The following is a 56556-nucleotide window of genomic DNA, read 5'->3' as shown; positions in this document are numbered from 1 at the left end:
TGCGGTAAACTTAAGAAACTTCGACATTTTCCGCCTCTCCGTTCGACTTCAGATACCAGGTCTGGATGCCATTATTGTGATAGATCGAGTTATCGCCGCGTGCCGCGCGCAGGGCGTCCTTGGTCGGCTGGACGTAACCCTGTTCGTCAATGGCACGCGATTGCAGATAAAGCGGCGATCCGTCCCAGTTGAACTCGTAATAGAAGCGATGCAGCGATTGGCTAAGGCTCGGTCCGTCAATCCGGGCGTGCTGCCAGTTGCGGCCACCGTCAATCGACACATCAACGCGCTTGATCTTGCCATGGCCCGACCATGCAACACCGGTAATGATGGTATGGCCGCGGCCATGGGTGATCGGCGCCTGCGGGCTTGGATTGGTGATAACCGATTTGACATCCATCGCCCAGGTAAACCGCCGTGCACGCCCATCAGGCATAAGATCGGTATATTTCGACGTCTCTTCGCGGAGCTGCCATGGCTTATCGCCGACCTCGATCCGGCGCAGCCATTTCACCCACATATTGCCTTCCCAACCCGGGACGCACAGACGCACCGGATATCCTTGTTCGGGGCGCAAGGCCTCGCCATTCATTTTGAAAGCAACCAGGCAGTCATCAAGCGCCTTTTCAATCGGGATCGAACGACCCATACCCGATGCATCGGCACCTTCGGCGAGGATCCATTTCCCGGATGGTTTAACGCCGGCTTCTTCCAGAAGTGTGCGCAGGCGAACGCCGGTATACATCACGTTGTGCAGCATACCGTGGGTAAACTGGCAGCCATTAAGCTGCGCGCCACGCCACTCCATGCCAGAGTTCGCCGCACATTCAAGGAAGTAGACCCGGTTTTCACGCGGGAAACGCATCAGATCCTGCATGGTAAAGACAAGCGGCTTGTCGACCAGACCATTGATCATCAGGCGATGCTCGGCCGGGTCCACTTCGGCGACCCCGCTGTGATGACGCTCAAAGCAAAGACCATTTGGCGTAATGATGCCGTCAAGTTCATGCAACGGCGTAAAGTTGATCGATGATATCGGATCGGCGGTCAGCCAAGGCACATCGCGACGCACGACATGGGCTTCAAACGGTGACGGCACACCATACGGTGCGGCATCCACGCCCGGACCGGAATACTGGTTCCAGTCCTTGAGTTCCGTAATCGCCGGATCCGGGGTTCCGGCCGCAAATGCCGCACCGCCACCAATTGCGGCAACCGCCGCCCCACCAGCGGCTGTTAAACCACCCTGAAGAAAGCTGCGCCGGCTTGGCACAAAATTCTTATCTTTTTGAGGTTGTTTGGACATGGCTCTTGGTGCCCTCCCTACATATTCGATATTTTATATATATTGAGGCGAAAAATGCCCTGCCCGGTGATTGGAACCGGCCAGGTGATTTCGCCTAGTTCATTCCAATCACTTTCACGGTGTCATTGCGTGGAATATCAATGACCTTGTGACGGGTGATGTAGTTTTCCATCAGATCGTAGACCGCTGGTCCTTCAACGCCTTCATTGACGGATGCCCAACCGGCGACAACATAACGGCGATCCGCTTCAATCGGCTCGCCAGTCTTGATCATCGTCATGTTCGAGATACGGTTGCCGATGCTTTCCTTGGGTGCACAGCTATAGGCCATGCCACCGACACGAACCATGTCACCCCCCTGTTGGAAGAACGGGTCCTTGTTAAACAGGTTGTCACAAACGTCCTCAAGGATTTCCTTGATCTGCGTACCTGTGAATTCCAGGCGATAAACCGACGGGTAATTCATGCTGGTCTGGTTATAAAGATCGTCGATGGTGATATCGTCACCCGGAAGCAATGTTGTGCCCCAACGGAAGCCCGGGCTAAATGCCAGTTCCGCATCTCGTTCTTCCATGATGCCCTGACAAATCAGGTCATCCCATGTCCCGTTGAAATTACCGCGGCGATACAGCAGACCTGACGTCTTGCCGATGACGCGATTGCACTCTGCCTCATAAGGTGCGCGGACCTCGTCAATCTTGGCGGCCATTTCCGGATCCGGATCGATTACATCCGAGAACACCGGAATAAGTGCTGAATTATAATCAGTTACGCGCCCATCTTTAACTTCCAGATCAACGCGCCCCAGATATTTGCCGTGTGATCCCGATGACAAAAGCAATGTATTGCCGATCTTGATCGCCTCGGGCACGGCATCATGGGTGTGGCCTGTCAGGATGACATCAATGCCGTTCACAACAGTTGCCAGTTTCTGGTCCACGTCAAATCCGTTATGCGACAACAGGACAACAACAGCGGCCCCGGCCTCGCGCGCAGCATCGACATTGGCTTGAATAACTTCCGGGCGAATACCAAACGACCAGTTCGGGATCATCCAACGCGGATTGGCAATCGGGGTATAGGGCATGGCCTGCCCGATCACCGCGACCTTGTGCCCGCCGGTTTCATAGAACGCGGTATGTTCGAAAACCGGTTCATCCCATTCCGTGTCAAAAACGTTGCTGGCCAGGAACGGATAACCAAGATCATCAACGATCTCCTTGACCCGATCTTCGCCAAAGGTGAATTCCCAGTGCCCGACCATCGCATCCGGTTTGAGCAGCTTCATGCAATCAACCATGTCCTGCCCATTGGTCTTGAGCGACGTATAGGACCCCTGCCAGGTGTCACCACCATCAAGGAACAGAACGTTGCCATCCCCGCGCTCGGCACGGATCGCCTTGACCAGCGTCGCAGTGCGATCAAGGCCGCCCAGCCGTCCGTAAGTCCGCGCCATATCGACATAATCAACCATGGTATGCGCATAGGCGAGCGGACTGCCGCGCTTAATCCCGAAGTGTGACAGGAATTCCTCGCCAACAAGATGCGGCGGAATGCCTTCAAACGCCCCGACACCGTAATTTTCTGATGGCGGGCGGAAATAGACAGGCTTTAGCTGGGCATGAACATCAGTGAAGTGCAAAAGCGTAATGCTGCCTTTGCTGTCAAACTTCAAAAGATCGTCCTGGGTCAGACGCTGTTGGGCGGCGACACGGGTCAAACTGCCCATATAGCCGGTCGCTGCGGTGGTCACAGCAGCCCATTGTAAAAATTCACGGCGCGAAAACATTTATTGGTGGCCTCCGGGCAATATTCACCTGTTCGGCAACGCGGCCGAGGCATTTAAAGGAAGAAAGGCGGGGCAACCGGGAGGATAATCCAATCACCCCTGTAGTAACTTTTGAGTCTTATTGACGAACTGCCGGTGTCTCGACGGACAAGCCGGTGCCACGCCAGGTCACATAAACCTCAAGCGCCATCAGTTCGTCAGAAAATGCAGCCGGGAATTCCGCACGGGTATCACGGATGCAACCGCGGAAACGGTTGTGCAGTGACACCAGGCTGGCCTGCTTCAGGCGATAAGTCGGGAACCCGTTGACATTGCCCTGACTAAGATGGTCGGCGCGAATGTAGTTGCCATTGTTCTGTTCATGACAGGATGCACAGGAAAGATTGAGCTGCCCGGTCCGGGTGTAATAAAGCTCGTTGCCCTTCTCCCACCAGCTTTGCATGTGCCCTTCGGCAAGATCAATCGCAACCGGCGTGCCCAAAGACTGATGTTTGACATAGGCGGTCAACGCCTTCTGTTCAGGGGCGTCAAACTTATAGGCTTCTGCCCCCATCTCTTCGGTGCGGCACTTGTTGATCTGAAGTTCCACATTGATCGGGCGGTTGGATGCTTCATCCCACTTCGGGAAGCTTGCCCCGACACCAGCCATGCTTTCCTCGGCATCCCCATGACAGGATGCGCAGGATTTACCGGCACTTCCGTCAACCGTATTCCAAAGATCCGCACCGTCCTGCACTTCAAGCATTCCGGGGTTTTCAAAGGTATCGGTTTCCAAAAGACGCGTTTCTTCGGTTCGATACAGCCAACCTGACAGCACCTCGTCAAGCGGGTGACCTTCTGGTGGTGCCGCCCGGGTGATCATCTGGATTTCGCCGTCAATGACGAGTTCTTCGTCAACCGGCCCACCGGCAAACGCAATCCCCGGGACAAGTGCGGTCATGGCAACCGCAGCAGCTTTGGCTATGATTTGGTTTCTCAAGACATTCCCTCCCGATACAGTGGCGGGCCCGTGATCACCTGGATCAAGGACCCGTCCCGAATCATTTTATGGCGATCTTGTTTTCAGTCTCGTAGACAGAACCGTCATCATCCAACCAGCTGAACTTGAATGTTCCAGCCTCGTTAACCTTGGCGGAAAACTCGATATAGGGGTTGGCGGAAATTGCCGGCTCGAGTTCACAGGAAAACACGGGCTTGCCGTTGAATTCACAGGTGAACTTGTTGATGATCTGGCGCGGGATGAGATTGCCATCCTTGCCCTTGCGCAAACCTGATTCCATCGGATGGTTGATCAGGGTCTTGATGGTGATGATCTCACCAGCCGATGCGGATTTCGGCACTTTTACACGCGGCTTGATATTGTCCATTTGACTTTCTCCCGATCCGATCAGCCGCCGCAACCACCGATGGTCACTTTGACTTCTTTTTTATCCATGAAAACCTGACCCTTACTGGTCTTTGCGACCGCAACCACATTCTGGGTTTTCGCAAGACGCATGCGGGTTTTCGCCTCGGCTGCACCGCTCATCGGCGTGAAGTGGAATACAGCGACATCCGGGTTGGGGTTGCCTTCGGCATAGATGACAACCGACTCAACGTAATCGTCATCCGTCATCGGGCTTGCCACAGACACCTCGATCGGTACGGTGTTGCCGTTTTCGGCAATTTCCGGCGTCGTCAGGGTCAGGTCACCACCCATCGCGGGCTCTTTACCACCGGCAAAGTTTTTGATGCTTTCGGCTGTGGCTTCCGGCGTGGCAGAGGCGGACAGCGAGAAGCCGAACACTCCGGCTGCAGCTGCACCGACCGATGCACAAAGCATTTGGCGTCGTGTGAGATTCATCTTGGTTCCTCGGTGGTTGTTATTCTTTGAGCGTTGCCAAATAGGCCACGACATCTTCAACTTCCTGCGCGGTCAGGATTGTTTTGCCGACCAGATCTTCGCGGACATTGATGCCGACATTCAGCGAATAGAAGCCCGGCATCACCGTCTCTTCGGAGAAAACTTCTTTGGCATCAGCCACGATGGCGCGAAGTTCGCCCTCGCTCCAGCGGTCGGCAGCACCGTCAAGCGGCGGCCCGACTTCGCCGTGGAACAGCTGGTCGCTTTGATCTTTGACGGCGTGACATGCCAGACAGTTGCCAAGGCTACGATTGGCAAAGACCTTACGCCCGTTTTCCGGGTCCCCCGGCTGGCTGGTCAATGACTGGGATACGGACATGTCATCGAATTTGACATCGGCAGGTGCAAGTGCATCAGCTGCGGCAAGGGCCGGAAGGCCAACGATCAGGCACGCAAGAAAGGCTCTTGGTTTCCAAGACATGGCGTTGTGGTTCCTCCTGTGACGATGCCCCTGCCCTCTATGTGGCATATGAACATCCCCGGTCTGACATCTGGCGGCTCTGGCGGCGCCTTTAGTTCAAGTTATTCAAACTCAACTTTTAATTCAACACATAAATATGATATTTTTAATGTTTCATGTGCTGAACTATTAATTGTGCATACATTGCAAGGGGTTGTTACTGCCCCAAACGACCCTCTTCCTGAAGCTTCTGAATGATGCGGGCATGATATTTCTGGAAGTGCTCGTCGGTTTCGTAACCCTTCTCGTTCACCCAGCGAAACATATTCAGGAAGGTCCACTTGCCAAACGCACCCGGCATGGTCGCAACCGCGGCCTCGGCGGCATTCCTGCCATCTTCCGGTACTTCTTCAGGCAGAAAAACAATGGTCGGGGTAAAGACATAGCCCCACTTGCGGGCGGCGGTTTTCTCGCTCAGTACGTCACCATCAAGATCAATCACTTCTTCGTCGCCAAACATGTTGTACTGGACGACCTTGAAGTTCTCCTTGATGTAGTCGGATACCTCTGGATCGCTCAGCAGTTCGGTATGCATCTTGGCGCAATAGATGCAGCCGCGCTGTTCAAAGATCATCACCAGACGCTTGTTTTCATCCCGGGCGGCCGCGATATCGTCGGCAATGTCGCGAAATGTGATCGAAAACCAGTCCTGCTTGTGCAGACCATCTTCGCCCACGGTTTCCGCGTGCGATCCTTGTGACCAACTCATTACCAGCAAACCGGCGACCAGACATTTTGCCAAAGGCACTCCACGCAGCAGATGACGCATATTCATGACGCAACTCCTATCCGAGGGTCGAAAGCGAAGGGAAAGTATCAAGCAACCATTGGGCGATGGCCGACATCTGTCCGGTCATGAACAAGACACCGGTCAACACCAACAAGATCCCCATCGCACGTTCAACAGTGTGCATGTGTCGTTTGAATTTTCGGGACCAGCCAACGAACTGCCCGGCGAAAAGCCCCGCCAGCGCAAAGGGCAAACCGATTCCCAGCGAATAAACCGCAAGCAACCCTGCCCCGCGCAATGCCGTGCTTTCCGCCCCGGCAACAAACAGGATTGCGGCCAATGCTGGACCCACGCACGGTGTCCAGCCAAAGGCAAAGGCAAGCCCCATCACATAGGCCCCGACAAGACCCGCCGGCTTTTTCGCAACATTGACCCGCGCATCGCGATACAAAAGCGATATCCGGAAAACCCCCATGAAATGGAGCCCCATGGTCGCAATCATGATCCCGGCAATGATCGATAAGATGTCGAAATAGCTGGCCAGTGACTGGCCAATGACGCTTGCCGTGGCACCAAGGGCGATGAAAATCGTGCTAAAACCCGCGACAAAGGCCAATGCCGTAAAGAACACATGGCGTGACTTCGCACTTGCGACCGCACGATCATCAAGATCCGCAACACTGACCCCTGCCAGATAGGCAAGGTATGGCGGCACAATCGGCAAAACACAGGGCGTAAAGAACGACAACACCCCCGCAAGGAAGGCTGCGCCGAAACCAATATCGAGCAATTCATGTTCCTCCCGGCGCTGTGGGTATCTGATTTTGGAATTTGTTTATCAGCGCCTGTTCAAAGAATAGTATTTTTCATATATATAATTCAATCATAACTTTATGTAGAATTCAGACATATGAAAAAATCGCACATTTCCAGGTCATTCCGGTTCACTCTGGCCATGATTTTCGCATCACAGATGTGGATTGGATCTGCATTGGCGACCGAATTATTGATGCTTGAACAAAAGGGATGCGCATGGTGTGTGCGCTGGCATCAGGAAATCGGCGAAGCCTACCCCAATACCGATCAGGGTAAACTGGCCCCTCTTCGCCGTGTTGATATTCATGAATGGCCCGAAGACCTTGAACACATCGCGCGTGAACGTGTTACACCGACATTCGTGTTAATCAGCAACAACCGGGAAGTCGCCCGCCTGCGCGGTTATCCCGGCGATCATTTTTTCTGGCCGATGCTTGACGAGATGCTCTCGCAATTGCCGAACGATTAGGAAAACTGTATATTCGGTTTGAAGCACAGTATCCAATCGTGTATTGACTTGGATGTCTGGTATAATCGGACATCTAATGGCTTTGGCCCTTTAACCGACGAGCACAGCAAACGATGGCCCTACCACGTTTCAAGCAAAACATGGACTCGACCGAAGCCGAAGCTCTCCTCAAGCAGGCGCGCAAGGCCAGCGAGATGCTCAAGGCGCTGTCGCATGAGACACGCTTGCTGATCCTTTGCATCCTTCAGGAAGGCGAAAGGTCGGTATCCGATCTCGAAGAAATTCTGTCCATGCCCCAGGCTGTTGTATCCCAACAACTGGCACGGCTTCGCATTGATGGTCTGGTCTCGGCCCGCCGCGAAGGGCGCATGATCTATTACCGCATTGTCGATACGGAAATGGCGACCATCATTGGCACGCTTTATGACCTGTTCTGTGCCCCGGTCCGCGACGAAGAAAAAGCCGCTGCCGAATAGGCGACAACTGCTGATCGAAAAAGCTTCCTTGAATTAGAACAGAAAAAACGTCACGATTCCGCCGACGCCTTGGCAAAAAATTACAATCAACAAGGCGGGAGGAAAACGTCATGCTGGGTTTGGATAATCCCTGGGCCCTGCCGCTTGTCGGTGTTTTGACCGGCATCGTGGTGGGATTTGTCGCACGTCGACAACATTTCTGCACGATGGCAGCCCTTGAACGCTATTGGTTCGCTGCCAACAGCATCGGTCTGCGCGCCTGGGTGTTGGCGGCCATCACCGCACTGTTCTGCACCCAAACGTTTATCGCCCTTGGCGTTATCGATCTTTCAAACAGTTTCTACATCACCCCGACCCTGCCGATTGCAGGCAGCATTCTGGGCGGGCTGATGTTTGGCTTTGGCATGGCCTTTGTCGGCACATGCGGCTTTGGTGCCATCATTCGTCTGGGCGGTGGCAATCTGCGTGCGCTGGTCGTCCTGACCGGTATCGGACTGGCAGCCATTGCTGCCCTTCGCGGCGTAACGGGCCATTTTCGTGTCTGGTTTCTTGATCCGCTGTCGATTGAGTTCACCTCAGCCGGATCGCAATCGATTGGCGCGATCGCCTCACATGCCAGTGGATTTGATCTGCACTATCCGATTGCCCTGCTGATCAGTGCCATCGGGCTTTGGTGGGTCTTTCGCAGTTCTGATTTCCGTGCCGAACGTGCCAAGGCGCTTGGCGCCATCACCATTGGTGCCTGCATTTCGCTTGGTTGGGTCTGGACGACGAGCTTTGCAAAATATCGCTTTGTCGAAACCCAGATCGAGGCAGGATCCTTTGTCACCCCGGTTGGCGATACAATCATGCAGATCATCACCGTTACCGGGGCCCTGCCCGATTACGGGGTTGGATTGGTGATTGGGGTGTTTCTGGGCGCGGCACTGGCAGCTTGGAAAAGCAACGACATGCGCTGGGAAGCCTGCGATGACGCCCGCGAACTTGGTCGCCACCTGCTTGGCGCATTTTTGATGGGAACTGGCGGCGTTTTTGCCCTTGGCTGCACCATCGGCCAAGGTGTCAGCGCGTTCTCCACACTGGCAATCTCTTCGCCAATTGTGATGATCTCGATTGCCATCGGGGCACGGGTGGGTCTTGGCGTTCTTCTTGAAGGATCACCGTTCGGGTTCCTGCGCGCAATATCGCTGCGCAAGCACGGTTAAACCAAGACCCACGTAGCAATTATCCCGCCACAACAAACCGATATGCCGGACCTGCCCGCTCGATCACGCCAAGGCCTGGATGCGGCATGTGAAAGCCAATAATCCGCGATCCATCGACGGCAAGCCGATCGAGCAGCATCTTGCGCGTGGCAATGCCCTTTTCGGCATCCTGATCAGATCCGCTTGGCCATTCTGGATGGACCAGGGATACGGCGACATTGGTAATGGCATCGCCAACCACAAGTGCGCTGTTTGATCCGTCATGGATCATGAAAGATGTATGCCCGGGTGTGTGACCGGCGGTATCGACCGCCTCGACACCGGGTACCACCTCTGCACCATAATCGAACAACTCTATACGATCCTCAAGGAAGGCCATCCGGTTGCGCGCCCCGACCACAAAGCTTTTGCGCGCGTCGGGCGTTTTTTCAAGCGTATCCTCGGCCTGCCAGTATTCCCACTCGATCCGGTTCATGTGATAGCGCGCGTCGGCAAAGATCAATTCGTCGAAATCATCAATCAGCCCCCACAGATGGTCGGGATGCGCGTGCGTAAAAACAATATCGGTCACTTCATCCGGGCTGACACCGGCCGCATCAATGTTGTCCATAAGCTTGCCGGCTGACGGCATGAAATTCGGGCCAGCGCCAACATCAAACATCACCACCCGATCATCACGGCGCAAAACGGTGATGTTGCAATCGGGCAGCAACGCATCCGTTGGCTGCCCCTCGGCCTTAAGCAACGCAACCAGTTCATCCTGTGACACATCAGGAAAGGCAAAAGATAACGGCAACATCAGATTGCCATCCGATATGACCGTGATGTCTGACGCACCAAGTTTCAGGGAACCAAGCGCTGACGCAGCGCCGGGAAACAACCCGGCCGCACCCATACCCGCCAGTGCCAACGAAGATTTCAAAACATCACGACGAGACCAGGAATTGCTTCCAGACATTGCATCCTCCACATATATGTTTTTTTGAATGAATGCACTCATGGTTGATTTGGTCAACCTAAAAACATACCAAGCGGAGCTTTCCACACGCCAACAACCCCGGATGCAGCACCAAGCCCCGGGTAAGACACACAGGCAACGTTGTGTGATTTTTTATTTATTTACAATACACTAAAGGACACATTGACCTCACTGCATTCAGTGACGATCTACCGCCCTTTCAACAATCTCATCGTGGTCCAGAACGGGTGCGACGTCGATGTCACTGGCATCCATCATCCCTGAAACACGTTGCAGAGCGGCGATGAGAAACGTCTGTTCCCATTCCTCAAGATTGTTGAATTTGTCCGAAAAACGGTCATGAAGTGCCATCGGTGCGCGATCCAGAATAGCCCTGCCCTGATCGGTAAGCCTGACGAACACCTTGCGCTTGTCGGTGTCTCCGCGCTCGCGTGTCACAAGCCGCATCGCCTGCAACTTGTCGACAAGCGCGGTGGTCGATGCCTGGGCAAGATTAACCTTGGCCGCGATCTGGCCAACCGTCATCTCACCGAATTCCTCAAGCGATTGCAAAACAAGAAGCTGGGATGTTTTAAGCCCGGTCACCTTACCAAGCTTTTTGGCGTGGATATCACTCGCCCGCAGAATGCGGCGGATGGAGATCAACGCTTCATGCAATTTATCCATTGTTATTTTCCGGACGTTTTTCGTTTCTATAGCATGCGTTGTTTTAGCCCCGGACCCGCGGCTGCGCAACGCTTTAAGACACTTTTATATCGAATTTCGATCATTTATTCCATCGATTATCGCTCTATTCAGGAAACAATATTTCATCGAAAGAATATTATCCTTATCGAAGGGCGATACATCAATGTTTAGCTTATTATCAATAGCTTACAGAGTTTCATAGGAAAGTCACAGAGAAGGGGTTGATCAATTTGTATCGTTGTTCTATACATCTCTCGCGACATAAATGATCGTGTATCGAAATAACAGAGCAGGCAGACCGATGAAAATTGCCAACACAAACGGCAATACCGGCCAGAAAGCCAACCTGATTATCCGTAAACCCAAGGCCACAGACGGCGCTGCGGTGAATAACCTCATTGCCGACTGCAAGCCGCTGGATGAAAACTCGATGTATTGCAATCTGCTGCAGTGCTCGCACTTCTCAGGCACGTGCGCGATTGCCGAACTGAACGGCGAAGCCGTCGGTTTCGTTTCGGGCTACATCGTCCCCGACCAGCCTGAACAGCTTTTCATCTGGCAGGTGGCAGTTTCGCCCAAGGCCCGTGGCCTGCGTCTGGCGAAGCGTCTGATCCTTGATATTCTGGATCGTCCGTCCTGCCACAACGTCTCGCAGCTGAACACAACGATCACCTCGACGAACGCACCGTCGCAGGGTGTCTTCCGTTCCGTTGCGCGCGAACTGGGTGCTGATGTAAAGCGCAAGGTCCAGTTTGAACGCGAAACACACTTCGAAGGCGCCGCTGCCAGCGAAATTCTTTGGCAGATCGGTCCGTTCGAGCGCGAAGACGTCGAACGCGTCGCCGCCTAATCCGGCTGACCTAATTTCCCCACTTGTCATACTCGAAATGGCATCGACCATTTTTGGAACATCCGGCACGCCGGAACGTTCGGTATGACAGGTGGACTTGATTTTCCCAATCTGAAAGAGGGAACTATGACTGTATTTGATCGCCTTGAATCGGAAGTTCAGAGCTATGCACGCTCCTTCCCCGTAACCTTTGAAAGTGCTGAAGGCGCTTGGCTGACCGATGTCGATGGCAACCGCTATCTTGATTTCCTTGCCGGTGCCGGCACGCTGAACTATGGCCATAATCATCCTGTCCTGCAGGAAAAGCTGATTGATTATATCAAATCAAACGGCGTAACCCATGGTCTGGACATGCACACCAAGGCCAAGGCAGCCTTTCTTGAAGCGCTCGAAGAGAAAATCTTCAAGCCGCGTGACATGGAATATAAGGTCCAGTTTACTGGCCCGACCGGCACCAATGCCGTCGAAGCTGCTCTTAAACTGGCCCGCCGCGTCAAGGGCCGCGAAACCGTGATTTCGTTTACCAACGGCTTCCATGGTTGCACGCTTGGTTCGCTTGCCATCACGGGTAACGAACATCATCGTGGCGCTGCTGGCGTCTCTCTTGATAACGCTGTCGCCGTGCCGTTTGACGGTTATATGGGTGACGGTGCGGATACCACCGAGTATCTGGACCGTGTCCTTTCGGACAACTCCAGCGGTATCGCCCTGCCCGCAGCCGTGATCGTCGAAACCCTTCAGGGTGAAGGTGGCCTGAATGCCGCTGACTTCGGCTGGCTCAAGAACCTGGAAAAGGTTTGCCGCAAGCATGACATCCTTCTGATTGTTGATGACATTCAGGCGGGCTGTGGCCGTACCGGTACGTTCTTTAGCTTCGAACCTGCTGGCATCAAGCCGGACATCATCACGCTGTCGAAATCGCTTTCGGCGTATGGTCTTCCGCTTGCCGTGGTTCTGATGAAGCCGGAACTCGATGTCTGGCATCCGGGCGAACATAACGGCACCTTCCGTGGTAACAACCACGCGTTTGTGACTGCCGCTGCTGCGCTTGACCATTTCTGGTCAGATGACAAGTTTGCTGCTGATGTACGCGACAAGGCCGCGTTCCTCGAAACGCGCCTCGATGAAATCATTGATCGCTATGGCGATGGCAAACTCTATCGCAAGGGCCGCGGCCTGATGCAGGGTATCTGCTTTGAAAGTGGCGAACTGGCATCGAAGGTCACCAAGGAATGCTTCAAGCATAACCTTGTGATTGAAACCAGTGGTCCGGAAGATGAAGTGGTCAAATGCCTTGTGCCGCTGATCATCTCCAAGCAGGATCTGGCACATGGACTGGAAATCCTTGAACTGGCAACCGCCAAAGCCATGGGCAAGGACGTTTCCCCGTCCAAAGCAGCCGCTGAGTAACATAGTTTGGGCGACGCTTAACTGCGTCGCCCGGCCCCACAACTTAATTATATCAAAGAGTTAAAAATGATTGTTCGTACTCTGAAAGAATGTGAAGCATCCGGTCGCCGCGTGGTTTCGGACAACTGGGAAAGCACTCGTCTGTCGCTTGCCGAAGATGGTATGGGTTTCTCGTTCCACATCACCACCATTTATGCCGGCACCGAAACCGAGATTTGCTACGCCAACCATTTCGAGACGGTTTACTGCATCTCGGGCAATGGCGAAGTCGAAACCATTGCTGACGGCAAGAAATACAAGATCGAGCCGGGCACGGTTTACATCCTCGACAAGCATGACCGCCACTATCTGCGCGGCGGCACCGAGGACATGGTTGTTGCCTGCGCCTTCAACCCGCCGCTGAATGGCCGTGAAGTGCATGACGAGAACGGTGTCTATCCGCTCGATGGCGAAGCACTCGCAAGCTAACAATTTCTGGTCGGGCGGCACTTAACGACTGCCCGACCATTTAAAGCATATTCTTTAAAGGAAACGCCCCTAAAGGAGGCAACATGCTTTCAGCCCAGAAAAACAAGGACGCAGGGCATAGCGTTCACAAGATCGGCGGTACGTCGATGACCCAGGTTGATGCGGTCATGGACAACATTCTTGTCGGCAATCGTAAGGAAGACGAACTTTACAACCGTGTCTTTGTTGTTTCGGCATATGGCGGGTTTACCGACCTTTTGCTGGAAAACAAAAAGACCGGTGAACCGGGCGTCTATCAGCTTTACGCCGGCTCGGAAACCGATTGGGCCTGGGGCGATGCCTTGACCAAGGTCTCCGAAAAGATGTGCGCCATTAACGAAGAGATTTTTGGCGACGCGCCGGAACTGAAGCTTGCCAATGCCTTTGTACAGGAACGCATTGAAGGCACGCGCAGTTGCCTGATGGATCTTCATCGCCTGTGCAGCTTTGGTCACTTCAAGCTTGAAAAGCATCTTCTGACCGTACGTGAAATGCTGTCAGCCATTGGTGAAGCGCATAGCGCGCACAACACCATGCTGCTGCTGCGTGCCAAGGGTGTAAATGCGGTCTTTGCCGATCTTTCGGGCTGGCGTGAGCCAGAGGCCTCTACCCTTGATGGTCGTATTGGAAAGGTGTTTGATGACATCGACCTTTCCAAGCAGCTTGCCATTGCGACGGGCTATGCCCAGTGCAGCGAGGGCCTCATGAGCATCTATGGCCGTGGCTATAGTGAAGTGACCTTCTCGCGCATTGCCTGCCTGACCCAGGCGCGCGAAGCGATCATTCACAAAGAATTCCATCTGTCGAGTGCCGATCCGCGCATCGTCGGCGAAGATGCTGTGCGCCCGATTGGCCGCACCAGCTATGACGTGGCCGACCAGCTGTCGAACATGGGCATGGAAGCCATCCACCCGCGCGCAGCCAAAGGCCTTCGTCAAAACGATATTCCGCTGCGGATTGCCAATACCTTTGAACCGGAACATCCGGGCACGGTTATTGACGATCATTGGGAGCCGGAAAACAGCCGTGTTGAAATCGTGACTGGCGTTCCGACCGCGTTCGAGATTGAGGTCTTCAATCAGGATATGGTTGGTGTTCCAGGTGGCGAGGAAGCGATCCTGAACGTTCTGAAACGTTACAAGGTCCCGACCGTTACCAAGAACCTGAACGCCAATACGATTACGCATTACGTGTCGGCACCGCTCAAGCAGATCCGCCGCTGCGTTGACGAGATCGAGGCAAATCAGCCAGAGGCAACAGTTCAGACCCGTAAGGTCGCGATTGTCTCAGTGATTGGTGCCAACATCGAACAGCCGGGTCTGTTCGCCCGCGCGGTATCGATCCTTGATGATGCCGGCGTCGAACTGGTGGCCTCCCACTATCCGAGCCGCCGCGTTGATCTGCAGTTTGTTGTTGCCGAAGGCGACTTCAACAAGGCAATCGTCGCCCTGCATCGCGGCCTCGTCGAAGGCAAAAAAGAAGAAAGTGCATCATCCAAGCAAACCAAGGATGACAGCACCGAAAAACAGGAAAAGCTCAAGGCTGCATAAGCCAAAAAGGCATCCGAACATCACAGCAAAACCCGCAAGTGCCGCATTGGCCTTGCGGGTTTTGTTTTGCCTTGATCATATGCTTGTCAGTTTTGATGCAGCGCGATAGGACTTAAAGGATAAACGGGGCACACCAGCAAAACAGACGGGACATCGACATGACCACGCATAACAGCAAAGCCATCAACGAACTGCTCGACGTCATGGCAAAGCTGCGCAATCCCGATGGTGGCTGCCCGTGGGATCTCGAACAGGATTTCTCCACCATTGCCCCCTACACCATCGAAGAAGCCTACGAAGTGGCCGATGCCATTGCGGACAATGACATGCCAGAGCTTTGCAACGAGTTGGGTGATTTGCTGTTGCAGGTGGTGTTCCATGCCCAGATGGCGAAGGAAGCCGGTCATTTCGAGTTCGAAGACGTCGCCAACAGCATCGTTTCAAAAATGATCAGCCGCCATCCGCATGTATTTGGCGACGGGGATGCCACGACGACCGATGGCGTCAATCATACTTGGGAAAAGATCAAGGCGGCTGAACGCGCCCGGAAGGCCGAAGACAAAGGCCACGAACGCCACAGCGCCCTTGATGGGGTCGCAAGCGCCCTGCCCGCGTTAATGCGTGCAGAAAAACTCACCAAACGCGCCGCGCGTGTCGGGTTCGACTGGCCCAGCACCGATGAAGTCTTTGACAAACTTCACGAAGAAATCGACGAACTCAAAGCCGAAATGACTGAAAACCCGGACCCGGCCCGTTTGCAGGATGAACTTGGTGATATGTTGTTTGTGATGGCCAATCTGGCGCGCAAGATCGGTGTTGATCCCGAAGTGGCGCTTCGCGGCGCAAACCACAAGTTTACCAAACGCTTCCACTTCATCGAAGACGAACTCGCGCGCGACGGCCGCACGGCCGCGGACTCAGACTTGGCTGAAATGGATAGTCTCTGGGATTTGGCGAAGAAGACCGAACGTGGTCAGGTCTGATCACGCTCAGGTAAAGAGCGGTATCAGAATTTCATTGATTTCTGCCCACAGCTCCTCGGAGCTGGCGCACAAAAGTCCGGCCGCCGTGGCATTGGCGTTATATTCATTGTTCTTGTCGGCGGTGATATAGCGCGCATAGCCACCAGCCTCACGCACCAGCAATGTGCCCGGCGCATGATCCCAGGGTTTAAGTGTCCGATAGGCACAGAAATCAAACGCCCCACGCGCCGTTTCCTCATACTCGGCACCACAGCAGGAATAATGCGCAACATCGGCAAAGAAATCGAGATGTCCGTAATGCTTGCGGATGCGGTCACGGGCGTATGAAATCAGAAAACCTTTGGCATCAGACGCTTTGGTGATGTTGGAACGCACCGAAACCGGCTGATCCTGGTTACGCGTCCCCGACCCCAATTCTGCAACGGTTGCCGCCCCTTCAATCGGATCAACAATCCAGGCGGCGACGGTTTCACCACCAGAATAAAGGCCGACCATGCAACGGAACGGTTGTTTGTGATGGGCAAAGTTCTTGGTGCCATCCACCGGATCAATGATCCAGAACGGATCATCGCCAGCAAAGATCCGCTCCTGTAAAGTCGGGTCTTCATGGGCAGCTTCTTCGCCAAGTGCGCGGCTGCCCGGCAAAAGATCGGTCAGGCGCCGGGTCAGAACGCGTTCGGCTTCGGTATCTGCAATCGTCACCAGATCCATTGCATGGGTCTTGGTATCGATATCGGCATCATCCAACTGGCCAAAACGCGGGGCAATCTCAGCAGCCGATACTTCCCGAATGATTTCGGTCACTTTGTCCATATCGACTTTAATCGCCACGCGCTCTCTCCCTATCAAACCAGATGAATATCGAGCCCGGCCTTGGCACACCAGTCTTCGAAACGGCCAACGCGGGTCGTATCGACGCGCACCTGAACCGAAATGCCGTCGGCACCTTCGTTGCGTTTCAAAACCTCGCCCTGCTCATAAAGCCGCGCCAGTGATTTGCCATCCGAATACGGCACACAAAGCTCAAACACCGGCATATCTTCGGTCAGCCGGTCTTCAATCAGGCCAAGCAATGCATCGCAATTGGTGCCTTTGATGGCTGAAATCGCGATCGTGTTGTCATGACGCGCAGAATATTCCAAAACGGCTTGCAGTTCTTCGCCTTTGAGCTGATCAATCTTGTTCAGCGCCTCGACAAGTTCCTCGCCGTCAATCGCCTTTTTAAGCCCAAGCTCCTTAAGAACTTCAAGCACATCAAGCTTTTGCTCTTCGGTTTCAGGCGAAGCCGCATCGCGGACATGGACAATCAGGTCGGCTTCAAGAACTTCTTCAAGCGTTGCACGGAACGCCGCGACAAGATCGTGCGGCAGATCGGACACAAAACCCACGGTATCAGACAGAATAACCTTGCGACCACTTGGCAGGATCAAACCACGCATGGTTGGATCAAGCGTCGCAAACAGCATATCCTCGGCAAACACCTCGGACACAGTCAGCTGGTTAAACAACGTCGATTTACCGGCGTTGGTGTAACCGACAAGGGCCACAATCGGATACGGTACCCGACGGCGTGCTTCGCGATGAAGTTCACGCGTCCGTTTGACTTCCTCAAGCTCACGACGGAGCTTGGCAAGCTTGTCACCGATCAAACGACGGTCGATCTCGATCTGACGTTCACCGGGACCGGCAAGGAAGCCACGCCCACCACGTTGACGTTCAAGGTGGGTCCAGGTCCGGACAAGGCGCGAGCGCTGATAGCTCAGCAGTGCCAGTTGAACCTGCAAACGACCTTCACGCGTCCGCGCGCGATCAGCAAAGATTTCAAGGATCAGGCCGGTCCGGTCAATGACCTTGCATTTCCACTCGCGCTCCAGGTTACGTTGCTGGATCGGGGAAAGCTGGCCGTTGATCATCACAATGTCGGCCTCAATGGCCTTGATCTGCAGACCAAGACGTTCGGTAACGCCTTTGCCAAACAGGGTTGAAGGCCGCAATTTCGCGATGGGCACAATTTCCGCGCCCACCACTTCAAAATCAAGTGCACCCGTAAGACTGACCGCTTCTTCGAGACGCGACGATGCGTCGCGCCAAGCACCGGTCTGGTCTGCGCGTTTTAGTTCCGGGTGGAAAACTAGGACCCGGGGAGCTTCTGGCGTATCGCCGCCCCCCGAAGTCAGAGATTCTTCAGCTATTTTCTTCTTCCGTCGCAGGCTGGCTCGGATCAAACAGTTTGATCGGCGTCGTCGGCATTACCGTCGAAATCGCATGTTTGTATACGAGCTGGGTATGAGCATCGCGCCGCAGCAAAACAGAGAAATTGTCAAACCAGGTGATAATGCCCTGCAATTTGACTCCGTTGACCAGAAACACGGTAACCGGCGTTTTGTTTTTACGGCAATAATTCAGGAAGACGTCCTGAACATTCTGTGATTTTTCCGCCATCGGTTAGACCTAGCCTTCTTTTATGAGCGTTTTTTTGGTTTCGGGCGGTCAAGGAAAATGTGGAACCGTCGACTTAAAGGTCTGTCACGATTCCGGCCCCATTTTTAATGACCTCTATGAACTATAAGACTTTCGAGAAGCCTTTTACAACCCCTACAAGCGCCCCGCAATCAGCGAAATGCCAATCAGGGCTAAGAGTCGCGGAATTCTGCGTATCGCCGTGACCGGTAATTTCATCGCCAATCAGAATTGCAGTCGCCCCGACGTTGCGCGCGCACTGAATATCGACCACGCTGTCGCCAACAAACCACAGATTCTCATATTGCGGCGCCGAAGAGTCGCCCATCGCCAGATGCACCGGATCGGGTGCCGGTTTGTCCTTGGCGGCATCGGTTGCACCGACAATCTTGCCAAAAAATGGCGTCCATCCAAGGTGATCGGCTTCCTTGCGCAAGAAATCGCCGTTCTTGTTGCTGACCACCCCGATATAGGTGCCGTTATCACGCAGTGCACATAACAGATCATGCGCCCCGGCCAGCGGCATCAGGGTTTCAAGGTGAATAGACTGGAAATGACCATAAAAGCTGTCTTTGGCCTGCTCCCAGCGATCTTCACCAAACAAGATCGGAAAACTATCTCGCATCGAGCGCGCGACACGCTGCTTGGTTTGTTCAAGCGTCCATGTCTCAAGCCCGAAGTCGTCAAATGTCATGTTAAGGGCCGCCTGGATCGTTCCCCAGCTATCGACAAGGGTGTTATCCCAGTCAAAAATGACGGCCTTTGGCGGATGGGGCAATTGGTCTGACATTTGAACTTCCGGTGGCAAGATCGGGAATATATTGTATGAGGATTATAGCAACGCTTTGATTTATCAGAAGTATTCCAGACGAACAGCGAACATCTTTTCGACCTTCTTGATCTGTTCCGACCCGGCAAATACGACAATCCGGTCGTTGGCCTCGATCACGGTGGCGGCGCGCGGCATCACAACTTCGCCATCGCGCAAAATGGCCCCAAACACCACGCTTGCCGGCATCGCGATATCCTTGATCGCCTTGCCAACAATTGGTGCAGTTTCAAGTGCTTCTGCCTCAAGAACCTCGCCAAAGCCCTCTGACAAACTGTGCACGGCACGAATACGACCGCGGCGCACATGATGCAGGATGGTCGACACCGTCGTCATACGCGGACTGATCACCACATCCACGCCAAGTTCGGAAACCAGCGAGTTATAGGTGCTTTTGTTAATCAGTGTCAGCGCACGCGGGCAGCCATACCGTTTGGCCAGAAGTGATGCCAGAATGTTGGTTTCATCATCATTGGTCAGCGCAACGACCGCCTCGGCATTACCGACATTGGCTTCTTCAAGCAGTTCAGGATCAAGAACGTCACCCCGCAGAACAACGCTTTTCTTTGGCAGTTTCTGCGCGACATAGCGCGCGCGTTCCGGATCGGCTTCGACCAATCGGGTGGTCACACCCGGGAAGTTCTTGTTGATTTCCTCGGCCAGGAACAATGCGATGTTCCCGCCGCCAAAGATCACAATACGGCGCGCTTCGGGGTCTTCGTGACCAAAGGCCGACATTGCGCGATCCACCTGATCGCTCGATACAGCAAGATACACAAGGTCGCCTGCCAGCATCTGGTCGTCGCCCTTGGGATAGACCGCCTTGTCACCGCGGATCATGCCAAGGATCGAGATGTTGAGATCCGGGAAAAGCTGATGAAGCTGACGCAACGGCGTATTGATCACCGGGCAATCGTCGCTACACCGGATGCCAAGGATTTTGACCTTGTCATCGGCAAACGGGATCATGTCGAATGCACCGGGTGCCTGCAGGCGGCGTGCAACTGCGCGCGCGACTTCCATCTCGGGCGAAATCACCACATCAATCGGAAGCTTTTCACGGCCAAACAGGCTTGCCCATTCGGGCTGCAGATAAGTCTGGCTGCGGATACGGGCGATTTTGGTCGGCACGTTAAACAGGGAATGAGCCACCTGACAGGCTGTCATATTGACTTCATCGGCAAAGGTCACCGCGATCAGCATGTCGGCCTCTTCGGCACCGGCCTGTTGCAACACGTCCGGGTGCGAGCCAAAACCAATGATACCCTTGACCTCAAGCGTGTCGGAAATCTTGCGTACCAGTTCTTCGGACTGGTCGATCACGGTTACATCATTGTTTTCCGCAGCCAGATATTTGGCAATGTGGAACCCCACCTGCCCGGCGCCGCAAATGATGACCTTCATTTCGAGTTCTCCCGTTCACAACAGTCCATGATGAGTTTGGGCTTATTGCCCGTTCACACCAAGGCTTTTCAGCTTGCGATGCAAGGCTGAGCGTTCCATTCCGACAAAGCTTGCCGTTTTGGAGATATTCCCGCCAAAACGGTCGATCTGTGTCTGGAGATATTCTTTTTCAAACATCTCCCGCGCTTCGCGGAGCGGCAATGCCATGATTTCACTGGTCTTGTCAAAACTTAGCGACGTTGGCACGTCAGAAAACAGCTCTGATGGCAGCATTTTACCACTGATCAGATCAACCTTGTCATCATCATCGGGCGCCATGATCATCAATCTTTCGATGACATTGCGCAACTGGCGCACATTGCCCGGCCAATCATAGGCATGCAGGGTTGCCATTGCTTCGGGCGAGAGTTTCCGTTTCGGAAGACCCGTCGCATCGGCATAACGATCAAGGAACATTTCCGCCAACATCGGAATATCTTCCCGGCGCTGCTGCAAGGATGGCACTTCAAGTGGCACAACATTGAGGCGGTAATAAAGGTCCTGGCGGAATTTCTGTTCGGCGATGCGTTGTTCAAGGTCGCGCGCGGTCGTTGCGATAACGCGCACATCAACATTGACCGGAACCGATCCGCCAACACGTTCAAACGTCTGATCCTGCAAAACCCGGACAATCTTGCCCTGGGTTTCGAGTGGCATATCGGCCACTTCATCAAGCAACAAGGTCCCGCCATGGGCAAGTTCAAGCACACCTGTACGCGCCTCACGATCCGACGTCGCAACCGCCCCAAACAGCGATTCTTCCATGGTATCGGGAGAAATATTGGCACAGTTCAGCACGACAAACGGCGCCTCGGCACGGGCGGATTTCTGATGGATCAAGCGCGCGACAACTTCCTTGCCCGATCCGGCCGGACCATGGATCAGAATGCGGCTGCCAGTGCGCGCAACCCGTTCGGCGGACTGGCGCAAGTTGTTCAAAACGGACGATTTGCCAACAAGTTCGGTATCACCACCGGCCCGCAAAGTCAGTTCGCGGTTTTCACGACGCAGGCGCGCATCGTCAATGGCGCGTTCGACAACCATCAAAAGGCGATCAGTGTTAAACGGCTTCTCGATAAAATCATATGCGCCAATGCGCGACGCTTCGAGTGCCGTTTCAATATTGCCGTGACCGGAAATCATCACAACCGGAACTTCGCTGTGCTCGCGCTTGATCAGCTTAAGCGTCTCGATGCCATCGTGATCGCTTTCATCCATCCAGATATCAAGCACCACAAGGCTTGGCCGACGGGCTGCAACCTCTGACAGCGCGCCCTGGCTTGATCCTGCCTGACGGGTTGTATAACCCTCGTCCTCGAGGATGCCTGATATCAGAGCCCGGATATCTTCTTCATCGTCGACAATAAGAATGTCGTGCGCCATGTCGTGACCAAATCAATCTTTTTCTTGTTTCGATTTTGACAACTAAATCAATTGCCTGAGGAATGTGCGTCCGAAGCCACACTATCAATTTCGGCTTCTACAACCTTTGGGAAAGATAGCGTAATCGTAGCTCCGCTTTCAACGCCGTCGGAGAGTATAAGCTCTCCACCATGGTCTTCCATGATTTTCTTTACGATCGCCAATCCAAGACCGGTTCCCTTCGATCGGGTGGTGACATAGGGCTCGGTCAGGCGCTCGCGATGCTCTGCTGGAAGACCTTTGCCGTTATCCGACACCGCCACAAAAACGCGCTGATTGTCGGGCGACACCGCGACGGAAATCTCGATCTTGCCAGGTGGCAGTTCACCCTCTGTTGGCTTTTCACGGCCTTCAATCGCCTCTGCCGCGTTCTTGAGCGTATTGGTCAGACATTGATTGACCTGATGCGCATCACACGAAATTTGCAGATCTTCGATGCCACTGCGATCAAAATCGTAAGTGATATTGCTGTGCGCCTGTTTTTGCAGGAAGACCGCACTTTTCACCAGTTCACCGATATTTTCCAAACGCATCGTTGGCGATGGCATGCGGGCAAAGCTGGAAAACTCGTCGACCATCCGCCCGATATCGGAAACCTGTCGGATGATCGTATCGGTACAGGTCGTAAAGACTTCCTGATCATCGGTGATTTGTTTCAGATACCGGCGCTTCAAACGTTCTGCTGAGAGCTGGATCGGTGTCAGCGGGTTTTTGATTTCATGGGCGATACGGCGCGCGACATCGGCCCAGGCCGCCATACGCTGTGCGGTCTGTAGTTCGGTGACATCATCAAAGGTCACGACATAGCCAAACACCGTGCCATCATCGGCCCATTCCGCAGTCACACGCGCCATTAGTGTCAGGTTGACACCATCACGGCGAATTTCGATCTGGCGTGGCTTGCTGCGATCGCCATCACGGGCAAAATCGTCAAACAGTGGCTGAAACTCCGGAATAACGTCGGTCAGTTCCTGTGCCAGGTAATCCTCAAGATCAACGCCAAGAAGATCCGATGCACTGCGGTTTGGAAGATCAATCTTGCGTGCCGGATCAAGGCCAATCACGCCGGCGGTAACCCCGCCAAGGATGGCCTCGGTAAAGCGACGCCGTTCATCGTTCAGCCGGTTGGCTGCAATCAGTTCATTGCGCTGGGTTTCAAGCTGGGCTGTCATGCGGTTAAACGCACGACTTAACGCTTCAAGCTCATCCCCCTGCCCGTCAAGCGGCACACGGAAAGACAAATCCCCGTCGCGCACGCGTTCTGCACCGGTAATCAACTGCGACACAGGCTGGACCAAACGGGTTGCCACCATAAGCCCCAGCGTCACAGCCGCCAAAAGCAGCACAACAGAGATCAGAACGAAGATCATGACAAAGGTAATCACAATCCCCGAACGTTCACCTTCAAGACTTTCATAGGCGTCAACCGCACGCCGTGCCTTGTCGATGCGATCAAGAACATTGGGGTCGACAAAACGACCGACCAGCAAGAAGGCATCAATAAAGCTTGGGATTTTGGCGATTGCGCGGATGCGGTTATCGCTTGATCCGATCATCAGCACGACGTCTTTCTGCCGTGCTTCGTCAAAGACTTCCGGTGGGACCGAAACCTGATTGGTATCGTAGGAAAAACTGTATTCGGATTGGGCGATAATCTGACCGGAACCGTCGACCATCATCACTTCCGGCAACCCGCGCGCCAGCGCCTGATCGGTCAGAAAGTTCGAAATGCGGTCCGGACTGGTCGAGAAATTGACGCCGAAACGCTGCAAGTCACTGGTGGTTGCCAAGGCATCCGCGCGTATCAGTTCCTGGTGTTCGCGCAAATAGGCATCTGCAATCACCATACTTTCTTGAACGGCGGTTCTGATGCGGTCACTAAACCAGCCCTGAATACCGAAATGCAGGAAAAGTGCCGAGAATATCGCAACAACAATCGCTGGCGTCACCGCCACCAGCGAAAACATCAGAACCATACGGGTATGAAGCTTGGCCCCGGCAACGCCGCGCCGGCGTTCCACCCAGATCTGGACAAGCTTGCGCGCCACGAGCGTCGCTAACAGCAACACCAACACGAGGTCGATGTTTAGCAGCAACAAAATCAGGCGCGGGTCAGGCCGGAATGGCGCCGTCCCCGTCATCGCCAGATAGGTCGCCGTTACCGAAACAAGGGCAGCCGTAACCAATCCGAACGCAAAACGCCGTGACTGTCCCAGCCGCCCCAGAAACCGTACAAAGCCCGACCGCAAGAACCGGTTGGAGATCGAACGGTCGGTATTATTCATTTCGTGCCCCTGACGACTTCCAGTCCAAGATCACGGATTTTCTTGCGCAACGTATTGCGGTTAAGGCCAAGAACCTCTGCGGCCTTGACCTGATTGCCCCGCGTTGCTTCCAGCGTCACATTCAAAAGCGGACGCTCCATTTCCCGCAAAATGCGATCATAGAGGCCGTTGGCAGGCAGATCGTCATCATGGGCATCAAAATATTCGCGAACATGGCGTTCGATGGATTCTGAAAGCGACTGTGGTTCTGCAGTCGGTGCGGCTTCGCTGATATTGTTCTCGGAGAACTCGGTCTCGATGACATCGACACCGATAACATCATGCGAATAAAGTGCCGTCAGGCGCCGCACCATGTTTTCAAGTTCGCGGATGTTCCCCGGCCAGCGGTGCGCTTTTAGGCGCGCCATCGCCTCGGACGACAGCGTCTTGCGCGGAAGACCCTCTTCACTGGCCTGCATCAGGAAGTGATTGACCAGTTCCGGAATATCTTCCAGCCGTTCACGCAGCGATGGCAGGCGGATCGGCACGACATTCAGGCGATAGAACAAATCTTCACGGAACGTGCCTTCACGGATCAGCTTGCGCAAATCACGGTGGGTGGCCGCAACAATGCGCACATTGACCCGAATGGGCGTACGCCCACCAACGCGGGTGTACTCACCTTCCTGCAATACGCGCAGCAAGCGGGTCTGGGCTTCAAGCGGCATGTCGCCGATTTCATCAAGAAACAGCGTCCCGCCCTCGGCCTGTTCAAACCGGCCAACCTTGCGTTCGTTTGCACCGGTAAAGGCGCCTTTTTCGTGGCCGAACAGTTCGCTTTCAATCAGTTCGCGCGGGATGGCGGCCATGTTGATGGCTACAAACGGACCATGACGGCGTCCGCCATATTCATGCAGTGCGCGCGCAACCAGTTCCTTGCCCGTACCGCTTTCCCCGGTCACCATCACCGTCAGGTCGGTATTCATCAAACGCGCCAGCGCACGATAAATTTCCTGCATCGCCGGCGAACGGCCGATCAGTGGCAGGCGATCATCGCCCTCCTCATCCTCGGACTTACCGGTTTCATTTGCCTGCGGCGTCTCAAGTGCACGATCAACAATCCCCATCAACTCATTAAGATCAAATGGTTTTGGAAGATATTCAAACGCGCCGCGCTGGGCGGCCTTGACCGCCGTCATCAGCGTATTCTGAGCACTCATGACAATAACGCGGAGGTCCGGGCGCAGCTTGCGAATGCGCGGCACCATATCCAACCCGTTCTCGTCAGGCATCATCACATCGGTAATCACCAGATCGCCATCCCCATCGGCGATCCAGTCCCAAAGTGTGCGGCCATGACCAGTACTGCGGACTTCGTGTCCCTGACGCGACAATGCCTGCGTCAGGACAGTGCGAATGGCCCGATCATCGTCGGCAACCAGAATTCTCGCAGGGCTCGTACTCATGCGGTTTCTTCCCTGTTATTGATTATGATCGGATCAGCGGCCCCCTCGGCCAATGCCCGATTGTAAATTGGCAGCATGATTTGAAACTCTGCACCTCCCCCGGGCACATCTTTCACTTCAATCACACCGCCATGGTCATTGATAATTTTCGCAACCAGCGCAAGGCCAAGTCCCGATCCGGTCGGTTTTGTCGTCACAAACGGGTCAAACAGGCTTTCACGCATGTCTTGCGGAATACCCGGCCCGTTATCACGCACCGACACCACCAGCGGCAGGTGAACACGTGCATCACCGCCGGCCACGGCAAGGCGGATACCATGCTGATAGCGGGTCGAAATGGTAATAACCCCATCCTTTGGATCGACGGCCTCACCGGCATTCTTGATCAGGTTCAAGAACACCTGAACAAGCTGATCCCGATTGCCAAATACCGGCGGCAACGACGGATCGTAGATTTCTTCGAATGTCAGGTTCTTGGCAAAGCCGTTTTCGGCCAGACGACGTACATGCTCCAGAACCGTATGGATGTTGACAGCGCCACGCTCCAGCGGCTTGTCAGAGAAAATCTCCATCCGGTCAACGAGTTCGACAATGCGGTCGGCTTCATCACAAATCAGGCGTGTCAGCACACGATCATCTTCGTTGCTGGTTTGCTCAAGCAATTGCGCGGCACCACGAATCCCCGAAAGCGGGTTCTTGATTTCATGTGCCAGAATGGCAGCCATGGCACTGACAGAGCGTGCAGAATTTCGGCTCAGCAACTGGTTGTCGATCTTTTGCGCGATAGACCGCGGCTCAAAGGTCAGAACCGCACAATCGCTGTCATCAGGCATTGAGCCAACCGTCAGATTGACCGTGTGTTTGCCGATTTTGGGGCTTTCGATCAGAAGATTATGATCGGCAACCAGGGTTGCTTCATCAACGGCCTGTCTGACCAGGGAAAAAACAGGGCTGTCCTGTGGGATGAAATCCGTCAGGTCACTGCGGCACAACACGGCGGCACTGGTGTTAAACAGTTGCTCGGTGGCCTGATTGACGAACTTGATTTTGCCATCCCGGTTGGCCACAACAACAGCACTCGCAATCGCGTTCAGAACGCCGGTCGGGTCGACCCCATTGCCTTTTCCAAATCCCAGTCTCATGCATATCTTCCCCGACAACAGTTTTTGACCGTCGCCATATTATTGTTATGAGGTAATCAGGCGGCTGCCTGATCCAGTTTGATTTCGTTTTCGATCAACGGTTCATAGAATGACCGGATTTGATTTTTGACTTCGGCTGGATCATCCAACACATTGACAACGCGACGAAATTCCGTCGCGTTGCGCAGGCTGTTGCAATACCACGCCAGATGCTTGCGCGCGATGCGCACACCCTGACGGCCATGATGATCAATCATCGCATCATAGTGACGCAGGATAGTCTGGAGCTGAACTTCAAGTGTTGGCGCCGGAAGCTTTTTCCCCGTCGCAAGATAGTGTGACACCTGTGCAAGGAACCACGGACGCCCCTGCGCCCCACGACCGATCATGACCCCGTCTGCACCGGATCGTTTAAGCAGTTCCTTGGCGTCTTCTTCGCTGTTTACATCACCGTTGCCAAGAACCGGGATCGATACCGCGTCTTTGACCAGTGCAATCGCATCCCAGTCGGCATCGCCCTTATAGAACTGGCAGCGCGTGCGCCCATGAATGGTCAGCATCGCAATACCCAGATCCTCGGCAATGCGGGCAAGCTTCGGGGCATTACGATTATCATCATCCCAGCCAAGACGCATTTTCAACGTCACAGGAACCGACACCGCATCCACCGTCGCCTTGATAATATCGGCGGCCAGCTTTTCATCACGCATGAGTGCCGATCCGGCATAGCCCTTGGTCACCTTCTTGGCCGGGCACCCCATATTGATATCGATGATCATGGCCCCGCGGGCTTCGTTCATCTTGGCTGCTTCGGCCATTTCATCGGGTTCGGTGCCGGCAAGCTGAACCGAAAGCGGGCTTTCAGCAGCACGATCACCATGCATTTTACGGACTTCTTTTTCATGCCGCTGGATGCGGGTCATGGCATCCGACGCAATCATTTCGGACACAACAAGATGTCCGCCAAACTGGCGGACCTGTTGCCGAAACGGAAGGTCAGTCACACCTGACATCGGTGCCAGCACAACATTCTCTGGCACATGTACAGAACCGATCTGCAATGACATGAAGGAATTCCAATTGCCTAAAACTTGGGCAGATTAATAAAACTGGCCACGACATGCAACAACTCTCAGCCTGTTGATGCAATTATCGTTGTTTCAAACCTGAAAATTCTAGGAAAATCCGACGAAAGTTCAACATTGCCGGGACTAACCATCCGATCAGGAATGCCTGCCCATACCTGAATAATGACTAGCAATTATGCATACATCAAAAGGATGATCGTAAAAATTGAGCAAGACACAATCTGGCAGGGCTATGTGGTCACCCTGCTATCGGCTACCCGATGATATAGCCGGTTACCAACCGAACGCCCGGAAACGCCAAGGTCAGAAGCAACCAGGCGCCAAGAACAAAGCGTACGGCCATGCGCCCACGCAAGGTGGAGCGTTCATGGATAAAGATCAGCACACAAATGGTCGCAAAACCCAGCAAGGTCAGCAGCATCTTGTGGTCGATTTCCCACAGGCTCTGGCCTTCAACATATCGAAGGGCAAAGCCCGAAATGATCCCGATGATCAGGATCCAGGCCGACCATTTCAAAAACCCGACCAACATGTATTCACTGTCGCGCAGCGGCGGCAGACGTCGGCTCCAGCGGGTCGGCTTGCGTTTTTTCAGGGCATATTCCTGAACGACATAAGCCATTGCCGCAATCGCTGCCAAAGTCACAAGCGCATAGGTGATCAATGAACTGCCGATATGCGCCCAAAGCCAACCGGAATAAAGTGCCGGCCCATCGACGGTTTCAGCAACGTTGTTACCAAATACCCGGAAGACCGCCGCCAAAACCGCGAAAAGTAGCAGATAGCCGCCAATATACCCGGCCAATCGCCAGACCTGATGCGGGCCTTTGCAAATCACCAGACCACCAAAAATCAGGATTACGGTTAGTTCCGACCAATGCAGGGCCGCGGCAAAGCCACGGGACTGAACTTCCTCGCCGGTAACCCCCAGCAACACCATTGTGCCAACAGCCGCCAGACAAATGGATGCATAAAGCCAGATATCACGCCGTGGTTCAGGGCGCATGATCTGTCCGGTCAGGGGCAACAGGGCAAGGATATGGATATATGCTGCAAGCATCTTGAAACCCGTTTCAGTCTCCGGGATCAATCGCGACCCCGATATTGCATTTGCCGACTTGGCAAAACCTCCGCAGAAAGATAGCCTGCGGCGCACTCACGACAAGCCATGGCTTTATGTTTATGACCCAAAAAACAGGCGTTGTCATCGTCGCTGCCGGCAGCGGTAGCAGATTTGGCGACCCGATACCAAAACAATATCACATGCTTGGCGGCAAAAGCATTCTTGCACATTGCATCGAATGCTTTGCACGTCATACCGATCCCGACCTTATTCAGGTGGTCTATAATCCAGCCCACCGGGAGTGGTATGAAAGCGCGACAGCGGCTTTGAATGAAACCGGATCACTCCCAGCACCAGTGACAGGTGGTGACACCCGGCAGCAATCGGTTCTGAACGGATTGCGCGCCCTTGAGGCCAAAGGACCGGATATTGTTCTGATCCACGACGCAGCACGCCCGGGGATATCCGATGACGTGATTGATCGGGTTATGACAGCACTTCAGACCCATCCGGGGGCGATACCCACCCTGCCGGTGGCGGATACCATCAAGCAGACAGATCGGGATGGCGTCATCACCAAAACGATTGCACGCGAAACCCTACAACGTGCGCAGACCCCACAGGGGTTTGATTTCAAAACGATTCTCGATGCGCACCAGAAATTCGAAGGCCAGGAATTTACCGACGATGCAGCCCTGCTTGAGGCCATCGGGCTTGATGTGATCTGCGTTGCAGGCACCACCAACAATGACAAAATCACCCACCGGGATGATTTTGGCCGCGCACAAAGCTGGGCAAATACGACAGACAAGGAAACAGCGCATATGTCGCAAGAAGAATATCGGGCTGGCACCGGATTTGACGTTCACCGCTTCGCGCCGGGGGATCATTGCATCCTTTGCGGGGTAAAAGTCCCGCACAGCGCGCGCCTTGAAGGTCATTCCGACGCCGATGTCGGCCTGCATACCCTGACCGATGCCATTTTGGGCGCGATTGGTGCTGGCGACATTGGCCAACACTTCCCGCCAAGCGACATGCAATGGAAAGGTGCGGCGTCCGACATCTTCCTCAGACATGCGGCCGATCTTGTTCGCAAGCGTGGCGGGCGGATTGTGAATGTTGATGTGACACTCATCTGTGAACGTCCGAAAATCGGGCCACACACCCCTGCCATGCGCCAAAAAGTCGCAGACATTCTTGGCATTGATGTGGACCGCGTCAACGTCAAGGCCACCACCACCGAACGACTTGGCTTTACCGGACGCGAAGAAGGCATTGCCGCACAGGCGGCCGTCAGTGTTGCCCTTCCGATCAACTGATCAACCGCGAAGACCAACAGACAAAGGGCAGGATCAAAATCCTGCCCTTTTGCATTTCAAGGATATATGGCGCGCAACGGCAGCTTAGGACGCGGCCTTGTCGCCCTCTTCTTCTGGCAACTGGTGTTTCATCAGCACCGGTACCTGCGCCATGCCAAACACCATGGTGATCGGCATGATGCCCCAGACCTTGAAAGCCACCCATGTATCGGTCGAGCAATTGCGCCAGACGATTTCATTGACCACGGCCAGAAACACAAAGAAGAACGCCCAACGCCAGGTCAAAATGCGCCAACCCTCATCGGTTGCCTTGAACGCGCTTTCCAGAACCAGCTTCAGGAACAGTTTTCTTGCTGCCAGTCCGCCAAACAGAATGCTGGCAAACAGCAAGTTCACAATCGTCGGCTTGATCTTGATGAACAATTCATCATCAAGATACAGCGTCAGGCCACCAAACACGATGACAAACACCCCACCAATCAGCGGCATCACCGGGATGGTTCGCGCCAGCGCGTATGACGTCGCGAGTGCTACGACGGTGGCGGCGACGAACACTGCCGTTGCTGTCATCAGGTTGGTCGTTGCATTCACCGCAAAAAACAGGACCAACGGCCCCATTTCGAGGGCCATTTTGGTAAGCTGGTTCATTAACTCGTATCATCCCATGGAATAAATTTGCGCCATCCTAGGGGGCATGCCCACCAGATGCAATCACATCAGCCGTGATCCTGATCCCAATTGGGTTTGCAGCCATGAAACATAATCGTGATTGCCCCGCCCCAACGGGAGTTCAAGAATACAGGGGACCTCGTAGGGGTGGTGATCTTCGACCCATTGCGCCAATTCAAGCGCCTTGGTTTTTGACGTTTTCAGAATAACCACCACCTCGGTTTCTTCCTCGACATCGCCATCCCATTCATAGATCGCCGTCATATGCGGCAAGACATTGGCACAGGCCGCCAGTTTTTCGCGAATAGCACCACCCGCAATCACACGTGCCATATCCATGTCAGGCACCGTAACATACAGAAATGACATCTCACTTGGTTGGAACTCTTCTGGCGTCATTGCGATTGCTCCATGGTTGATAATCCGTCACACTGATTAGGGTCAGGACCTAACATCCGATGTTTGTATCACCAATCATATCATAACGGTGCGAGGAGTACCGATGGCGGGGAAAAAACATTCGAAACCGACCGATGTGCAGCTTGAATGGCTGCGCCGTGGTCTCAGCCAGCCCGGTGGCAAATTGCCGCTTTTTGACGGCAATGGCAAACAGATCAGCGAAAAAACGGTTCGAAGCTGTATTGATCATGGCTGGGCGGCACCGTGGTTTGACAACCCTGTCAAACCCGATTGGCTGATCTGCAAGCTGACCGACGAAGGGCGTCGGGTCGCCAGTGCGGGCAATTAACGCCCATTCCCCCGAAAGCTTGGCCTGCCAAAGCCGCAAAATCCTGACCGATCTGATCCGATCCCGATGATTGCGGGTATCAGACTCATCTTGCTGATGGCAACAGATGAGTAAAGATCATGCCGATATTGCTGCGAAATATGTTCCGGGTGGTTACCGTTCTGGGTGGTTTGTTATGCCTTCCGCAGGCGGCTGCCGCCTCCGACGAAGCGTGGCAAATTTGGCAGTCTGACGGTGTTCATGCCTTGATGCGCCATGCCATTGCGCCGGGCACCGGCGATCCGGCAAACTTCACCCTTGGCGATTGCACGACACAGCGCAATCTGGACAACACCGGCCGCCAACAAGCGCGTCAAACCGGCGATCGCATCCGCGAAATGGGGATTGAATTAACCTCAATCCTGACAAGCCAGTGGTGCCGATGCGTTGATACCGCGCAGTTGCTTGATCTTGGTCCGGTGACCGAGGCGCCAGCACTGAATTCCTTTTTCCGCAATCGCAGCACAGAAGCGGCACAGACCGCCGAAATCAAAGCAAAGCTTGCCAGCCTTTCCGGTGATGAAAAGCTGTTACTGGTGACCCATCAGGTGAACATCACCGCCCTGACCGACATTTTCCCGCGGTCCGGTGAAATCATTCTGTTCAGGATGTCTGATGATGGCACGGAACTAAATTTGCTTGCGCGTCTGATGCCGTAGCATACCGCGATGCGATTTTTCGCAATAATATCAAAGGGGGAATAATTGGTCGGAGCGAGAGGATTCGAACCTCCGACCCCCTGCACCCCATGCAGGTGCGCTACCAGGCTGCGCCACGCTCCGACCGTAGAGTTGCGCCGTTTGGCGCGGCTCGATAAATAGCGGCGCCACGCCAAAGACGCAAATGGTTTTTATGGATTTTTTTTAACGTCCTGCAGGCCTGTGCGCAGGATCACCTGAAGTTCTTCGAGTTCGCCCAAAACAGCTTTCAGGGCTGTTTTGTCCGGACCGGAGACACTGGCCATTCCAGACACAGTGGAACCAGACGCCATATCCGATGCGCCCGTCTCTGCGTCCTGGCCGGTTACTGCGATTTCCGATGGCAACTTGCCCTTGTTCTGATCAAGGAGCTTTTGCACCCCCTTGATCGTAAAGCCCTGATCGTGCAGCAGCGTGCGAATATGGGCAAGGAAATCAATGTCTTCTGGACGATAATAACGTCTGCCCCCTGCCCGTTTCATCGGTTGGATCTGGCGAAACTTGGATTCCCAGAACCGCAGGACGTGCTGCTGAAGACCAAGCTCCTTTGCAGCCTCGCTAATTGTGCGAAAAGCAGAGTCAGACTTTGCTGTCCGGCGGGAAGTTCCCGCCGCAGCCCCCAAGTTCGTTTTCATGACTTCTTTTTCTTAAGCGTTAATTCGGGCTTTCAGGACCTGTGAAGGCCGGAAGACAAGCACCTTACGCGGAAGGATCGGTACTTCTTCACCCGTTTTCGGGTTTCGTCCGATACGCTGACCTTTCTGACGAACAGAGAAACTTCCGAAAGAGGAAATTTTTACAACTTCGTCCTTGATCAGTGCCGATGAAATTTCATCGAGAACAGTTTCAAGCAGCTGGGCGGATTCATTCCGCGACAGACCAACTTCCTGATAAACGGCTTCCGCGAGATCCGCACGGGTAATCGTTGTTTCCGACATGACAGGCCGCCTCCTAATTACGGGACTTAATTTACAAGGCTATATCTGGTAGCGAAATCACTCAATATCAACAGGATACAATGCTTTTTGACGGAATGTTGTGAAAATTAAGAATTTCACGTGAATTTGTGTCATTCCGTACAAATGGTCCGGCTTTACCAACGCATTAGCGATGCGCCCCAGGTAAAACCGCCGCCCATGGCTTCAAGCACGACAATATCACCGCGTTTGACACGTCCGTCATGGACCGCCTCGGCCAGTGCCAATGGGATTGACGCCGCAGACGTATTGGCGTGACGATCAACCGTCACAACCACCTTATCCTTGGAAATACCAAACTTGCGCGCCGTACTATCGAGAATGCGCTGGTTGGCCTGATGCGGTACCAGCCAGTCAATATCGCCCGGCTCAAGGCCGGTATCGGCCAAAACTTCGCGAATAACGCTGGCAAGGTTTGTCACGGCGTGGCGGAAGACTTCCTGACCTTCCATGCGCAAATGCCCGACGGTCTGGGTCGCAGACGGCCCACCATCAACATAAAGAAGCTCATACTTGCTGCCATCGGAATGCAGACGGTTGGCAAGAATACCTACGTCTTCAATCGTGCCTGTGCCTTCAACGGCCTGCACGACGACAGCCCCCGCACCATCGCCAAACAGCACGCAGGTCCGGCGATCTTCCCAATCAAGGATACGCGAAAATGTCTCCGCCCCGATAACAAGCGCGGTTTTGGCCTGACCGTTACGGATATACATGTCCGCCGTCGTCAGCGCATAGATAAAGCCCGAACAAACCGCCTGCACATCAAAGGCGAACCCTTTGACCCCAAGGCGATTTTGCACCTTGGTGGCTGTGGCCGGAAATGTGTTGTCCGGGGTCGCGGTCGCAACAATGATCAGATCGATGTCATCAGATGTGACACCGGCATGTTCCATCGCGCTTTTGGCAGCGGCAAAGGCAAGATCACTGGTGGTTTCACCTTCGGCTGCGATGTGGCGCTGACGAATGCCCGTGCGGGCAACAATCCATTCATCTGACGTGTCAACGCGCTTGGCCAGATCATCATTGGTTACAACGTTTGCAGGCAAATATGAACCGCAACCAATAATGCGAGAACGAGTTGTCATGATTTGGGGACCGCCGGTTTTCTGTTTTTCTGGTGGGTTAATCAGTTGGCTTGACCAACAGGAACGGCAACATCTTCTTGCTCCGCATTTTCAAGGCCGCTCATGGCCTCTTCAAATAGTGCAAGCTCGTGCTTGATGCTGTCATTGAGGTTGTTCACAATCAGATCGTGGCAAACCCCGATGGCGTTGGAAAAACCAAGCGCGTCGGTGCCGCCATGGCTTTTGACCGCAATACCATTCAGGCCAAGCAACATGGCCCCGTTATAACGGCGCGGATCCATGCGATCACGGAAACGCTGAAGCGAACGACGGGCAAGAAGATAACCGATCTTGGCAAAGAACGAACTTTTGAACGTCTCGCGCAGGAAATGCACCAGCAGACGCGCAGTACCTTCTGCGGTTTTCAGCGCAACGTTGCCGGTAAACCCGTCAGTCACGATCACATCGACCGTCCCCTTGGCCAGGTCATCCCCTTCGACAAAGCCCTCAAAACGGATCGGCAGATCAATGTCGCGCAAAATCGCCGCGGCTTTCTTGACCGACTCATTCCCCTTGAGTTCTTCAATACCAACGTTGAGCAAACCGACAGACGGTTTTTCAAGGCCAAACAGGATCCGTGTGAACACTTCACCCATCAGGGCAAACTGCACAAGGTTGTGTTCGTCACATTCGATGTTTGCGCCAAGATCAAGCATCACCGTCTCGCCGCGCTGTGTCGGCATATAGGTGGCGATTGCCGGGCGATCGATGCCGCGGACAGTTTTCAAAACGAACTTGGCCATCGCCATCAGCGCACCGGTATTCCCGGCAGACACGACACCTTGTGCGTCGCCCTCTTTTACGGCGTTGATGGCAAGACGCATGCTGGAATCACGGCGCTGGCGAAGCGCGACGGAAGGTTTGTCTTCCATCATGACTTCCTGCGAAGCGTGGCGGATGTCGCTGACAGCTTCCAGTGTTGGATATTTGGCCAAAAGCGGTTTGAGTTTCGCTTCATCACCAAACATCAGAAACTTGAGATGGGGCAAACGCTTGAGCGCAATTTCGGCACCAGCCAAAACCATCTCAGGCGCGTGGTCTCCTCCCATCGCGTCAAGTGATATGCAAACCTGTTCAGGCAACGTATTCTCTTATGGTTGTTCTAAAATCTCTGAACCGGGTATCCGGCAGGCAAGCCAATAGGCAAAGCTTGTCATCAATGGGCCGGAAGGCCCGTAATTACCGGAATTCTCCACCAGATACAAGGTAAAGCACATTCCGGCTGCCCACACCATAACAGCGTGAACGCGATCATAGTGCAGTCAAAACGTGAAATGCCGGTAAATACCGGCATATTCAACAAGCCTAATCATCAGACGTTCCCGCCCGGATGACCACTATTTTTTCTTTTCAAGCTGTTCTTTAAGGCCTGCAAGCTGCGCAAACGGGTTGGGTTTGTCGGCGTCGGCTTCTTCTTCGGTCTGGATCGAGTCCGGCAGTTCTGCATCATCCTTGCGCGGATACGGGTCCATCGCAACGGCAAGGAACTGTGCAACAACCTCGCCCAGATCAATCATGCCATCGACAAGCGGTTCGGGCTGTTCAAGCAGCGCCATCAATTCGGCTTCCGACAGATTTTCAAGATCGTCCGGGTTTGACGGCATGTCTTCTTCGGAAACATGCGGCGAGAAAAGAACCTCGACCGTATCTTCAACAGTTTCCGGCACGGGCTCGAGTGTGGCGACGCAGCGCTGGACGATTTCGGCACTCATCGGGCCACGCACGGTAACTTCGCCGTTTGACGCGGTTTTAACTTCGAGCTCGGCACGCAGGCTATCGATGGAAACCAGCTCGAACCGTTTGGCCAGTTCGGCACGTTCCTTTTCGTTGGCTTCAATAACAAGTTTCTCTTTGCCACTGACCATTTCATCGGTTTTGACAATACGGGAAAACTCGGGGGTAAAATTATCAGGCATCAGGTCGTTCTTTCTCGTGCGAGTCAGATACAGCAACAGCCGGGACATCGGGAAAATGAACCGCGCCGTTCTGCATTTGCATAATGGTTTGATTTTCAAGGCTGGTCAGCGCGTCGTGGATATAGCCGACCATCGCCATAAGTTGTTCATTGCTGACATTACAGTCAGCGTAAAGATTACGGTCCAGTGCGGCGGCAAGCTCGGCTGCGCCAGACTGAACACCTTCTTCATAGGCAACAATGCGCCCATGGTAGGATTCAGACATCTTGCGGATCCGTTTCAGGATACCGACATCGCCGATCCCCATTTCACGCATATTCTGATCAAGGTCAGAAAACATCACATCAAAGATGCGCTGTGCAAGATCACGATCACCATCATCGGCCTTCAAACGGCGAAACAGGATGAATGCATGAACGAGAATAAGGTCAAAGCGCCCTTCCATCTTATCGGGAACGCCAAGCTTTGCGTAGAAGTCCGGTTGGCGCGCCTGGGTTACCATTGCCGTGTAAAGCTCGAACGCAGCAGTTTGCTTGCGGTCTTTTTTCTTAAGCCATCCAAACAACAGTAACACTCCTTCGTTGACATTCCTGTCGTGGCACGCAGAATGCCGTAAATCTCATTGGGGCATGTCTGCCCCATGCATTGCCCGGCAATATCATGCGCCTCGCGCAGAAACTCAAGGCAATTCCGGTTTCGCTTCAAGAAGAGGGTCGCTCAGGTGAGCTTCATGGATAACAAAACTACCCGCATTCCCCTGATCATGCTGGCAGGGCTGGCTATTGCCTTTGTCGCTGCCTGCAGCCCCAGAATTGCGACCCGCGGCCACGCGCCGGACCCAGAACAGCTTGAACAGATCTCTGTCGGAGAATCGACCAAGGGTGATGTCACCAATATTCTGGGATCGCCATCATCGGTTGCCGCCTTTGACGAAAATGTCTGGCTTTATATTTCCAGTGTGACCGAGACCGTTGCGTTCTTCGAACCTGAAACCGTCCAGCAGAAAGTCATTCTGATCAGCTTCGATGCGGCCAACCGCGTCGAAATCCTGAGTGAATATGACCTCGAAGACGGCAAGCCGGTTATCCCGACGGACCGCGTTACACCGACCGCCGGTCGTGAAATCACAATCCTGCAGCAGCTCTTTGGCAACCTCGGCCGCTTCAGCGAGCAGAAATAAGCCGCCTGAGCCGATCAAGACAACTGTCGTTATTTAAAATGGTCGAACCCGCCATCTGCGAGTTCGGCCATTTTTCCATCCGTCCCGATCAGTGATACAACACCAACTTCATCCGTCACCCCGCCGATGACGGTGAACGCATCGCCCAAGGCAGCAACATCATCGGGTGCGCCAGCAATCAGAAGTTCGTAATCATCACCGCCCGAAAGAATGCGCGACCACTGGTCTTCATCTCCATCCAGCACAGCGCGCGCTGCCTTGGATAACGGAACAGCATCGCGGTTGATCACAAGACCGACACTCGAAGCAGAGCATATCTTGCGACAATCACCTGCAAGCCCGTCGGAAATATCCATGGCAGCCAGCCGCCGTTTCGATGCGATACAGGCCGCACTTTCCGTCATCCGTGGCTGCGGCAACAAATAACGGTCTTTCAGGAACTCGGCCAAATCCGGGTTAAGATCGGGAAATTCGCCGTTCAGTAGCGCCAGCCCCAAGGCCGCATCGCCCAACGTTCCGGTGACGGCCAAAACATCGCCCGGCTTTGCCAGATCACGTCGCAGGGCCCTGCCCGTTGGAACATAGCCAAATGCCGTCAGACTGAAGAATGTCGGGCCCGGCGTTGCAACCGTATCCCCGCCCCAAAGCGAAACATCATAAGCCGCACAGTCTTCGCCAAAACCCTTGGCAAATCGCGCCACCCAGTCATCCGACAGATTGCGATTATAACCCGAACTCAAGACGACGCCGCCCGGTCGGGCGCCCATGGCCGCCAAGTCCGACAGGTTCACGCGCAGAACTTTCTTTGCGATCAGTTCCGGTTCATCAATGCTTCGGAAATGGACATCAGCCACCAGCGCATCGGTTGTGACAACAACCTCGTGCCCGGCGGGTGGTGAAAATACGGCCGCATCATCCTTCAAAGACAATGCGGCCGGATCACTTTGCGCAATGGGCGCAAAATGGCGCGCGATCAGTTCAAATTCGCCGGATCGCGCTGCCATATCAATTCTGTCCGGCTTCACCGGGACGCAAGGTTTTCCCGATACGATCCAGCACGGCATTGACCAGCTTCGGTTCGTTCTCGTCAAAGAACGAATGCGCTGCGTCAACGTATTCCGTGATGACAACCCGCATCGGCACGTCTTCACGTGCGATCAGTTCATACGTGCCCGCACGCAAGATGCTGCGCAGAACCGTCTCAAGACGCTGCGTGGTCCAGCCCTTTTCAAGCGCACCATTGATCAGCGCATCAAGATCGACCATGCGCGCGGCAACACCCTGAACCAGATCGGCGAAAAAGCCGCGATCCGGATCGATCAGGTCTTCGTTTGGCACATCAAGATCGCGACCACCCGTACCATCAAGGCGGAAGTCGGAATATTCGCGCACGATATCAGCGGCAGGCAACTGCGAAAGCTCTGCCTGGTAAAGCGCCTGAATAGCGGCAAAACGCGCCGCGCTGCGCCGTTGTGCGGCTGATGCCTTTGATTTCTCGGTCATTACTTGTGATGTATTCCAAAGTGGTTTTGAACTTCAATCTGACGCAGAACAGCTTTGGCAGCCTCGCCGCCCTTGTTCTTTTCGTCAGCCTTGGCCCGTGCAAGTGCTTGCGCCTCGTTCTCGACAGTCAGGATGCCATTGCCGATTGCCAGGTTGTAGTCAAGGCAAAGCTGCATCAGCGCACGGTTGGCTTCTTCGCAGATGTGATCGTAATGCGTGGTTTCACCACGAATAACACACCCCAGCGCAAGATAACCGTCATAGCGCGGACCGGTGGCCAGTTCTTCCATCGACTGCACAGCATAACGGATGGTAATTGGCACTTCAAACGCACCCGCGACCGAAATACGGTCCCATGTCGCGCCACCAGCTTGCAGCGTCGAAGCAGCCCCTTTGACAAGGTCTTCGACGATATGCGTGTAATACGGCGCATCCACAATCAGAATGTGGGGGGCGTTGCTCATGATTTTATTCCTCCGAGACGACAAGCGGACGCTGATCAACCAGATTTAGACCGAAGCCGTCAAGTCCTACAATGTGGCGTTTGGTATTTGAAAGCAGAATCATGTCGCGAATGCCAAGATCATGCAAGATTTGCGCGCCGACACCATAGTCGCGCAAATCGCCATCACCGTTTTCACTCGCCAGTTCCTGACGCAGGGCATCACCATCACCGCCATTCATCTCGATCAGTTTGGCAATCGAAGCAGACAGCGTGTTCGGGCGCGGTTCACGGATCAGGACAACCACACCACGCCCCTCCTCTCCGATCTGGCGCATGGCGGTCGAAAGTTGGCCCTGATGCCCCGTTTGGGTGTCACCCAAGACATCTTCTATCACATTTAGGGCATGCACACGGGTCAGAACCGGCGCATCATCAGAAATATCGCCTTTGACCAGTGCAATATGTTCGGCATAGGTGACGTTGTTGACATAAAGATGCATGTCAAACTCGCCGCCATTTACACTTTTGATCTTGGTGGTGGCTTTGCGCTGAACGACCTTTTCATGCTTGCGGCGATAACGGATCAGATCGGCAATCTGCGCTATCTTGAGATTGTGTTTCTTGGCAAACTCGACCAGTTCTGGCAATCGCGCCATTTCACCTGAATCACTCATGATTTCACAAATGACACCCGACGGGTTCAGGCCCGCAAGGCGTGCGATATCAACAGACGCCTCCGTATGACCAGCACGCACCAGAACCCCACCCGGACGGGCACGAAGCGGGAATACATGGCCCGGTGTCACGATATCGTGGCGACCGGCATTGGGATCAATCGCAACGGCCACAGTCCGTGCCCGGTCAGGGGCGGAAATACCGGTGGTGACGCCGGTTTTGGCTTCGATCGATACGGTAAAGGCTGTTTCGTGGCGCGTGCCGTTATGCGCACTCATCATGGTCAGGCCAAGCTCGTCGCAACGCTCAGATTCAAGCGTCAGACAAATCAGGCCACGACCATGGGTTGCCATGAAATTGATGGCATCGGGCGTTGCCATCTGGGCCGGAATAACCAGGTCGCCCTCGTTTTCGCGGTCCTCGTCATCGACAAGAATGAACATCCGGCCATTGCGGGCCTCTTCGATGACGTCTTCGATTGGCGAAAGATAATTATGCGGCATTGTTGATCAATCCTTGCCCAGCATGCGCGCGACGTAGCGTGCCAGCATATCAATTTCAAAGTTGATCCGGTCGCCCGGTTGCTTTGAACCCAATGTGGTTTCGTTTTGGGTATGTGGTATCAGATTGATACCAAAAGTGTTTCCGTCAACCTCGTTGACAGTCAAAGATACGCCTTCAAGCGTCACCGATCCCTTGGATGCGATATATTTAGCAAAGGCTTCGGGCACCTCGAATGTCAGGCGCAAAGAGTCGCCTTCAGGTACGCGTTTCGTCAGCGTTGCGACGCCATCGACATGTCCGGATACGATGTGGCCACCCAACTCATCCCCGACACGCGTCGCCTGTTCGAGGTTGACCTTGGAACCGACAACAAGATCACCCAGCGTTGTCCGCGACAGGCTTTCTGCCGATGCCTCGATGGCAAACCAGTCATCACCGGTTTCGATCACGGTCATGCAGGCACCATTACACGCGATTGATGCCCCCAGAACGATCTTTGAGGTATCAAATGATGTGGTGAACTCAAACCGGGTGTCGCCGGTTTTCTTGATTGCACGCACGGTTGCGATATCGGTGATGATGCCAGTGAACATTCATTTATTCCGTTATTTTATCGTAGGTTACCGCAATATCTGCACCCACTTCACGAACTGAAGTACGTTTGAAATGCGGTGCGTCGGCAAGCTGGTTCAAACCAAGATCTGCAATCATTGCCTTGCCGTCGCCACCAATCAACGATGGCGCGACAAAATGAATGATATGATCGACCACATCGGCCCTGATCAAACCGGCGGCAAGATTTCCGCCACTTTCAACAAGGACACGCGTCAGACCTTCATCTGCCAGCTTACGCAGGACATCATGTAGGTCCAAATGATCGCCTGCGCATCCGGCAGAAATCACTTTTACCGCAGTTTTTTCAAATTTTTCCGATAGTTCGGCGAAATTCTTGTCGGCTGTCACCAGCCATGTCGGCACGTCATCGGCCGTCTGGACAAGCCTGGCAGTAACCGGTACGTCGCCTGCGCGGTCCAGAATGACACGCACCGGCGATTGATACTCCCGCCCGGCAAGGCGACAGGTCAAGCTTGGATCATCGGCGATGACCGTCTTGGCACCGACCAGAATGGCGTCATGGTTCGCGCGCAACATGTGACCGGCTTCGCGTGCGCCAGCACCCGTAATCCACTGGCTTTCGCCATCTGCTGTCGCAGATCGCGCATCAAGGGTCGATGCCAGTTTAAGGGTGACAAACGGACGGGAACGCTCGGCCTTCGACAGGAAACCTTCATTCACACGCCGGGCCTCGTCGGCATAAAGCCCGACGTCAACCTTGATACCCGCATCACGCAGCATTTTGTGCCCCCTGCCCGACACACGCGGATCCGGATCGGTCAGCGCGCTGACAACCCGCGACACCCCGGCTTCAATCAGGCCGGTTGCACAGGGCGGTGTTTTACCAACATGGCTGCACGGTTCAAGGGTGACATAGGCGGTTGCACCACAGGCCAAGGGACCGGCAATATCAAGGGCAACGCGTTCGGCATGCGGGCGGCCACCGGGTTGTGTGTGACCACGGCCAACAATGGTGCCATCAGAAGAAACAAGGACACAACCAACCGACGGGTTCGGCCAGACATTTCCCAAACCGCGTTTTGACAGGCTCAATGCGACCCGCATGAAGTGCCGGTCGTCTTCGCTAAACGCGGGGGCTGTCATTACTCTGCGTCCGCCTCTTCTTCCCCATCATGCATTTTTTCGACGAATTGTTCGAAATCGCGGGCTTCACGGAAATTCTTGTACACCGAAGCGTAGCGTACATAAGCCACCTGATCGAGGGCATTCAGCGCCTCCATCACCATTTCGCCAATGGTATCGGTGGAAATATCGCTTTCGCCACTGCTTTCAAGACGGCGTTGAATGCCATTAAGGGCCTTTTCAACACGTTCGTCTTCAATCGGGCGTTTGCGACACGCAAGAAAGATCGACCGCGCCAGTTTGTCGCGGTCGAACAATTCGCGTTGCCCGTCTGTCTTCACAACCATCAATTCACGCAACTGGACACGTTCAAATGTCGTGAAGCGCGATCCGCAGGCAGGACAGAACCGGCGACGACGAATGGCATGATGCTCTTCGGTCGGACGGGAGTCCTTAACCTGGGTATCGGTATGTCCGCAAAACGGGCAACGCATATTTTTATCTAAGCCTCAAATCGATCAGGAATAGATCGGGAAACGCTTGCAGAGGTCTTCAACCTTCGCACGGACGGCGGCCTCGACTTCGGCATTGCCTTCCGGGTTGTCGACCATGGCATCCAGAACGTCACCGATCAGCTCACCGATCTGCTGGAATTCGGCAACACCGAAACCACGCGTGGTACCAGCCGGCGTACCAAGTCGCACACCTGACGTAATGGTCGGCTTTTCGGTGTCAAACGGAATACCGTTTTTGTTGCACGTAATGCCTGCACGTTCGAGCGCGACTTCCGCCGTGTTACCTTTCAGGCCCTTCGGACGCAGGTCCACCAGCATAAGGTGCGTATCGGTACCACCGGTCACGATGTCAAAGCCACGTTTGACAAGGACTTCGGCCAGTGCCTTGGCGTTATCAACAACCTGCCGGGCATATGCCTTGAATTCCGGACGAAGTGCTTCGCCAAAGGCAACAGCCTTGGCCGCAATCACATGCATCAGCGGACCACCCTGCAGACCCGGGAAGACGGCGGAATTGATCTTTTTGCCGATCTCGAGGTTGTTTGACAGGATCATGCCGCCACGCGGACCACGAAGGGTTTTGTGCGTGGTGGTGGTTACGACATCTGCATAAGGAAGCGGGCTCGGATGAACGCTACCGGCAACCAGGCCAGCAAAGTGCGCCATATCAACCATCAGCAAAGCGCCAACCTTGTCCGCGATTTCACGGAAACGCTTGAAATCGATCTGACGCGGAATGGCCGAACCACCGGCAATGATCAGGGCCGGTTTGTGCTCAACCGCAAGGGCCTCAACCTGGTCGTAATCAAGGGTCAGGTCGTCTTCACGAACACCATACTGAACCGCATTGAACCACTTGCCCGAAAGTGCCGGACGCGCACCATGGGTCAGGTGACCACCAGCATCAAGCGACATACCCAGAATGGTATCGCCCGGCTTGCAAAGGGCCAGCATCACCGCACCGTTTGCCTGCGCACCGGAATGGGGCTGAACGTTGACAAATTCGCAGCCGAAGATTTCCTTGGCGCGATCGATTGCCAGCTGTTCGGCAACGTCAACATATTCACAACCACCATAATAACGGCGCGAAGGATAACCTTCGGCGTATTTGTTGGTCAGGACAGTGCCCTGTGCCTCGATAACCGCTTTGGAAACGATGTTTTCCGAAGCAATCATCTCGATCTGGTTCTGCTGACGATCAAGCTCGTCGGTAACAGATTTGTACAGTGCCGGATCAGCTTCGGCCAAGCTGGTGGTGAAAAAGCCTTTGAACGACATGCGGGGGCCTCTTTCGATGCGATGTGACGGGTAACGATCCCTTAAGGAACCGCCTGCCCGTTCCGGTTGATGCCAGATGGCGAGAAAATCAGACGGAGCAGGACATTTTTGCGACGCGACCTTCGTGACGACCGCCTTCGAATTCGGTCGACAAGAAGGTATCAACGCAATCAAGTGCCGTGGCTTCACCAATCAGGCGGGCACCAAGGCACAGAACATTTGCGTTGTTATGTTGACGGCAAAGTTCCGTGGAAAGACGGTCATGAACCAGCGCTGCGCGGATTTGCGGATAACGGTTGGCTGCCATGCTCATACCGATGCCAGATCCACAGACGAGAATACCCGCCTCGGCCTTGCCATCGATAAGGGCCTTGGCCACTGCCTGCGCATAATCGGGGTAATCAACCGAAGCCGAACCATCTGTACCCAGATCAAGCACTTCAATCCCGCGCTTTTTCAAGGTTTCAGCAATGGTTGATTTCAGTTCCACACCACCGTGGTCGGAGGCAATCGCAAGGGTTTTGACGGTCATAGGCGTGCCTTTATTCAAAAGCAAAAGTTAAAATTTGAGCGCCTTGTAGCATATAGCGTCGGGGCTGCCAACGCGCAGCTCATGCAAAACAGCAAGTTTTCCAAACAGAACTGACGCAGTAAAACCGTTATGGTTCAAAAGCTCCGTATATTGAACACATATGTCAGCTTTAGCGCCGTCAACAAGGTCCATGCAGGTATCAGAATGCCGCCATGGCCGTAAAGTACGATCCAGCCATATAAACAGTATTATTGCGCAATCTGTTTGGTTGTATTTCCTGTACGATCTGAAATTTAAGAGGGTTTAATCATCGCCGCCAAAGCATAAACTTTAATATAACATCCCTATAAACCAAAACAGGGTCTATTAAACAAATAACCTTGTGTTTTTCTGTGGTTTGACTATACCGACTGAATAGTGCATTAAGTTTAATGTGATTTATCAAATGAAGGATTACTTCAATTATGGCTGAAACCGAGAACAGCGTGCTTGATCGTGACGAACTTTTACAGATGACCGTCGACATTGTATCTGCCTATGTCAGCAACAATGCGCTTGCCGCGGCACAGATTCCGGAACTGATTTCGACTGTCTTTGCTTCTCTTGATGATATACACGGTGTTGAAAAAGAACCGGAACAGGAACCGTTGAAACCGGCTGTTCCGATCAAAAAATCTATTGGCGATGATTATATTGTCTGCCTTGAAGACGGCAAAAAGCTGAAAATGCTGAAACGTCACCTGCGCACGACCTATAACCTCACCCCGGAAGAATACCGTGCGAAATGGGGCCTGCCGGCAGATTACCCGATGGTCGCACCGAATTACGCCAAGCAGCGTTCGCAGTTTGCAAAGAAGATCGGTTTGGGTCGCAAGGCGAAATAACGCCTTCCCCAGTCAAATACCGAAAGAAAAAACGCCGCCCTCATTCAGGGCGGCGTTTTTCGTATCCGACCGCAAAAGTCGGGTCAGCCCGGCTCTAGGCCGGACTGACCGTTCGCAGTTGATCACGGATTCTGGATAGCACCGTCGGTGTACTGACCGTCTTTCCAGGTGTAGATCCAGTAACCCGGAGCATCGACGTCGCCTTTGGCGTCAAACGAGATTTCGCCAAGAACGGTGTCGAATTTCTCGGAATGCAGGGCATCTACAACCGGCTCGAAGTCGGTCGAACCAGCTTTGTTGGCAGCCTGTGCCCAAGCCTGGATCGCACCATAGGTGAACAGGGTGTAACCTTCCGGCTTGTAACCGATTTCGTCGAAGTATTTGACGAGGTCGGCGTTGCGCGGATCGGTTTCAATTGCAGGCGATGCGGTGAAGATGGTGCCTTCGCCGGAATCACCGGTGATTGCCCAATATTCAAGGGTGTTGATCGCGTCACCAGACATGACCATGGTGTCCATGCCCTGTGCGCGCATCTGACGAACGATCAGACCGAGTTCGGTGTGGTAACCACCATAATACAGAACTTCGATGCCTTCGGATTTCAGCTTGGTCACCAGAGCCGAGTAGTCTTTCTCAGCCGGGGTGATTGCTTCGTAAAGGGCTTCGGTTACGCCGTTCGCATTGAGGTTTTTCTTGGTTTCGTCAGCCAGACCTTTGGAATAAGCCTGTTTGTCGTGAACGATGGCGATTTTCTTGTCGCCATAGTTTGCAGCCAGGTATTTACCAGCAACTTCACCCTGCTGATCGTCACGACCGCAAACACGGAACACGTTGTCCATGTCACGTTCGGTCAGCTGCGGGTTGGTCGAAGCCGGGGAAATCTGGATGATGCCCTCTTCGAAGTAAACTTCCGAAGCCGGGATCGAGGAACCAGAGCAGAAGTGACCAGCAACAAGTGCAACGTCTTTGCTAACCAACTGGTTGGCAACAGCAACAGCCTGTTTCGGATCGCAAGCGTCATCGCCGATTTCGAGGACGAGCATTTCGCCGTTCACGCCACCAGCTGCGTTGATGTCAGCAACTGCTTTCTCTGCACCCTGGGTCATCTGTTCGCCAAATGCAGCGTACGGACCGGTCATCGGACCAACGGTCGCGACAACGATGTCAGCTTTTGCTACACCCATTGAAAGAACAAGCGCGGAAGCAGTGGCAAGAAGGCCGAGCTTGGTTTTCGACATAAGAGAAGTCTCCCTGTTCCAAAGGTTGATTCCATCACCATGACAGAATCATCTTTTTGGATCTGAAACCGGCCCGTGTTTATCGCCGATTACCGGTTTCAGTTCCCTCGCACCATAGCGCTCCGTATTCGGGACGCATAAGTACAAACCAGACGATTGCCCGTTATCGGGCAACCATGCGGGGACGCGTTACGTCCCCGCAAATATCAGCGAACATCAGCACCTTCGCGGGCGCGATACGCAAACGGACCAACCCGTTCATACAGCCACGGATATTGCGACAGCATCTTGTTCACCTGCGTCAGGCGGAACGCCGCGAAGGTGATTGCAAACAGGATTACCGTATCAAAAATGTAGCCGGAAAGTGAAAGAAGCTCACCTTCAAACAGGGCAAAAACCATGAAGCGGTCAACGCAGCCAAGCAGCAGTGCATAAGGCACAAGCTGCCAGGCCGGACGCCAGGTGTTTGCGATGGCCTGACCGGTCATGAAACCGCAGAACCCCATCAGGATGATGGTCATTCCGATTGTGACACCAATGCTGGTACCCGTAATCGCTTCCATCTCAGAACTCCCTAGTGGCCACCCTCGAGGTAGGCTGCGCGGACTTCCGGGTTTGCCAGAAGTTCCGCACCCGTCCCCGAGAGCGTGATATTGCCATTGACCATCACATATCCACGATGAGCCAGTTTAAGCGCATGGAATGCGTTCTGCTCAACGAGGAAGACCGTCATCTTTTTCTCGCGGTTGATCTTCTCAACCGTTTCGAAAATCTGCTTCACGATCAGTGGCGCCAGACCAAGTGACGGCTCATCAAGCAGAAGAAGACGCGGACGGCCCATCAGGGCACGGCCGATTGCCAACATCTGCTGTTCACCACCAGACATCGTACCGGCACGCTGGTTGATGCGTTCCTTCAGACGCGGGAACAGATCAAACACCATTTCGATATCCGAATTGAAATACTTCGGATCCTGGGTGATCGCGCCCATCTGAAGGTTTTCATAAACCGACATGCGCGGGAAAATACGACGCCCTTCCGGGGACTGCTGAATACCAAGCTGGCAGATCTCATGCATTGGCATGCGACTGATATCCTGGCCTTCAAACAGAATGCGCCCCTTGCTGGCCTGCGGCGAACCGCAACAGGTCATAAGCAACGTGGTTTTGCCGGCACCGTTGGCACCGATCAGGGTGACGATTTCACCTTCATTGACTTCCATATCAATGCCCTTGAGGGCTTCGATATTGCCATAGAAGGTATGAACACCTTCGATTTTAAGCATGGACATATCGATGGACTCCCTCACTGCGCTTTCGGATCAAGATGAAGGTCGGCAGCAACTTCCGGCGGAAGCTCGTCATCCTCTTCTTCGCCAAGATAGGCGCGGATAACAGCCGGATCATTCTTGACGGCCTCTGGATTGCCATCAGCAATCTTTTTACCGTAATCAAGAACGATCACATGGTCGGAAATCTGCATGACAACGCTCATATCATGCTCGATCAGAAGGCAGCCAACGCCCTGATCATCACGGATGCTCTGCAACAGAACGTTCAGTTCCGCCGACTCACGCGGGTTAAGGCCCGCAGCCGGTTCGTCCAGACAAAGCAGTGACGGGTCGGTGCACATGGCACGCGCGATTTCCAGGCGACGCTGGGAACCATATGGCAGGTTACCGGCATTCCAGTCAGCCTGCGCATACAGACCAACCTTCTCCAACCAGAACTCCGCCTTTTCGACCGCTTCCTTTTCCGCCTTGGCATATTTGCCAAGGTTGAACAAACCGGCAAGAGAGAACGCAGAGGCCTCCATCAACCGGTTATGCTGGGCAACGATCAGGTTTTCCAGAACCGTCATCCCGGTAAACAGGCGGATGTTCTGGAACGTGCGGGCAACACCTTTGTTGCGTGGAATGCGGAACCCTTCGGTCCGTTCCAGCAACCGCGGGCCATCGTCGGCATGAAGGGTCAGGCGACCCTCGGTCGGAACATAGAACCCGGTCAGGCAGTTGAACACAGTGGTTTTCCCTGCCCCGTTCGGGCCGATGATGGCTGTAATTTCACGCTTGTTGGCATTGAAAGACAGATCATCAATCGCGACCAGACCACCGAAACGCATGGTCAGATGTTCGACTTCAAGCAGTTTGTTGTCGGTCATTTGACTTCTCCGGCAACTTTTTCTTTCTGGCTCATATTGAGCAGAATGGTCGGATCACGGAAGGACAACAGACCGCGCGGACGCCAGAGCATAATGGCAACAATACCTGCCCCGAAGATCAGCATGCGATATTCGGCCAGTTCACGGAACATTTCCGGGAAACCGATCATCACAATTGCCGCCAACACGACGCCGATCTGGCTGCCCATGCCGCCCAGAACCACAATCGCAAGAATCACAGCCGATTCAAGGAAGGTGAAGCTTTCCGGGCTGATAAAGCCCTGACGGGTTGCAAAGAACGCACCGGCAAAGCCACCAAACATCGCGCCGATGGCAAATGCCGACAGCTTGGTGTTGGTCGGGTTGATGCCAAGCGAACGGCAGGCGATCTCGTCTTCACGCAACGCTTCCCAGGCCCGCCCGATCGGCAGTTTGCGCAGACGCAGGGTCACGAAGTTCGTCACCAGTGCCAGCACAAGGATCAGGTAGTACAGGAAGATCAGACGATGCATGGACGAGTATTCCATGCCGAACAGCTCGTTAAAGCCAATCGCCCCATCCGGAACACGCCGCGAAAAATCGGCCATACCAAAGAAGCTCGGACGTTCAATCGATGAAATCCCGTCCGGACCACCGGTAAGATCATACCAGTTGATCAGAACAACGCGGATAATCTCACCGAAACCAAGGGTCACGATTGCAAGATAGTCACCGCGCAGACGCAGAACCGGGAAGCCAAGGATAATCCCGAAGCTTGCCGCAAAGATACCGGCCAGCGGCAGGCACAGCCAGAAGCTCAGATCGAAGTTCTGTGACAGCAATGCATAGGAGTAAGCCCCGACCGCATAGAACGCCACATAGCCCAGATCCAGAAGACCTGCCAGACCAACCACGATATTCAACCCCCACCCCAGCATGATGTAAATCATCACAAGGGTCGCAAGGTCGATTGCGGAACGGTCTTCGCCAAAGATGAACGGGAAAATGATAAAGAAGATAATCCCGATCAGACCGATTTTCTTGGTGTTCGAACGATACGCCAACTGGATTTTGGACGACAGTTTGGCGCTTTCATCGACATCAGCCGCGGTCTTGTCTTTCATCGTGAAATAGGCCGTGGCAAAAATGATCGCCACAAACGCGATACCAACGATGGTGCTGACGACACTTGAAAACACCATGTCGAGGAAGACCGGCGAGACCCAGCGGTCATCAAGTTCGCGGAAACGTACGAACATTTCAAAAACGGCAACGGCAGAAAGCGTAATCAGAACGGCCTGGCCGAGACGTGAAATGTTCTCGCGGCGGAAAATCAGGCCAAGACGCCCGATCACCGTCGCCCCGATTGCAAGCAGGACAAGGTCCCAACGCACGGCCAGTTCCAGACCGGTCGGACGGTCAACCGTCTCGACACCAAGGAGCATGACCGACATCAACAGCGCGATCACGGCAAAGAACGCAAGTTCCTTGACCACTTCCGAGCCATTGGTACGAGAAGAAGCAAATGCAGCAGACATCAGACTTTCTCCACCTCCGGCTTGCCGAGCAGACCCCACGGACGGAAGATCAGCACAAGAACCAGAATGCCAAACGTTGCGACATCCTTGTACTCAATCGTGAGATAACCCGACCAGAAGGCCTCGATCAGGCCGATCAGAAGACCGCCAAGCATTGCGCCCGGCAAAGATCCGATACCGCCAAGAACGGCTGCGGTGAACGCCTTAACACCGGCAAGGAAGCCGATATAGAAGTCGATCACGCCGTAATACAACGTCACCATCATCCCCGCGACCGATGCCAGGGCAGCACCCATGACAAACGTGGTCGAGATGGTGCGGTCAACGTTAACACCCAGAAGGCCTGCCATCGTACGGTCCTGCTCACAGGCACGCTGTGCGCGGCCCAGGGACGTTTTGGCAATCAGCAGCGAGAAGACAACCATCAGCACAAATGTCAGAACGATAATCACGATCTGCATATAGCTAAGCTGAACGTCGAAATTCGCGCTTTCCATCAGGGTAATGCCGCCCTCAACAAGCGGCTGCATCGGTTTCACGCGCGCACCCTGCGAAATCTGAACGAAGTTCTGCAGGAAAATGGACATGCCGATGGCAGAAATTAGGGCCGCCAGACGGAATGAGCCGCGCAGCGGCCGATATGCGACCCGTTCCACGCCCCAACCATAGACAGAGGTCAGAACCATTGAAACGAACAGCATCAAAAGAAGGGTAAGAGGTAGAATTCCGCTGATACCGGCAGCCTGACAGATCAGGAAGGTAATCAGGGAATGGAACGCACCGATCATATAGATCTCACCGTGCGCAAAGTTGATCATGCCAATAATGCCATAAACCATCGTGTAACCGATGGCGATCAGACCATAAATGGCCCCCAGCGTCAGACCATTGATCAATTGTTGTAGGAAATAAGCCCAATCCATTGCACAACCTTAGATTTGGCACAGACATACAAGGACTTCGCCAGATCAGCAGAAGGTATCAATTCACACACAGATGTAATGATTGGATGAGACACTGTCTCCCCATAGCCCCCTGGCAAACCCGCAAAGCCTCCGTCTTATTGTTATCGGGTAACCCCCGGTTTTAACCCTCTATGCCGGTCATTCTTTTTGCGACCATTACATAAAGAGCGCGATTAGAGCGAGGACATTAGACACACGATTTCAAACCCTGCAAGCCGCTTTGACATTTTAGTGAAAATCACCAAAACAGGATTTGAAATTGGCATAAAACACTGACTTAGAAAGTCACCCGCGCTTTATATTGTATAAATTATCCCTTTTTGAGAACGTATTCAAGTTTTTGTGCAGCAACGCGCTTCAGTTGTTCCGGATTCCGGCTGACAGGTCCGGCAACAGTCACTTCCACGCCTGTTTTGCCGTCAATGGCCGTACACCGCAGATAGGTGCCGACTTGCCGAAGTTCAAAATAAATCTCGTTCGAGGTGTTATAGCGTGAGGTCATTGATGCACTGCTGTTATCAAAAATGGACTTGTCTATTGTGCTCCCATTTTCAGACAACGCAACATATAACAAAACGGGCCCGGAAATCCGGACCCGCTCGTTTGGTACTGCTATCGGGTGCTTCTATTTCTCGCCATCAAGCATTTTAACGATGGCCGAAAAGTCCATGCCACCGTTGCCGCCATTGGAATAAAGCGCATACAAGCTTTCGGCCAACGCCCCCATCGGGGTTGTTGCACCAGATGCCGCTGATGCCTGCTGGGCAAGCTTCAAGTCCTTCAGCATCATATCCACCGCAAATCCCGGCTGATAATCGCGGTTGGCCGGAGATGTCGGAACCGGCCCCGGGACCGGGCAATAACTTGTCAAAGCCCAGCACTGACCCGATGCCTTTGAAGACACCTCAAACAGTTTCTGGGCATCCAGGCCAAGGCGCTTTGCCAGCATGAAGGCCTCGGAAACCGCAATCATGCTGACACCAAGCACCATGTTGTTGCAAATCTTTGCCGCCTGCCCTGCACCGCTGTCACCGGCATGGATGATATTGCTGCCCATGCCCGCCAAAATGGGCTGCGCACTGGCAAAGTCCGCCTCAGATCCACCAACCATGAATGTCAGCGTCCCTGCCGCCGCACCGGCCGTCCCGCCAGAGATCGGGGCATCAACAACACCAAGACCAGCCGCACGGGCCAGCTCGGCTGCCTTGCGGGCCGAGTCCACATCAATTGTCGAACTGTCGATCAGAACCGTGCCCGGCTTGGCATGTGCAATGACACCGTCCGGTCCATCATAAACGCCCAGCACGTGCTTGCCCGCGGGCAAAACAGTGACAACAAATTCGACATCACTGGCCGCCGCGCCAACCGATGCCGCCTTTGAGGCACCGGCCTCCACCGCCTTTGCCACCGCATCTGCCGACAGATCAAAGACCTTGACCGCATGTCCGGCTTTCACAAGGTTGGCCGCCATCGGGCCGCCCATATTGCCCAGACCGATAAAACCGATATTCGCCATTTGAAGTCTCCTCTGACACCCTATCTGGGTGTTTTGTTCTGATTTATGGTGATCTGGCAGGATGATGTTCCCTGCCCAATGGTCTAAAGATTAAGCTCTTTGTCTTTTGGCAGTTTTTCGAAATATTCCGCCACTTCGCGTGGATCGACCTGACCGATATCACCATGCTGCCATTTCGGCGCGTGATCCTTATCGATAATCACCGCCCGCACACCTTCAAACAGGTCCGGTTTGCACACCATGCGCTGCGACATTCGGTATTCCATGTTCAGGACCTCTGCCAGCGACATATCGCCACCCTGACGGATTTGCTCGAAACTGACGCAAAGGGATGTCGGCGATTTGCCCAGCAACGTCTCAAGGGTCTCTGTGCCAAATGCACTGGCCGCATTCCGCAAGGCGTCAAAGATCGCCGCCACACTGTCGCCAGCAAAGCAATGATCGATCTCGCCGCGAATTTCTGAAAGTGGTGCTGAACCGAACGGCGTTTCATGCTTATTGAGGATATCCTCGACAGTCGCAAAGCCATCACCGTCCCAAGCCGCACTTGCCAGTGCATTCTTGACGGCATCCAGTCTCGCACTTTCCGCCCCATGGGTTGCAAGTCCGGCATAAAGGCAATCTGCGGCCTTGATCCGCGCTCCGGTCAAACCAAGATACATCCCGATTTTGCCAGGACACCGTGGCAGGAAATAGCCGCCGCCCACATCCGGGAAAAATCCAATGCCGGTTTCAGGCATGGCAAACAGCGTCCGTTCGGTCACGACCCTGAACCGGCCATGGATTGAAACCCCGACACCACCGCCCATGGTGATCCCGTCCATCAGTGCGATATAGGGCTTTGGATAGGTCGCAATATAATGGTTCAGGTGATATTCCCGACGATAAAACGCATCAAGCATCTCTTCGTCATCAACCTTGCGGGCATCATAAAGGCCGCGGATATCACCACCCGCGCAGAATGCCTTCTCCCCCATCCCTTCAATAATAACGACCTTCACCGATGGATCCTGCTCCCAGGATTTCAGTTGCGCCATCATCATATCGACCATCACCAGATCAAGCGCGTTTAGCGCCTTGGGACGGTTCAACAGGATACGTCCAACCGGCCCGTCCTGCGAAAACAGAACCGGTGCGTCTGCGGTCTCAGTCGGCGAATTTGAAACTGTGCTCATAACCTAGTCTTTCAGGGCTGCACGCGCGATGATCAGCCGCATGATTTCATTGGTACCTTCAAGGATCTGGTGCACGCGCAAGTCACGCAAAAGCCGCTCGATGGGATATTCGCGAATATAACCATATCCGCCATGAAGCTGCAGCGCTTCGTTACAGACATTAAAGCCGACATCGGTGGCAAACCGTTTGGCCATCGCACAGAACTGCGTGGCATCATCGGTTTTGTGATCCAGCTTCCATGCCCCTTTATGAAGCATCAGCCGGGCGGCTTCGAGCTCGGTCACCATATCAGCAAATTTGAACTGTAATGCCTGAAACTGATCAAGGCTTTTGCCAAACTGCTTGCGGACTTTCATGTGTTCGCGGGCATGTTCCATTGCCGCACGCGCACCACCGATCGAACAGGCCGCGATATTTAACCGCCCACCATCAAGGCCCTTCATGGCGAATTTGAAACCTTCGCCCTCTTCGCCCAGACGGTTTTCGACCGGCACCTTGCAATTACTAAAGATAACGGCGGCGGTCGGCTGACTGTTCCAGCCCATTTTTTCTTCAAGCTTGCCAAATGATAGCCCCTCGGCATCTTTGGGCACGATAAAGGTCGAAATGCCTTTCGGGCTGTCATCGCCTGTCCGCGCCATGACGACATAGATATCACTGCGCGAACCACCGGAAATAAACGCCTTCTCGCCATTCAGGATATAATGATCGCCATCGCGCTCGGCCCGGGTGCGAAGCGACCCGGCATCCGATCCTGCCCCCGGCTCGGTCAGGCAATAACTTGCGAAATGGTCCATGGAGACGAGTTTCGGCAGATATTTCGCACGTTGCGCATCATCGCCAAACGTATCAATCATCCAGCAGGCCATATTATGGATCGAAATATACGCCGCGGTTGACGGGCAAGCCGCCGCAAGCTCTTCGAAAATAACAGCAGCATCAAGGCGCCCAAGCCCCGTGCCACCATGTTCTTCGCTGGTATAGATCGCGGCAAAACCAAGTTCGGCTGCCTTGCGCAGGGTTTCTTCGGGAAATGTATGATTGGCATCCCAGTCGCCTGCATATGGCGCCATTTCATTCTGCGCGAAATCACGCGCAGCTTGGGCAAATGCCTGCTGATCTTCAGACAGGTTGAATTCCATTGGATCGCCGCCTCTTTTGATTTTCTATTTTCCCTTTACGTAAACGTGAAATCTGCTGCTTGTCAATTCATTCGGTATAATCGTACCGAATTATCACAATTCTCGTCCTGAACGCCTATGGCGTGCATGTTGCTCTGGCATTTCGCCAAATCTTCCTTGCGAATACAGGGCCGCTGCGCATACCCTCCTCGCCTCAGGAATCACAATAAATCAGGGAAACAGTCATCATGTCTTCGACCAAGCCGGAAACAATTGTCCTTCATGCAGGCTATCGCGCCGAACCGACAACCGGTTCTGTCGCCGTCCCGCTCTATCAGACCACCAGTTATCAGTTCCGCGACACCCAGCATGCCGCAGACCTTTTTGCGCTTAAGGAACTCGGCAACATCTATACCCGCCTGATGAACCCGACCAATGATGTACTTGAACAGCGCGTGGCGGCCCTTGATGGCGGTGCTGCGGCAGTTGCACTGGCATCGGGCCAGGCGGCATCGACCTTTGCGGTGCTCAACATCGCGCAGGCAGGCGACAACATTGTCAGTTCCACTGACCTTTATGGTGGCACCTGGAACCTGTTTGCCAACACCTTCAAACAGATGGGCATCGAAGTCCGCTTTGCCGATCCGGCCGATCCGGAAAACTTCCGTCGCCTTGCCGATGACAAGACCCGTGCGTTCTATGCCGAAACCCTGCCCAACCCGAAACTGCAGGTCTTCCCGATCCGCGAAGTTGCCGATATCGGTGATGATCTGGGCATTCCGTTGATCGTTGATAACACCGCCGCCCCGGTGATCTGTAAACCGATCGACCACGGCGCAAGCATTGTGATGTATTCGAC

Annotated in this window: 63 protein-coding genes and 1 tRNA gene (2 of these 64 only partly in view); 14 read left to right on the top strand and 50 right to left on the bottom strand. The window is 54.0% G+C overall.

Annotated elements, in window-relative coordinates:
* From AUQ41_RS17480 to AUQ41_RS17440, 9 genes are all read right to left on the bottom strand, one after another.
* On the bottom strand, positions 1-27 hold the beginning of the coding sequence (locus AUQ41_RS17480; RefSeq protein WP_063089504.1) for a c-type cytochrome. It extends 1074 nt beyond the left edge of the window; the window shows 27 of its 1101 coding nt (coding positions 1-27); it begins with the start codon at positions 25-27; its stop codon lies off the left edge, out of view.
* Positions 11-1273, bottom strand: a complete 1263-nt coding sequence (soxC, locus tag AUQ41_RS17475) for a sulfite dehydrogenase (RefSeq protein ID WP_232308439.1) — start codon at positions 1271-1273, stop codon at positions 11-13. Before soxC ends, AUQ41_RS17480 begins: the two co-directional genes overlap by 17 nt.
* Positions 1274-1400: 127 nt before the next feature.
* Entirely contained in the window at positions 1401-3095 is a 1695-nt protein-coding gene (soxB, locus tag AUQ41_RS17470; RefSeq protein ID WP_063089501.1) for a thiosulfohydrolase SoxB, read from the bottom strand.
* 118 nt (positions 3096-3213) lie between these two features.
* A complete protein-coding gene (gene soxA / locus AUQ41_RS17465; RefSeq protein ID WP_143588717.1) occupies positions 3214-4074 on the bottom strand; it encodes a sulfur oxidation c-type cytochrome SoxA in 861 nt (286 codons plus the stop codon).
* 61 nt (positions 4075-4135) lie between these two features.
* Positions 4136-4462, bottom strand: coding sequence for a thiosulfate oxidation carrier complex protein SoxZ (soxZ, locus tag AUQ41_RS17460; protein WP_063089497.1), 327 nt, complete (start codon positions 4460-4462; stop codon positions 4136-4138).
* 20 nt (positions 4463-4482) lie between these two features.
* The gene (gene soxY / locus AUQ41_RS17455; RefSeq protein WP_008891065.1) at positions 4483-4938 is read right to left on the bottom strand and encodes a thiosulfate oxidation carrier protein SoxY; all 456 of its coding nucleotides are present in this window, start codon (positions 4936-4938) and stop codon (positions 4483-4485) included.
* A gap of 19 nt (positions 4939-4957) precedes the next feature.
* Positions 4958-5419, bottom strand: coding sequence for a sulfur oxidation c-type cytochrome SoxX (gene soxX, locus AUQ41_RS17450; RefSeq protein WP_063089495.1), 462 nt, complete (start codon positions 5417-5419; stop codon positions 4958-4960).
* A gap of 196 nt (positions 5420-5615) precedes the next feature.
* Positions 5616-6233: a thioredoxin family protein gene (locus AUQ41_RS17445; protein ID WP_198155650.1), complete on the bottom strand. Its 618-nt coding sequence runs from the start codon at positions 6231-6233 to the stop codon at positions 5616-5618.
* Between the two features lie 10 nt (positions 6234-6243).
* Positions 6244-6978: a cytochrome c biogenesis CcdA family protein gene (locus tag AUQ41_RS17440; protein WP_063089493.1), complete on the bottom strand. Its 735-nt coding sequence runs from the start codon at positions 6976-6978 to the stop codon at positions 6244-6246.
* Between the two features lie 219 nt (positions 6979-7197).
* On the opposite strand from AUQ41_RS17440, the gene AUQ41_RS17435 reads away from it, so the two are divergent.
* The 3 genes from AUQ41_RS17435 (at position 7198) to AUQ41_RS17425 (ending at position 9154) form a co-directional block, all read left to right on the top strand.
* On the top strand, positions 7198-7473 hold the full coding sequence (locus AUQ41_RS17435; RefSeq protein ID WP_232308438.1) for a transcriptional regulator: 276 nt from the start codon (positions 7198-7200) through the stop codon (positions 7471-7473).
* Positions 7474-7586: 113 nt separating this feature from the next.
* Positions 7587-7949 (top strand): helix-turn-helix transcriptional regulator, encoded by a 363-nt coding sequence (locus tag AUQ41_RS17430; RefSeq protein ID WP_063089490.1) that lies wholly within the window; start codon positions 7587-7589, stop codon positions 7947-7949.
* A 110-nt stretch (positions 7950-8059) separates the two neighbouring features.
* Complete coding sequence (locus AUQ41_RS17425) at positions 8060-9154, top strand: YeeE/YedE family protein (protein ID WP_063089489.1); 1095 nt, start codon at positions 8060-8062, stop codon at positions 9152-9154.
* A gap of 19 nt (positions 9155-9173) precedes the next feature.
* Here AUQ41_RS17425 and AUQ41_RS17420 read toward each other — a convergent pair whose 3' ends face one another.
* Together AUQ41_RS17420 and AUQ41_RS17415 are read right to left on the bottom strand one after the other, a co-directional pair.
* Entirely contained in the window at positions 9174-10112 is a 939-nt protein-coding gene (locus AUQ41_RS17420; RefSeq protein ID WP_063090115.1) for an MBL fold metallo-hydrolase, read from the bottom strand.
* Between the two features lie 198 nt (positions 10113-10310).
* Positions 10311-10799, bottom strand: coding sequence for a MarR family winged helix-turn-helix transcriptional regulator (locus AUQ41_RS17415; RefSeq protein ID WP_008891073.1), 489 nt, complete (start codon positions 10797-10799; stop codon positions 10311-10313).
* Between the two features lie 322 nt (positions 10800-11121).
* On the opposite strand from AUQ41_RS17415, the gene ectA reads away from it, so the two are divergent.
* From ectA to mazG, 5 genes are all read left to right on the top strand, one after another.
* Positions 11122-11670 (top strand): diaminobutyrate acetyltransferase, encoded by a 549-nt coding sequence (gene ectA / locus AUQ41_RS17410; protein WP_008891074.1) that lies wholly within the window; start codon positions 11122-11124, stop codon positions 11668-11670.
* Positions 11671-11796: 126 nt separating this feature from the next.
* On the top strand, positions 11797-13080 hold the full coding sequence (gene ectB, locus AUQ41_RS17405; protein WP_063089488.1) for a diaminobutyrate--2-oxoglutarate transaminase: 1284 nt from the start codon (positions 11797-11799) through the stop codon (positions 13078-13080).
* Between the two features lie 66 nt (positions 13081-13146).
* Positions 13147-13548 (top strand): ectoine synthase, encoded by a 402-nt coding sequence (locus AUQ41_RS17400; protein WP_008891076.1) that lies wholly within the window; start codon positions 13147-13149, stop codon positions 13546-13548.
* Between the two features lie 83 nt (positions 13549-13631).
* Positions 13632-15137, top strand: coding sequence for an aspartate kinase (locus tag AUQ41_RS17395; protein ID WP_063089486.1), 1506 nt, complete (start codon positions 13632-13634; stop codon positions 15135-15137).
* 158 nt (positions 15138-15295) lie between these two features.
* On the top strand, positions 15296-16120 hold the full coding sequence (mazG, locus tag AUQ41_RS17390; RefSeq protein WP_063089485.1) for a nucleoside triphosphate pyrophosphohydrolase: 825 nt from the start codon (positions 15296-15298) through the stop codon (positions 16118-16120).
* Positions 16121-16126: 6 nt separating this feature from the next.
* Here the strand turns inward: mazG and AUQ41_RS17385 are convergent, their stop codons facing one another.
* The 11 genes from AUQ41_RS17385 to ccsA all read right to left on the bottom strand — a co-directional run bounded on the left by AUQ41_RS17385 (position 16127) and on the right by ccsA (position 29294).
* Entirely contained in the window at positions 16127-16951 is an 825-nt protein-coding gene (locus AUQ41_RS17385; protein ID WP_083952779.1) for an inositol monophosphatase, read from the bottom strand.
* A gap of 14 nt (positions 16952-16965) precedes the next feature.
* Positions 16966-18312, bottom strand: coding sequence for a GTPase HflX (gene hflX / locus AUQ41_RS17380; protein ID WP_369813539.1), 1347 nt, complete (start codon positions 18310-18312; stop codon positions 16966-16968).
* A complete protein-coding gene (gene hfq, locus AUQ41_RS17375) occupies positions 18305-18562 on the bottom strand; it encodes an RNA chaperone Hfq (protein ID WP_008891082.1) in 258 nt (85 codons plus the stop codon). Before hfq ends, hflX begins: the two co-directional genes overlap by 8 nt.
* A gap of 121 nt (positions 18563-18683) precedes the next feature.
* A complete protein-coding gene (locus AUQ41_RS17370) occupies positions 18684-19370 on the bottom strand; it encodes an HAD family hydrolase (protein WP_063089483.1) in 687 nt (228 codons plus the stop codon).
* A gap of 63 nt (positions 19371-19433) precedes the next feature.
* Positions 19434-20813 (bottom strand): Trk system potassium transporter TrkA, encoded by a 1380-nt coding sequence (gene trkA / locus AUQ41_RS17365; RefSeq protein ID WP_008891084.1) that lies wholly within the window; start codon positions 20811-20813, stop codon positions 19434-19436.
* Positions 20814-20855: 42 nt separating this feature from the next.
* The gene (locus AUQ41_RS17360; RefSeq protein WP_008891085.1) at positions 20856-22235 is read right to left on the bottom strand and encodes a sigma-54 dependent transcriptional regulator; all 1380 of its coding nucleotides are present in this window, start codon (positions 22233-22235) and stop codon (positions 20856-20858) included.
* Between the two features lie 47 nt (positions 22236-22282).
* A complete protein-coding gene (locus tag AUQ41_RS17355) occupies positions 22283-24559 on the bottom strand; it encodes a PAS domain-containing sensor histidine kinase (protein WP_063089482.1) in 2277 nt (758 codons plus the stop codon).
* A complete protein-coding gene (gene ntrC / locus AUQ41_RS17350) occupies positions 24556-26004 on the bottom strand; it encodes a nitrogen regulation protein NR(I) (RefSeq protein WP_008891087.1) in 1449 nt (482 codons plus the stop codon). Before ntrC ends, AUQ41_RS17355 begins: the two co-directional genes overlap by 4 nt.
* Positions 26001-27146, bottom strand: a complete 1146-nt coding sequence (locus tag AUQ41_RS17345) for a nitrogen regulation protein NR(II) (RefSeq protein ID WP_063089480.1) — start codon at positions 27144-27146, stop codon at positions 26001-26003. Before AUQ41_RS17345 ends, ntrC begins: the two co-directional genes overlap by 4 nt.
* Before the next feature lie 56 nt (positions 27147-27202).
* Complete coding sequence (gene dusB / locus AUQ41_RS17340) at positions 27203-28213, bottom strand: tRNA dihydrouridine synthase DusB (RefSeq protein WP_063089479.1); 1011 nt, start codon at positions 28211-28213, stop codon at positions 27203-27205.
* A gap of 274 nt (positions 28214-28487) precedes the next feature.
* Complete coding sequence (ccsA, locus tag AUQ41_RS17335; RefSeq protein ID WP_063089477.1) at positions 28488-29294, bottom strand: cytochrome c biogenesis protein CcsA; 807 nt, start codon at positions 29292-29294, stop codon at positions 28488-28490.
* Between the two features lie 116 nt (positions 29295-29410).
* On the opposite strand from ccsA, the gene AUQ41_RS17330 reads away from it, so the two are divergent.
* Complete coding sequence (locus AUQ41_RS17330) at positions 29411-30616, top strand: bifunctional 2-C-methyl-D-erythritol 4-phosphate cytidylyltransferase/2-C-methyl-D-erythritol 2,4-cyclodiphosphate synthase (RefSeq protein WP_083952780.1); 1206 nt, start codon at positions 29411-29413, stop codon at positions 30614-30616.
* An 84-nt stretch (positions 30617-30700) separates the two neighbouring features.
* Here the strand turns inward: AUQ41_RS17330 and AUQ41_RS17325 are convergent, their stop codons facing one another.
* Both AUQ41_RS17325 and cutA read right to left on the bottom strand, forming a co-directional pair.
* The gene (locus tag AUQ41_RS17325) at positions 30701-31264 is read right to left on the bottom strand and encodes a septation protein A (protein WP_063089475.1); all 564 of its coding nucleotides are present in this window, start codon (positions 31262-31264) and stop codon (positions 30701-30703) included.
* 63 nt (positions 31265-31327) lie between these two features.
* Positions 31328-31684 (bottom strand): divalent-cation tolerance protein CutA, encoded by a 357-nt coding sequence (cutA, locus tag AUQ41_RS17320; protein ID WP_008891093.1) that lies wholly within the window; start codon positions 31682-31684, stop codon positions 31328-31330.
* A gap of 103 nt (positions 31685-31787) precedes the next feature.
* On the opposite strand from cutA, the gene AUQ41_RS17315 reads away from it, so the two are divergent.
* Both AUQ41_RS17315 and AUQ41_RS17310 read left to right on the top strand, forming a co-directional pair.
* Positions 31788-32033: a hypothetical protein gene (locus tag AUQ41_RS17315; RefSeq protein ID WP_063089473.1), complete on the top strand. Its 246-nt coding sequence runs from the start codon at positions 31788-31790 to the stop codon at positions 32031-32033.
* A gap of 119 nt (positions 32034-32152) precedes the next feature.
* Positions 32153-32731 (top strand): histidine phosphatase family protein, encoded by a 579-nt coding sequence (locus tag AUQ41_RS17310; RefSeq protein WP_083952781.1) that lies wholly within the window; start codon positions 32153-32155, stop codon positions 32729-32731.
* A 46-nt stretch (positions 32732-32777) separates the two neighbouring features.
* On the opposite strand, the gene AUQ41_RS17305 is transcribed toward AUQ41_RS17310, so the two are convergent.
* The 7 genes from AUQ41_RS17305 to AUQ41_RS17275 form a co-directional block, all read right to left on the bottom strand.
* Positions 32778-32854: transfer RNA gene (locus tag AUQ41_RS17305), tRNA-Pro, on the bottom strand.
* Positions 32855-32922: 68 nt separating this feature from the next.
* Complete coding sequence (locus AUQ41_RS17300; protein WP_063089470.1) at positions 32923-33405, bottom strand: MerR family transcriptional regulator; 483 nt, start codon at positions 33403-33405, stop codon at positions 32923-32925.
* A 12-nt stretch (positions 33406-33417) separates the two neighbouring features.
* The gene (locus AUQ41_RS17295; protein WP_008891097.1) at positions 33418-33708 is read right to left on the bottom strand and encodes an integration host factor subunit alpha; all 291 of its coding nucleotides are present in this window, start codon (positions 33706-33708) and stop codon (positions 33418-33420) included.
* A 155-nt stretch (positions 33709-33863) separates the two neighbouring features.
* The gene (locus AUQ41_RS17290) at positions 33864-34835 is read right to left on the bottom strand and encodes a beta-ketoacyl-ACP synthase III (RefSeq protein ID WP_063089468.1); all 972 of its coding nucleotides are present in this window, start codon (positions 34833-34835) and stop codon (positions 33864-33866) included.
* A gap of 41 nt (positions 34836-34876) precedes the next feature.
* Complete coding sequence (gene plsX, locus AUQ41_RS17285; RefSeq protein WP_063089467.1) at positions 34877-35956, bottom strand: phosphate acyltransferase PlsX; 1080 nt, start codon at positions 35954-35956, stop codon at positions 34877-34879.
* 255 nt (positions 35957-36211) lie between these two features.
* On the bottom strand, positions 36212-36790 hold the full coding sequence (locus AUQ41_RS17280) for a DUF177 domain-containing protein (RefSeq protein WP_008891100.1): 579 nt from the start codon (positions 36788-36790) through the stop codon (positions 36212-36214).
* On the bottom strand, positions 36783-37364 hold the full coding sequence (locus AUQ41_RS17275; protein WP_232308437.1) for a ubiquinol-cytochrome C chaperone family protein: 582 nt from the start codon (positions 37362-37364) through the stop codon (positions 36783-36785). The genes AUQ41_RS17280 and AUQ41_RS17275 overlap by 8 nt, the downstream gene beginning before the upstream one ends.
* A gap of 156 nt (positions 37365-37520) precedes the next feature.
* On the opposite strand from AUQ41_RS17275, the gene AUQ41_RS17270 reads away from it, so the two are divergent.
* On the top strand, positions 37521-37970 hold the full coding sequence (locus AUQ41_RS17270; RefSeq protein WP_008891102.1) for an outer membrane protein assembly factor BamE: 450 nt from the start codon (positions 37521-37523) through the stop codon (positions 37968-37970).
* Between the two features lie 29 nt (positions 37971-37999).
* Here AUQ41_RS17270 and thiL read toward each other — a convergent pair whose 3' ends face one another.
* The 9 genes from thiL to rpiB form a co-directional block, all read right to left on the bottom strand.
* Positions 38000-38974, bottom strand: a complete 975-nt coding sequence (gene thiL / locus AUQ41_RS17265) for a thiamine-phosphate kinase (RefSeq protein WP_063089463.1) — start codon at positions 38972-38974, stop codon at positions 38000-38002.
* Position 38975: 1 nt separating this feature from the next.
* Positions 38976-39473: a transcription antitermination factor NusB gene (gene nusB, locus AUQ41_RS17260; protein ID WP_063089462.1), complete on the bottom strand. Its 498-nt coding sequence runs from the start codon at positions 39471-39473 to the stop codon at positions 38976-38978.
* Positions 39473-39937 carry a 6,7-dimethyl-8-ribityllumazine synthase gene (gene ribH / locus AUQ41_RS17255; RefSeq protein WP_008891105.1) on the bottom strand — a complete coding sequence of 155 codons (465 nt, stop codon included), beginning with the start codon at positions 39935-39937 and terminating at the stop codon, positions 39473-39475. The genes nusB and ribH overlap by 1 nt, the downstream gene beginning before the upstream one ends.
* Positions 39938-39941: 4 nt before the next feature.
* Positions 39942-41096 (bottom strand): 3,4-dihydroxy-2-butanone-4-phosphate synthase, encoded by a 1155-nt coding sequence (gene ribB / locus AUQ41_RS17250; RefSeq protein ID WP_063089461.1) that lies wholly within the window; start codon positions 41094-41096, stop codon positions 39942-39944.
* 6 nt (positions 41097-41102) lie between these two features.
* Positions 41103-41690: a riboflavin synthase gene (locus AUQ41_RS17245; RefSeq protein ID WP_063089459.1), complete on the bottom strand. Its 588-nt coding sequence runs from the start codon at positions 41688-41690 to the stop codon at positions 41103-41105.
* Positions 41691-41694: 4 nt separating this feature from the next.
* The gene (ribD, locus tag AUQ41_RS17240) at positions 41695-42816 is read right to left on the bottom strand and encodes a bifunctional diaminohydroxyphosphoribosylaminopyrimidine deaminase/5-amino-6-(5-phosphoribosylamino)uracil reductase RibD (RefSeq protein WP_063089458.1); all 1122 of its coding nucleotides are present in this window, start codon (positions 42814-42816) and stop codon (positions 41695-41697) included.
* Positions 42816-43289, bottom strand: a complete 474-nt coding sequence (gene nrdR / locus AUQ41_RS17235) for a transcriptional regulator NrdR (protein WP_008891109.1) — start codon at positions 43287-43289, stop codon at positions 42816-42818. Before nrdR ends, ribD begins: the two co-directional genes overlap by 1 nt.
* 24 nt (positions 43290-43313) lie before the next feature.
* Positions 43314-44588, bottom strand: coding sequence for a serine hydroxymethyltransferase (glyA, locus tag AUQ41_RS17230; protein ID WP_063089457.1), 1275 nt, complete (start codon positions 44586-44588; stop codon positions 43314-43316).
* A gap of 88 nt (positions 44589-44676) precedes the next feature.
* A complete protein-coding gene (gene rpiB / locus AUQ41_RS17225; protein WP_008891111.1) occupies positions 44677-45120 on the bottom strand; it encodes a ribose 5-phosphate isomerase B in 444 nt (147 codons plus the stop codon).
* A gap of 464 nt (positions 45121-45584) precedes the next feature.
* Between rpiB and AUQ41_RS17220 the strand changes: the two genes are divergently transcribed.
* Positions 45585-46004 (top strand): MucR family transcriptional regulator, encoded by a 420-nt coding sequence (locus AUQ41_RS17220; protein ID WP_008891112.1) that lies wholly within the window; start codon positions 45585-45587, stop codon positions 46002-46004.
* A gap of 122 nt (positions 46005-46126) precedes the next feature.
* On the opposite strand, the gene AUQ41_RS17215 is transcribed toward AUQ41_RS17220, so the two are convergent.
* The 10 genes from AUQ41_RS17215 to AUQ41_RS17170 all read right to left on the bottom strand — a co-directional run bounded on the left by AUQ41_RS17215 (position 46127) and on the right by AUQ41_RS17170 (position 55718).
* Positions 46127-47242, bottom strand: a complete 1116-nt coding sequence (locus AUQ41_RS17215; protein ID WP_008891113.1) for a branched-chain amino acid ABC transporter substrate-binding protein — start codon at positions 47240-47242, stop codon at positions 46127-46129.
* A gap of 206 nt (positions 47243-47448) precedes the next feature.
* Positions 47449-47805, bottom strand: coding sequence for a DUF6867 family protein (locus AUQ41_RS17210; RefSeq protein ID WP_008891114.1), 357 nt, complete (start codon positions 47803-47805; stop codon positions 47449-47451).
* 11 nt (positions 47806-47816) lie between these two features.
* A complete protein-coding gene (locus tag AUQ41_RS17205; RefSeq protein ID WP_008891115.1) occupies positions 47817-48527 on the bottom strand; it encodes an ABC transporter ATP-binding protein in 711 nt (236 codons plus the stop codon).
* 20 nt (positions 48528-48547) lie between these two features.
* A complete protein-coding gene (locus AUQ41_RS17200; RefSeq protein ID WP_063089455.1) occupies positions 48548-49402 on the bottom strand; it encodes an ABC transporter ATP-binding protein in 855 nt (284 codons plus the stop codon).
* Positions 49399-50919 (bottom strand): high-affinity branched-chain amino acid ABC transporter permease LivM, encoded by a 1521-nt coding sequence (gene livM / locus AUQ41_RS17195; RefSeq protein ID WP_063089454.1) that lies wholly within the window; start codon positions 50917-50919, stop codon positions 49399-49401. Before livM ends, AUQ41_RS17200 begins: the two co-directional genes overlap by 4 nt.
* Positions 50919-51842, bottom strand: coding sequence for a branched-chain amino acid ABC transporter permease (locus tag AUQ41_RS17190; protein ID WP_008891118.1), 924 nt, complete (start codon positions 51840-51842; stop codon positions 50919-50921). Before AUQ41_RS17190 ends, livM begins: the two co-directional genes overlap by 1 nt.
* A 352-nt stretch (positions 51843-52194) precedes the next feature.
* Complete coding sequence (locus tag AUQ41_RS17185) at positions 52195-52386, bottom strand: hypothetical protein (RefSeq protein WP_008891119.1); 192 nt, start codon at positions 52384-52386, stop codon at positions 52195-52197.
* A 123-nt stretch (positions 52387-52509) separates the two neighbouring features.
* Positions 52510-53400: a 3-hydroxyisobutyrate dehydrogenase gene (mmsB, locus tag AUQ41_RS17180; protein ID WP_063089452.1), complete on the bottom strand. Its 891-nt coding sequence runs from the start codon at positions 53398-53400 to the stop codon at positions 52510-52512.
* Positions 53401-53483: 83 nt separating this feature from the next.
* Complete coding sequence (locus AUQ41_RS17175) at positions 53484-54575, bottom strand: enoyl-CoA hydratase/isomerase family protein (protein ID WP_063089450.1); 1092 nt, start codon at positions 54573-54575, stop codon at positions 53484-53486.
* Between the two features lie 3 nt (positions 54576-54578).
* Entirely contained in the window at positions 54579-55718 is a 1140-nt protein-coding gene (locus AUQ41_RS17170; protein ID WP_063089449.1) for an acyl-CoA dehydrogenase family protein, read from the bottom strand.
* Between the two features lie 227 nt (positions 55719-55945).
* Here AUQ41_RS17170 and AUQ41_RS17165 point away from each other — a divergent pair, with 227 nt between their 5' ends.
* Positions 55946-56556 carry the beginning of an O-acetylhomoserine aminocarboxypropyltransferase/cysteine synthase family protein gene (locus AUQ41_RS17165; protein ID WP_063089447.1) on the top strand. The gene runs 676 nt beyond the window's last position, so the window shows 611 of its 1287 coding nt (coding positions 1-611); it begins with the start codon at positions 55946-55948; the stop codon falls past the right edge of the window.

Source organism: Thalassospira sp. MCCC 1A02898 (genome assembly GCF_001618185.1).
Classification (GTDB): domain Bacteria; phylum Pseudomonadota; class Alphaproteobacteria; order Rhodospirillales; family Thalassospiraceae; genus Thalassospira; species Thalassospira tepidiphila.
The sequence above is the reverse complement of the archived record's forward strand: the minus strand, read 5'-3'. Positions and strand labels throughout refer to the sequence as shown.

Bases quoted from the DNA above. Each gene is read 5' to 3' on its own strand.
- AUQ41_RS17290 (WP_063089468.1), bottom strand. From the start codon at position 34,835: ATGACAACTCGTTCTCGCATTATTGGTTGCGGTTCATATTTGCCTGCA.
- AUQ41_RS17395 (WP_063089486.1), top strand. From the start codon at position 13,632: ATGCTTTCAGCCCAGAAAAACAAGGACGCAGGGCATAGCGTTCACAAG.
- rpiB (WP_008891111.1), bottom strand. From the start codon at position 45,120: ATGACCGTCAAAACCCTTGCGATTGCCTCCGACCACGGTGGTGTGGAA.
- AUQ41_RS17220 (WP_008891112.1), top strand. From the start codon at position 45,585: ATGGCTGAAACCGAGAACAGCGTGCTTGATCGTGACGAACTTTTACAG.
- AUQ41_RS17295 (WP_008891097.1), bottom strand. From the start codon at position 33,708: ATGTCGGAAACAACGATTACCCGTGCGGATCTCGCGGAAGCCGTTTAT.
- glyA (WP_063089457.1), bottom strand. From the start codon at position 44,588: ATGTCGTTCAAAGGCTTTTTCACCACCAGCTTGGCCGAAGCTGATCCG.
- thiL (WP_063089463.1), bottom strand. From the start codon at position 38,974: ATGGCAGCGCGATCCGGCGAATTTGAACTGATCGCGCGCCATTTTGCG.
- ectA (WP_008891074.1), top strand. From the start codon at position 11,122: ATGAAAATTGCCAACACAAACGGCAATACCGGCCAGAAAGCCAACCTG.
- ribB (WP_063089461.1), bottom strand. From the start codon at position 41,096: ATGCCGCATAATTATCTTTCGCCAATCGAAGACGTCATCGAAGAGGCC.
- AUQ41_RS17300 (WP_063089470.1), bottom strand. From the start codon at position 33,405: ATGAAAACGAACTTGGGGGCTGCGGCGGGAACTTCCCGCCGGACAGCA.
- AUQ41_RS17270 (WP_008891102.1), top strand. From the start codon at position 37,521: ATGGATAACAAAACTACCCGCATTCCCCTGATCATGCTGGCAGGGCTG.
- AUQ41_RS17190 (WP_008891118.1), bottom strand. From the start codon at position 51,842: ATGGATTGGGCTTATTTCCTACAACAATTGATCAATGGTCTGACGCTG.
- AUQ41_RS17430 (WP_063089490.1), top strand. From the start codon at position 7,587: ATGGCCCTACCACGTTTCAAGCAAAACATGGACTCGACCGAAGCCGAA.
- AUQ41_RS17205 (WP_008891115.1), bottom strand. From the start codon at position 48,527: ATGCTTAAAATCGAAGGTGTTCATACCTTCTATGGCAATATCGAAGCC.
- mmsB (WP_063089452.1), bottom strand. From the start codon at position 53,400: ATGGCGAATATCGGTTTTATCGGTCTGGGCAATATGGGCGGCCCGATG.
- AUQ41_RS17315 (WP_063089473.1), top strand. From the start codon at position 31,788: ATGGCGGGGAAAAAACATTCGAAACCGACCGATGTGCAGCTTGAATGG.
- ccsA (WP_063089477.1), bottom strand. From the start codon at position 29,294: ATGCTTGCAGCATATATCCATATCCTTGCCCTGTTGCCCCTGACCGGA.
- hfq (WP_008891082.1), bottom strand. From the start codon at position 18,562: ATGGCGGAAAAATCACAGAATGTTCAGGACGTCTTCCTGAATTATTGC.
- nrdR (WP_008891109.1), bottom strand. From the start codon at position 43,289: ATGCGTTGCCCGTTTTGCGGACATACCGATACCCAGGTTAAGGACTCC.
- soxY (WP_008891065.1), bottom strand. From the start codon at position 4,938: ATGAATCTCACACGACGCCAAATGCTTTGTGCATCGGTCGGTGCAGCT.
- AUQ41_RS17310 (WP_083952781.1), top strand. From the start codon at position 32,153: ATGCCGATATTGCTGCGAAATATGTTCCGGGTGGTTACCGTTCTGGGT.
- trkA (WP_008891084.1), bottom strand. From the start codon at position 20,813: ATGAAGGTCATCATTTGCGGCGCCGGGCAGGTGGGGTTCCACATTGCC.
- soxX (WP_063089495.1), bottom strand. From the start codon at position 5,419: ATGTCTTGGAAACCAAGAGCCTTTCTTGCGTGCCTGATCGTTGGCCTT.
- AUQ41_RS17345 (WP_063089480.1), bottom strand. From the start codon at position 27,146: ATGAGACTGGGATTTGGAAAAGGCAATGGGGTCGACCCGACCGGCGTT.
- mazG (WP_063089485.1), top strand. From the start codon at position 15,296: ATGACCACGCATAACAGCAAAGCCATCAACGAACTGCTCGACGTCATG.
- AUQ41_RS17330 (WP_083952780.1), top strand. From the start codon at position 29,411: ATGTTTATGACCCAAAAAACAGGCGTTGTCATCGTCGCTGCCGGCAGC.
- AUQ41_RS17370 (WP_063089483.1), bottom strand. From the start codon at position 19,370: ATGTCAGACCAATTGCCCCATCCGCCAAAGGCCGTCATTTTTGACTGG.
- ntrC (WP_008891087.1), bottom strand. From the start codon at position 26,004: ATGAGTACGAGCCCTGCGAGAATTCTGGTTGCCGACGATGATCGGGCC.
- AUQ41_RS17325 (WP_063089475.1), bottom strand. From the start codon at position 31,264: ATGAACCAGCTTACCAAAATGGCCCTCGAAATGGGGCCGTTGGTCCTG.
- AUQ41_RS17360 (WP_008891085.1), bottom strand. From the start codon at position 22,235: ATGGCGCACGACATTCTTATTGTCGACGATGAAGAAGATATCCGGGCT.
- ribH (WP_008891105.1), bottom strand. From the start codon at position 39,937: ATGAGCAACGCCCCCCACATTCTGATTGTGGATGCGCCGTATTACACG.
- AUQ41_RS17400 (WP_008891076.1), top strand. From the start codon at position 13,147: ATGATTGTTCGTACTCTGAAAGAATGTGAAGCATCCGGTCGCCGCGTG.
- AUQ41_RS17415 (WP_008891073.1), bottom strand. From the start codon at position 10,799: ATGGATAAATTGCATGAAGCGTTGATCTCCATCCGCCGCATTCTGCGG.
- AUQ41_RS17200 (WP_063089455.1), bottom strand. From the start codon at position 49,402: ATGACCGACAACAAACTGCTTGAAGTCGAACATCTGACCATGCGTTTC.
- AUQ41_RS17280 (WP_008891100.1), bottom strand. From the start codon at position 36,790: ATGCCTGATAATTTTACCCCCGAGTTTTCCCGTATTGTCAAAACCGAT.
- AUQ41_RS17355 (WP_063089482.1), bottom strand. From the start codon at position 24,559: ATGAATAATACCGACCGTTCGATCTCCAACCGGTTCTTGCGGTCGGGC.
- AUQ41_RS17245 (WP_063089459.1), bottom strand. From the start codon at position 41,690: ATGTTCACTGGCATCATCACCGATATCGCAACCGTGCGTGCAATCAAG.
- AUQ41_RS17215 (WP_008891113.1), bottom strand. From the start codon at position 47,242: ATGTCGAAAACCAAGCTCGGCCTTCTTGCCACTGCTTCCGCGCTTGTT.
- soxZ (WP_063089497.1), bottom strand. From the start codon at position 4,462: ATGGACAATATCAAGCCGCGTGTAAAAGTGCCGAAATCCGCATCGGCT.
- AUQ41_RS17420 (WP_063090115.1), bottom strand. From the start codon at position 10,112: ATGTCTGGAAGCAATTCCTGGTCTCGTCGTGATGTTTTGAAATCTTCG.
- AUQ41_RS17445 (WP_198155650.1), bottom strand. From the start codon at position 6,233: ATGAATATGCGTCATCTGCTGCGTGGAGTGCCTTTGGCAAAATGTCTG.
- ribD (WP_063089458.1), bottom strand. From the start codon at position 42,816: ATGACAGCCCCCGCGTTTAGCGAAGACGACCGGCACTTCATGCGGGTC.
- nusB (WP_063089462.1), bottom strand. From the start codon at position 39,473: ATGACCGAGAAATCAAAGGCATCAGCCGCACAACGGCGCAGCGCGGCG.
- AUQ41_RS17185 (WP_008891119.1), bottom strand. From the start codon at position 52,386: ATGACCTCACGCTATAACACCTCGAACGAGATTTATTTTGAACTTCGG.
- AUQ41_RS17425 (WP_063089489.1), top strand. From the start codon at position 8,060: ATGCTGGGTTTGGATAATCCCTGGGCCCTGCCGCTTGTCGGTGTTTTG.
- ectB (WP_063089488.1), top strand. From the start codon at position 11,797: ATGACTGTATTTGATCGCCTTGAATCGGAAGTTCAGAGCTATGCACGC.
- AUQ41_RS17175 (WP_063089450.1), bottom strand. From the start codon at position 54,575: ATGAGCACAGTTTCAAATTCGCCGACTGAGACCGCAGACGCACCGGTT.
- cutA (WP_008891093.1), bottom strand. From the start codon at position 31,684: ATGACGCCAGAAGAGTTCCAACCAAGTGAGATGTCATTTCTGTATGTT.
- livM (WP_063089454.1), bottom strand. From the start codon at position 50,919: ATGTCTGCTGCATTTGCTTCTTCTCGTACCAATGGCTCGGAAGTGGTC.
- dusB (WP_063089479.1), bottom strand. From the start codon at position 28,213: ATGTCATTGCAGATCGGTTCTGTACATGTGCCAGAGAATGTTGTGCTG.
- AUQ41_RS17435 (WP_232308438.1), top strand. From the start codon at position 7,198: ATGCTTGAACAAAAGGGATGCGCATGGTGTGTGCGCTGGCATCAGGAA.
- AUQ41_RS17170 (WP_063089449.1), bottom strand. From the start codon at position 55,718: ATGGAATTCAACCTGTCTGAAGATCAGCAGGCATTTGCCCAAGCTGCG.
- soxB (WP_063089501.1), bottom strand. From the start codon at position 3,095: ATGTTTTCGCGCCGTGAATTTTTACAATGGGCTGCTGTGACCACCGCA.
- AUQ41_RS17210 (WP_008891114.1), bottom strand. From the start codon at position 47,805: ATGGAAGCGATTACGGGTACCAGCATTGGTGTCACAATCGGAATGACC.